The organism is Nostoc sp. CMAA1605, assembly GCF_021596505.1.
In the GTDB taxonomy this organism is placed as follows: Bacteria; Cyanobacteriota; Cyanobacteriia; order Cyanobacteriales; family Nostocaceae; genus Trichormus.
Map to the genome: position 1 here is coordinate 1 of NZ_PJIZ01000036.1, position 57,671 is coordinate 57,671.

38 protein-coding genes, 2 pseudogenes and 1 riboswitch (1 of these 41 running past the window's edge) are annotated in these 57,671 nt (G+C 40.0%); of the genes and pseudogenes, 25 read left to right on the forward strand and 15 right to left on the reverse strand.

Features of this window, described 5'->3' with window-relative positions; genetic code table 11:
- The 19 genes and pseudogenes from CV014_RS14185 to CV014_RS14275 all read left to right on the forward strand — a co-directional run.
- The coding region (locus tag CV014_RS14185) for an amino acid adenylation domain-containing protein (RefSeq protein ID WP_236142622.1) at nucleotides 1–4,148 on the forward strand (4,148 nt) is incomplete at its 5' end.
- Nucleotides 4,145–8,911 carry a non-ribosomal peptide synthetase gene (locus CV014_RS14190; RefSeq protein ID WP_236142623.1) on the forward strand — a complete coding sequence of 1,589 codons (4,767 nt, stop codon included), beginning with the start codon at nucleotides 4,145–4,147 and terminating at the stop codon, nucleotides 8,909–8,911. The genes CV014_RS14185 and CV014_RS14190, both read left to right, overlap by 4 nt.
- Nucleotides 8,908–10,320 carry a condensation domain-containing protein gene (locus CV014_RS14195; protein WP_236142624.1) on the forward strand — a complete coding sequence of 471 codons (1,413 nt, stop codon included), beginning with the start codon at nucleotides 8,908–8,910 and terminating at the stop codon, nucleotides 10,318–10,320. Before CV014_RS14190 ends, CV014_RS14195 begins: the two co-directional genes overlap by 4 nt.
- A 71-nt stretch (nucleotides 10,321–10,391) precedes the next feature.
- Nucleotides 10,392–11,273 (forward strand): cupin-like domain-containing protein, encoded by an 882-nt coding sequence (locus CV014_RS14200; protein WP_236142625.1) that lies wholly within the window; start codon nucleotides 10,392–10,394, stop codon nucleotides 11,271–11,273.
- A gap of 40 nt (nucleotides 11,274–11,313) precedes the next feature.
- Nucleotides 11,314–12,567: a diaminobutyrate--2-oxoglutarate transaminase gene (ectB, locus tag CV014_RS14205; RefSeq protein WP_236142626.1), complete on the forward strand. Its 1,254-nt coding sequence runs from the start codon at nucleotides 11,314–11,316 to the stop codon at nucleotides 12,565–12,567.
- Nucleotides 12,568–12,644: 77 nt separating this feature from the next.
- On the forward strand, nucleotides 12,645–18,587 hold the full coding sequence (locus CV014_RS14210; RefSeq protein WP_236142627.1) for a non-ribosomal peptide synthetase: 5,943 nt from the start codon (nucleotides 12,645–12,647) through the stop codon (nucleotides 18,585–18,587).
- Nucleotides 18,588–18,630: 43 nt separating this feature from the next.
- Entirely contained in the window at nucleotides 18,631–20,286 is a 1,656-nt protein-coding gene (gene panP / locus CV014_RS14215) for a pyridoxal-dependent aspartate 1-decarboxylase PanP (protein ID WP_236142628.1), read from the forward strand.
- 21 nt (nucleotides 20,287–20,307) lie between these two features.
- Nucleotides 20,308–21,081 carry a class I SAM-dependent DNA methyltransferase gene (locus CV014_RS14220; RefSeq protein WP_236142629.1) on the forward strand — a complete coding sequence of 258 codons (774 nt, stop codon included), beginning with the start codon at nucleotides 20,308–20,310 and terminating at the stop codon, nucleotides 21,079–21,081.
- Nucleotides 21,082–21,241: 160 nt separating this feature from the next.
- A complete protein-coding gene (locus CV014_RS14225; protein WP_442946912.1) occupies nucleotides 21,242–24,343 on the forward strand; it encodes a beta-ketoacyl synthase N-terminal-like domain-containing protein in 3,102 nt (1,033 codons plus the stop codon).
- 23 nt (nucleotides 24,344–24,366) lie between these two features.
- On the forward strand, nucleotides 24,367–27,195 hold the full coding sequence (locus CV014_RS14230; protein WP_236142630.1) for a non-ribosomal peptide synthetase: 2,829 nt from the start codon (nucleotides 24,367–24,369) through the stop codon (nucleotides 27,193–27,195).
- Nucleotides 27,195–27,269 (forward strand): annotated as a pseudogene (locus CV014_RS14235) (hypothetical protein); the annotation flags it as partial. The gene CV014_RS14230 and the pseudogene CV014_RS14235, both read left to right, overlap by 1 nt.
- A gap of 3 nt (nucleotides 27,270–27,272) precedes the next feature.
- Nucleotides 27,273–27,626, forward strand: coding sequence for a phosphopantetheine-binding protein (locus CV014_RS14240; RefSeq protein WP_236142631.1), 354 nt, complete (start codon nucleotides 27,273–27,275; stop codon nucleotides 27,624–27,626).
- Between the two features lie 95 nt (nucleotides 27,627–27,721).
- Nucleotides 27,722–28,465, forward strand: a complete 744-nt coding sequence (locus CV014_RS14245; protein WP_236142657.1) for a thioesterase domain-containing protein — start codon at nucleotides 27,722–27,724, stop codon at nucleotides 28,463–28,465.
- Nucleotides 28,466–28,523: 58 nt separating this feature from the next.
- Nucleotides 28,524–29,897 carry a cytochrome P450 gene (locus CV014_RS14250; protein WP_236142632.1) on the forward strand — a complete coding sequence of 458 codons (1,374 nt, stop codon included), beginning with the start codon at nucleotides 28,524–28,526 and terminating at the stop codon, nucleotides 29,895–29,897.
- A 7-nt stretch (nucleotides 29,898–29,904) separates the two neighbouring features.
- Entirely contained in the window at nucleotides 29,905–31,278 is a 1,374-nt protein-coding gene (locus CV014_RS14255) for a cytochrome P450 (RefSeq protein WP_236142633.1), read from the forward strand.
- Between the two features lie 246 nt (nucleotides 31,279–31,524).
- Nucleotides 31,525–32,886: an MATE family efflux transporter gene (locus tag CV014_RS14260; protein ID WP_236142634.1), complete on the forward strand. Its 1,362-nt coding sequence runs from the start codon at nucleotides 31,525–31,527 to the stop codon at nucleotides 32,884–32,886.
- 157 nt (nucleotides 32,887–33,043) lie between these two features.
- Nucleotides 33,044–33,916 carry an SDR family oxidoreductase gene (locus CV014_RS14265; protein WP_236142635.1) on the forward strand — a complete coding sequence of 291 codons (873 nt, stop codon included), beginning with the start codon at nucleotides 33,044–33,046 and terminating at the stop codon, nucleotides 33,914–33,916.
- A gap of 14 nt (nucleotides 33,917–33,930) precedes the next feature.
- On the forward strand, nucleotides 33,931–34,968 hold the full coding sequence (locus CV014_RS14270; protein ID WP_236142636.1) for an acetylserotonin O-methyltransferase: 1,038 nt from the start codon (nucleotides 33,931–33,933) through the stop codon (nucleotides 34,966–34,968).
- Between the two features lie 284 nt (nucleotides 34,969–35,252).
- Entirely contained in the window at nucleotides 35,253–36,386 is a 1,134-nt protein-coding gene (locus tag CV014_RS14275; protein ID WP_236142637.1) for a substrate-binding domain-containing protein, read from the forward strand.
- Between the two features lie 115 nt (nucleotides 36,387–36,501).
- Here CV014_RS14275 and CV014_RS14280 read toward each other — a convergent pair whose 3' ends face one another.
- From CV014_RS14280 to CV014_RS14290, 3 genes are all read right to left on the reverse strand, one after another.
- On the reverse strand, nucleotides 36,502–37,668 hold the full coding sequence (locus CV014_RS14280; RefSeq protein WP_236142638.1) for a pyridoxal phosphate-dependent aminotransferase: 1,167 nt from the start codon (nucleotides 37,666–37,668) through the stop codon (nucleotides 36,502–36,504).
- 202 nt (nucleotides 37,669–37,870) lie between these two features.
- Nucleotides 37,871–38,230, reverse strand: coding sequence for a hypothetical protein (locus CV014_RS14285; protein WP_236142639.1), 360 nt, complete (start codon nucleotides 38,228–38,230; stop codon nucleotides 37,871–37,873).
- A gap of 250 nt (nucleotides 38,231–38,480) precedes the next feature.
- Entirely contained in the window at nucleotides 38,481–39,563 is a 1,083-nt protein-coding gene (locus CV014_RS14290; protein WP_236142640.1) for a class I fructose-bisphosphate aldolase, read from the reverse strand.
- 460 nt (nucleotides 39,564–40,023) lie between these two features.
- On the opposite strand from CV014_RS14290, the gene CV014_RS14295 reads away from it, so the two are divergent.
- From CV014_RS14295 to CV014_RS14305, 3 genes are all read left to right on the forward strand, one after another.
- Nucleotides 40,024–42,999, forward strand: coding sequence for a GAF domain-containing protein (locus tag CV014_RS14295; RefSeq protein WP_236142641.1), 2,976 nt, complete (start codon nucleotides 40,024–40,026; stop codon nucleotides 42,997–42,999).
- Nucleotides 42,965–44,206, forward strand: coding sequence for a hybrid sensor histidine kinase/response regulator (locus CV014_RS14300; protein WP_236142642.1), 1,242 nt, complete (start codon nucleotides 42,965–42,967; stop codon nucleotides 44,204–44,206). Before CV014_RS14295 ends, CV014_RS14300 begins: the two co-directional genes overlap by 35 nt.
- 129 nt (nucleotides 44,207–44,335) lie before the next feature.
- Nucleotides 44,336–45,127, forward strand: coding sequence for an ADP-ribosylglycohydrolase family protein (locus tag CV014_RS14305; RefSeq protein ID WP_236142658.1), 792 nt, complete (start codon nucleotides 44,336–44,338; stop codon nucleotides 45,125–45,127).
- Nucleotides 45,128–45,153: 26 nt separating this feature from the next.
- On the opposite strand, the gene CV014_RS14310 is transcribed toward CV014_RS14305, so the two are convergent.
- The 5 genes and pseudogenes from CV014_RS14310 to cobG form a co-directional block, all read right to left on the reverse strand.
- On the reverse strand, nucleotides 45,154–45,531 hold the full coding sequence (locus tag CV014_RS14310) for a hypothetical protein (RefSeq protein WP_236142643.1): 378 nt from the start codon (nucleotides 45,529–45,531) through the stop codon (nucleotides 45,154–45,156).
- Nucleotides 45,503–46,090 carry a Panacea domain-containing protein gene (locus tag CV014_RS14315; protein WP_236142644.1) on the reverse strand — a complete coding sequence of 196 codons (588 nt, stop codon included), beginning with the start codon at nucleotides 46,088–46,090 and terminating at the stop codon, nucleotides 45,503–45,505. The genes CV014_RS14310 and CV014_RS14315 overlap by 29 nt, the downstream gene beginning before the upstream one ends.
- Before the next feature lie 141 nt (nucleotides 46,091–46,231).
- Complete coding sequence (locus tag CV014_RS14320; RefSeq protein WP_236142645.1) at nucleotides 46,232–46,936, reverse strand: precorrin-2 C(20)-methyltransferase; 705 nt, start codon at nucleotides 46,934–46,936, stop codon at nucleotides 46,232–46,234.
- A gap of 1 nt (nucleotide 46,937) precedes the next feature.
- Nucleotides 46,938–47,564, reverse strand: coding sequence for a precorrin-8X methylmutase (locus CV014_RS14325; protein WP_236142659.1), 627 nt, complete (start codon nucleotides 47,562–47,564; stop codon nucleotides 46,938–46,940).
- A gap of 27 nt (nucleotides 47,565–47,591) precedes the next feature.
- Nucleotides 47,592–49,091 (reverse strand): annotated as a pseudogene (gene cobG, locus CV014_RS14330) (precorrin-3B synthase); the annotation flags it as partial.
- A 32-nt stretch (nucleotides 49,092–49,123) separates the two neighbouring features.
- Nucleotides 49,124–49,315, reverse strand: a riboswitch (cobalamin riboswitch).
- Nucleotides 49,316–49,386: 71 nt separating this feature from the next.
- Between cobG and CV014_RS14335 the strand changes: the two are divergent.
- Nucleotides 49,387–49,746, forward strand: coding sequence for a hypothetical protein (locus CV014_RS14335; RefSeq protein WP_236142646.1), 360 nt, complete (start codon nucleotides 49,387–49,389; stop codon nucleotides 49,744–49,746).
- A gap of 67 nt (nucleotides 49,747–49,813) precedes the next feature.
- Nucleotides 49,814–51,022: a precorrin-6y C5,15-methyltransferase (decarboxylating) subunit CbiE gene (cbiE, locus tag CV014_RS14340; RefSeq protein ID WP_236142647.1), complete on the forward strand. Its 1,209-nt coding sequence runs from the start codon at nucleotides 49,814–49,816 to the stop codon at nucleotides 51,020–51,022.
- Between the two features lie 99 nt (nucleotides 51,023–51,121).
- On the opposite strand, the gene CV014_RS14345 is transcribed toward cbiE, so the two are convergent.
- Nucleotides 51,122–51,508: a hypothetical protein gene (locus CV014_RS14345; protein WP_236142648.1), complete on the reverse strand. Its 387-nt coding sequence runs from the start codon at nucleotides 51,506–51,508 to the stop codon at nucleotides 51,122–51,124.
- 170 nt (nucleotides 51,509–51,678) lie between these two features.
- Here CV014_RS14345 and CV014_RS14350 point away from each other — a divergent pair, with 170 nt between their 5' ends.
- The gene (locus CV014_RS14350; RefSeq protein ID WP_236142649.1) at nucleotides 51,679–52,746 is read left to right on the forward strand and encodes a DUF3616 domain-containing protein; all 1,068 of its coding nucleotides are present in this window, start codon (nucleotides 51,679–51,681) and stop codon (nucleotides 52,744–52,746) included.
- On the opposite strand, the gene CV014_RS14355 is transcribed toward CV014_RS14350, so the two are convergent.
- The 6 genes from CV014_RS14355 to CV014_RS14380 form a co-directional block, all read right to left on the reverse strand.
- The gene (locus tag CV014_RS14355) at nucleotides 52,743–53,147 is read right to left on the reverse strand and encodes an NIL domain-containing protein (RefSeq protein ID WP_103135943.1); all 405 of its coding nucleotides are present in this window, start codon (nucleotides 53,145–53,147) and stop codon (nucleotides 52,743–52,745) included. The genes CV014_RS14350 and CV014_RS14355 overlap by 4 nt on opposite strands.
- A 328-nt stretch (nucleotides 53,148–53,475) precedes the next feature.
- Entirely contained in the window at nucleotides 53,476–54,306 is an 831-nt protein-coding gene (gene pstB / locus CV014_RS14360) for a phosphate ABC transporter ATP-binding protein PstB (RefSeq protein ID WP_236142650.1), read from the reverse strand.
- 49 nt (nucleotides 54,307–54,355) lie between these two features.
- Nucleotides 54,356–55,255 (reverse strand): phosphate ABC transporter permease PstA, encoded by a 900-nt coding sequence (pstA, locus tag CV014_RS14365; RefSeq protein WP_236142651.1) that lies wholly within the window; start codon nucleotides 55,253–55,255, stop codon nucleotides 54,356–54,358.
- Between the two features lie 6 nt (nucleotides 55,256–55,261).
- The gene (gene pstC, locus CV014_RS14370; protein ID WP_236142652.1) at nucleotides 55,262–56,203 is read right to left on the reverse strand and encodes a phosphate ABC transporter permease subunit PstC; all 942 of its coding nucleotides are present in this window, start codon (nucleotides 56,201–56,203) and stop codon (nucleotides 55,262–55,264) included.
- 27 nt (nucleotides 56,204–56,230) lie between these two features.
- Nucleotides 56,231–57,232 carry a PstS family phosphate ABC transporter substrate-binding protein gene (locus CV014_RS14375; protein ID WP_236142653.1) on the reverse strand — a complete coding sequence of 334 codons (1,002 nt, stop codon included), beginning with the start codon at nucleotides 57,230–57,232 and terminating at the stop codon, nucleotides 56,231–56,233.
- 125 nt (nucleotides 57,233–57,357) lie between these two features.
- A protein-coding gene (locus CV014_RS14380; protein WP_236142654.1) for a sulfate ABC transporter substrate-binding protein crosses the window boundary here: on the reverse strand, nucleotides 57,358–57,671 show its final stretch. The gene runs 844 nt beyond the window's last position; the window shows 314 of its 1,158 coding nt (coding positions 845–1,158); its start codon lies beyond the right edge, outside the window — the gene reads right to left on this strand; the stop codon is at nucleotides 57,358–57,360.

The following is a 57,671-nucleotide window of genomic DNA, read 5'->3' on the forward strand; positions in this document are numbered from 1 at the left end:
CGCTAGAAGTTTTAGATTTAAGAGGCAAAACAGAAGACATTACTAATGCAGAACTAGATGCAGTACGTCAGCGAATGTCTCATCAAGTGATTCCGAGCGATCGCTGGCCTTTATTTGAGTTTAGAGTCACACGTTTAGCTCAAGAGAGTTTTCGGTTACACGTTAGTTTTGACTTGCAAATATTTGACGCTTGGAGTCTGTTTCGCCTATTTGATGAATGGTTTCAACTTTACCAGCATCCAGAGGAGCCATTACCACCCTTAGAAATTTCCTTCCGCGATTATGTTTTAGCAGAACAAAAACTGCAAGAGACAGAATTATACAAGCGATCGCAAGCCTATTGGTTTAATCGTCTCGATGAGTTACCACCAGCCCCAGATTTACCACTGGCGAAGAGTCCCAAGGAAATCAAACACCACCAAAACAAGCGTTATGAAGGGCGGTTAGAACCGACAGAATGGCAGCAGTTAAAGCAACGTGCGGCAAATGCTGGGTTAACTCCTTCTGGGGTTTTACTAGCTGCTTTTGCGGAAATATTGACTCTTTGGAGTAAAAGCCCGCGATTTACCTTAAATTTAGCTTTATTTAACCGCTTACCGTTGCATCCCCAAGTCAACGATATTTTAGGGGACTTTACCTCTGTCACACTGTTAGCTGTAGATAATTCTAGGACAGAAGCATTTAGAGAGCGATCGCGCCGTCTGCAACAACAACTACTGCAAGATTTAGAACATCGCTACATCAGTGGTGTGCGCGTCACACGGGAACTAGCACGCCGACAAGGTACAGCACCCAGTGCTATGCCAATTGTCTTTACTAGCACTCTCGGCTTTAGTTCCCTGGGACAAGAAACTTTAACCTTTAGCCATTTTGGTGAGTTGGTTTACGGTATCAGTCAAGCTTCTCAAGCTTGGATGGATATTCAAGTTTGGGAAGAAAAGGAAACTTTGACTTGTAACTGGGATGTGGTGGAAGAACTATTCCCAGAAGGACTAATTGGCGATATGTTTGAGTCTTATTTTGGTTTACTCAAACAACTAGCTAATTCCGAATCAGCTTGGTTAGAAACTAATAGACAACTAATTCCGCCTCCACAATTAGCACAACGTCATAGTATTAATTCCACAACTGCGCCTACTCCCGACGCAATGCTGCATACAATGTTTGCTACTCAAGCACAGCAGCGTGGAACAGCACCCGCCGTAATTTCCTCTCAACGCACCTTAACTTACCAAGAGTTATACACACTCTCTAACCAACTAGGTCATCAACTGCGGCGACTGGGGGCTACTCCCAACCAATTGATAGGCGTAGTTATGGATAAGGGATGGGAGCAAATTGTGGCTGTTATGGGGATTTTAGCCTCTGGTGCGGCGTATGTGCCGATAGATCCAAACTTGCCACAACAACGCCGAGATTATCTGTTAGCAAACAGTGAAGTCAAAATTGTGCTGACTCAATCTTGGTTGGATGAGAAACTAGATTGGCCTTCAGGACTTCAACGTCTGTGCATAGATACACAAGAACTCGCCAAAGAAAGTAAGGAACCGCTACAACCAGCACAAACCCCTGATGATTTAGCCTACGTTATTTACACCTCTGGTTCTACAGGCTTACCCAAAGGGGTAATGATTAGCCATTGCAATGTTGTTAACGTTGTTGTCCACACTAACCAACGCTTCAATATTGGTTGCCAAGATAGAATTTTAGCGGTGACGGCGTTAAACCATGACTTGTCTGTATATGACATTTTTGGTTTGTTGTGTGCAGGTGGCGCAATTGTGATCCCTGATGCTTGCGGTGTGAAAGATCCGGCGCACTGGGCTGAGTTGATGGTGCGGGAGAAAGTGACGTTGTGGAATTCCGTCCCCGCCATGATGCAAATGTTAGTGGAATATGCCGAGAGTCAATCTGTAGTTATCCCTGATAGCTTGCGTTTGGTAATTATGGGTGGTGATTGGTTGCCGGTGTCTCTCCCTGACAGTCTCAAAGCTTTAGTACCAGAAGTACAAATATTGAGTATTGGCGGCCCTACAGAAACGACCATTTGGAATATTGGTTATTTAATTACAGAGGTTGACCCGAATTGGAAGAGTATTCCCTATGGGAAACCGATGGCTAATGCCAAATACTACATTTTGAATGAAGCTTTAGAAGATTGTCCCGTTTGGGTTCCAGGTCAAATGTATTGTGCTGGCGTGCAGGTGGCGCAAGGTTATTGGCGTGATGCGGAAAAAACGGCGGCTAAATTCATTACCCATCCCCGCACCCAAGAACGGATATATTGCACAGGCGACCTTGGTCGTTATTTACCCGATGGTAATATTGAATTTTTAGGACGGGCAGATTTCCAGGTCAAAATCAGGGGTTATCGCATCGAATTAGGTGAAATTGAAGCCGCTATCAAACAGCATCCAGGGGTAAAAGATGCGATCGCTGTGACAATTCCAGGAGCCGAACAATCTCATCAACAAATTATTGCCTGTATAGTGCCACAACAGCAAGCAGAAACGCTATTTGAACTAGAAATGGCAGATAGTAATGAAACACAACAGTTATGGCAGAATCTTCTGGAGAAGGGAACAAAAATCGCCCAACAAAACTTAGATGCTGTGAAACCAGAAGTGTTTGCTGCTTTTTGGCAACAACATCTCGACCCACTTTATACCTATGCTGTGAGTATCGCCTTTCATCAGTTTGGCGTTTATACCCAACTCCATGAGGCATACTCTCTGGATGAATTGATGCAGCGAGGCCAGGTTAAACCCCGCTATCGTAAATGGCTGAGTCGCGCTTTATCTTTCTTGGTCGATTTGGGATGGTTGCAAGTAGATGGTGACAAGTTTGTTAATACTCGACTTCTGCCTAATAGCTTCCCTACAGAATTGTTAGCCAAGATTTTATCAGAAGCCGCAGCTATCCTCGACTACAACCAAAATACAGTCGAATTGTTGGTGAATTCAGCTAAAAATCTAGCAGCAATTCTCACAGAAAATATTCACTCGGCTCAAATTATTGCTACAGATGAAATCCCCGCCCTGTATCGTAAAGAATTTAAAGCAGGTAGTTTAGTCATTCGGGAAATTTTACATCACCTTGCCCAGTCTTGGCAGTCAACAACTAACCTGCGAATTTTAGAAATTGGGGCGGGAACTGGGGCTGTGACTAGGGAAGTATTACCAGTTTTGCCACCAGAAAAAACTACTTACGTTTATACAGATATATCTCAGTATTTCTTGCAGTTAGGACAGCAAGATTTTGGTCACTATCCTTTCTTAGAAACTGCTTTATTTAACTTGGAACAGTCACCCCAAGAACAAGGCTATGAACTCCACAGTTTTGATGTGATTATTGCTGGTGGTGTAATTCATGCTACGCGCAATATCCAAGAATCTCTGGAAAATGTGCGATCGCTCTTAGCCCCTAATGGTTTGTTGCTGTTTGTGGAACCAACAAAACTGCATCCCTTCTGGGAACTATTTATGGGGTTGCAGCAAGGTTTTGACCGCTTTGAAGATACTGCACTACGGTCTAATCCTCTGCTGTCGCCACAGCAATGGCAAGAAGTTTTACTGGCGCAAGGATTTACAGATTGCACAGTATTTAATCAGCCAGGCTCGATCGCTGACTTTTTGGCTGTGTATACGTTTATGGCGCGGGGATCTGCATCTGTACAGAAGTTTAAAAAGCAAGAAATCAAGAGCTTTTTACAGCAAAAATTGCCTGATTACATGATTCCTAGCGAATTTATCCTCCTTGATGCTCTGCCACTGACAGCGAATGGTAAAGTTAATCGTCAAGCATTACCTCAATTACAAAATCTGCGGACGCAATTCAAAACCAATTACGTCACACCGCAAACGGAAACTGAGCAAATCATTGCTGGTATTTGGCAAGAGGTATTGCGAGTTGAGAAAGTGGGGATTAACGATAACTTCTTTGAATTAGGGGGAGATTCTTTACAAGCAACGCAGGTTATTGCTCGAATGCGCGAAAAATTTCAAGTTAATTTACCTGTGCAGAATTTACTGCAAGCACCAACTTTATCTAGCTTGGCAAAATCAATTGACGAGATTCAGCAAACAACGCAAAAACTCCAAGCCCCGATTAATGAAGCATTAGATAATCGCGTGGAGGTTGAACTATGAAATTAATTGCAGAGTTTTTGTCTGAATTGAGTAATTTAGATATCAGGCTATGGTTAGATGGAGAACGCCTGCGCTGTAATGCCCCAAAAGACGTACTTACAGCCGAATTACAAGCCGAGATAACTGCACGGAAAGCCGAAATAATTCAGTTTCTTCATACTAGTTCTACTCAAGAAACAATCAAACCAGTTCCCCGCAATCAACATTTACCTTTGTCTTTTGGGCAACAAGGACTATGGTTTATCGATGAATTAGAAGGCGGTAGTACGGCTTACAATCAATTATTTGCGATTAAGTTGCAAGGCGTATTACAGGTAACAATTCTTGAGCAAGCACTGACGGAAATAATTAGACGGCACGAAATTCTGCGGACTACATTTAAAACTATCAATGGGCAAGCCTTCCAAGCCATAGCCCCAGAACCAAATTTCACGCTGGCGGTAGAAACCTTACAATGGCAAGAACTCCAGCAGTTTGCTATGGCTCAATCCCAACGTCCCTTTAATTTAGCAGAGGGGCCATTGCTGCGAGTTACTCTAGTGAAACTTGCGCCAACAGAATATGTATTATTGTTTGTCATTCATCATGCGATCGCTGATGCTTGGTCAAGTACAATTTTCATCCAAGAACTAGCAGCAATCTATGAGGCTTTCTCTCTTGGTAAGCCGTCCCCTCTACCAGAGTTACCCATTCAGTATGCGGACTTTGCTTATTGGCAGCATCACAAGTTGCAACAATTATTACCAGAACAACTCCGCTACTGGGAACAGAAACTTAGTGATACACCACCTGTCTTACAATTACCCAGTCGCCCAAGATTAGCGGTGCAAAGTTTCCAGGGAAATATCATCACCTTAGAACTCAACCAAGACTTAACTAGCAAGCTGAAACACCTCAGTCAGCAGTCAGGGGTAACTTTATTTATGACCCTGCTGGCAGCATTTAATACGCTCCTGTATCGTTATACCAACCAAGATGATATCTGCGTCGGTACGACCATTGCTAATCGTCACAGCCGCGAATTAGAATCGCTAATTGGTTATTTTCTTAACACTCTGGTGATGCGTACCGACTTATCGGGGAATCCGACTTTTCGGGAGTTGTTACAGCGAGTGCAGAATGTCGCGTGGGAAGCATACAATCACCAAGATTTACCATTTGATCAGTTGGTAGCAAAATTACAGCCAACGCGGGATTTGTCTCATACACCATTGTTTCAGGTGATGTTTGTCTTAGAAAATGCACCCAAACAAGAGGTACAGCTTTCAGGACTCACTCTCAGCTTTTGGGAAATACCCTTGGCGACGGCTAAGTTTGATTTATCTGTGTCAATGCGGGAAACGACGCAAGGGTTATTGGCGAAGTTTGAATACAATACAGACTTGTTTGATGCAGACACAATTACCCGAATGATGGGACATTTCCAGACTTTACTCTGGGGAATTGTGAACAATCAAGAGCAGTCTATTTCAGAATTACCTTTGTTGACTGAAGCAGAACGCCATCAGTTACTAGTAGAGTGGAACCAGACTCAAGCTGAGTATCCGAAAACTTGTCTGCATCAATTGTTTGAAGTGCAAGTAGAACAAATACCTGATGCTGTTGCGGTAGTATTTGGCGAGCAGAAACTAACTTACAAAGAGTTAAACATCCGTGCTAATCAACTAGCACATTATTTACAGACATTGGGTGTGAAACCGGATGTACCAGTGGCTATTTGTTTTGAGCGTTCTTTAGAAATGATTGTGGGGTTATTGGGGATTCTCAAGGCTGGTGGTGCATACATACCACTTGACCCCACTTACCCAAAAGAGCGTTTAACTCAGATGTTATCTGATTCTCAGACATCGCTATTGTTGACAACAGAAAATTTAGCGATCGCTTTACCTGAGCATCCATTAAATGTAGTTTATTTAAACACAAACTGGTCAATTATTAGCCAACAAAGTCCAGAAAATCTGGTGACAGATACAACACCAAAAAATCTGGCTTATGTTATCTACACATCTGGTTCCACAGGTCAACCTAAAGGTGTGGGTTGCACACATCAAGGCGTAACTAATTTACTGACAGATTTTCAAATTAAACAGCCGCTTGCTCAAGGTAATAAGTGTAGTTTATGGACGAGCATTAGTTTTGATGTCTCAGTTTATGAAACTTTTTCAGCTTTATTGGTAGGGGGAGAATTACATCTAACTACCGAAAGTATGCGCTATGAAGCAATCACATTGTTTGAGTGGTTAGAGTTGCAGCAAATTCATAGTGCGTACATTCCGCCTTTCATGCTGAAAGATTTAGCTGATTGGTTACAGGAAAAATCTCACAAACTGACTTTAAAAAGATTACTTGTAGGGGTGGAACCCATTGCTGAACAATTACTACAATCTATTAGTAAATTAATTCCTGGTTTGCAAATTATCAATGGTTATGGGCCATCAGAAACTACAATTTGCGCTACTTTATATACTGTTTCTGCTGAATCGACTTGTCACCAAAATACACCTATAGGCAGACCAGTACAAAATACAGAAATTTATTTGCTAGATGCTAATCTCCAACCTGTGCCATTAAATGTACCAGGTGAATTGTATATTGGCGGTGTTGGTTTAGCACCAGGCTATCTCAACAACCCATTATTGACTGCTCAAAAGTTTATATCCAACCCTTTTCAACGAGGCGGGAGGGAATGCGATCGCCTATACAAAACTGGCGACTTGGGACGTTATTTAAGTGATGGTAACATTGAGTTTCTGGGGCGAATTGATAATCAGGTAAAACTGCGTGGCTTCCGCATTGAATTAGGCGAAATTGAAGCGGTTTTGAGTAAACATCCCCAAGTGCGACAAGTAGTAGTTATCCTGCGTGATGATACAGGTTTTCAACGTTTGGTAGCTTATGTTGTGCCGCACAAACAGGCGCAAAATCTTGCAAGTGAACTAAGAAACTTCCTCACAGCACATTTGCCTAATTACATGCTGCCATCGGCTTTTGTGATGCTAGAGGCACTGCCGCTTTTGCCTAATGGTAAAGTCAATAAGCAAAGTTTACCAGCACCCGACACCAGTAGACCAGAATTAGACAAAGCATTTGTCGCACCGCGCAGTTTTGCCGAAATTACCCTTTGTGAAATCTGGGCGGAATTTCTCAATGTGGCACAAGTGGGGATTCATGATAACTTTTTTGAGTTAGGCGGCGATTCAATTATTGCTATTCAAATTATTGCTAAAGCTAACCAAGCAGGTCTGAAGCTGACAACTAAACAATTATTTCAGCATCAAACTATTGCTCAGTTAGCAAATGTAGCAGTTTTGAAACCAGCAATCCAGATTGAACAGGGACTTGTCACAGGTAAAGTATCCCTAACACCTATTCAACATTGGTTTTTTGAGCAGAATTTCTTAAATCCCCATCACTGGAATCAGACAATTTCGCTGGAAATGCCACAAGCTCTGGACTTAGACTTATTAGAGCAGGCATTACAACAGTTACTATTACATCATGATGCTTTGCGGCTAAGGTTTGAAAAAACAGAGTTGGGTTTGCAGCAGGTTCTCTCTGATATTCATACACCTATTTCTTTGCAGCGTTTTGACTTTTCACGACTAACAAAGACAGAACAAGAACAAGCTTTTCAGACATCTGCGGCTGAATTACAAACCAATCTTGATTTATCAGTGGGAACACTAACGAGGTTTGCTGTCTACAACTTTGGCATACAACAGCCAAGTCGCTTATTACTAATTATTCATCATTTAGCTGTAGATACTTTCTCTTGGCGAGTTTTATTAGAAGATTTGCAAACAGCTTATCAACAACTAAACCAAGGCAAAAAATTACAGTTACCAGCGAAAACAACTTCTTTTAAATATTGGTCAGAACATCTGTATGAATATGCCCAATCTGTTAACCTGCAAAAAGAGAGAGATTATTGGTTAACCCAGTGTCAACAGCAAAAATTACCAGTGGATTTTATTGATGGTGAGAATATAGTAGCTTCTGAGAGGAAGATTGCGATCGCTCTCACTGTACAACAAACTCAAGCCTTACTTCAAGAAGTACCACAAGCTTATAACACCCAAATCAATGATGTGTTACTCACCGCGTTAGTACAAGCTTTTGCTCAATGGACAGGTACACACTCTTTATTAGTAGCACTAGAAAGTCATGGACGAGAAGACATTATTGAGGATTTAGATTTATCGCGCACCGTCGGCTGGTTTACATCTATCTTTCCTGTACTTTTGGATTTAGGAAAAGCATCTCATCCTGGGGAAGCATTAAAAACAATTAAAGAGCAATTACGAGCTATTCCCAATCGTGGAATTAGTTACGGTATTCTGCGTTATTTGACTCACGATAATGGATTAAAAAACTATCAAGAACCGGAAGTAGTCTTCAATTATTTAGGACAATTTGACCAGACATTTTCTCACTCATCGCTATTCCGATTTGTGCAGAACTCCAGTGGCTTAATGAGCAGTCCTCGCAATCAAAGAAGTAGCTTATTAGAAATCAACGGCTTAGTGGTTAATAATCAACTGCAATTTGATTGGGCATTTAGCGAAAACATCTATCGTTATTCCACTATCGAAAATTTAGCCCAAGAGTTTGTCAAGTCTTTGAAAGAAATTATTACTCATTGCCAATCTACTCAAGAAAAAAATTACACTCCTTCTGATTTCCCTGAACTAGATTTAAGCCAAAAAGGTCTAGATCAGTTCTTGGCAAAACTCAATCGCAAAGGTAAATCAAAAGTAATATGAATACAGAAAATATTGAAGATATTTACGAACTGTCGCCCCTACAGCACGGTATTCTGTTTCACTGTGTCTATGGTTCGGAAGTGACACTTTATTTTTCGCAATTAGGCTTTACGTTTAAGGTGCGAAATAGGTTAAATTTTGCTGCTTTTGAACGTGCTTGGCAAGAAGTCGTAGCTCGACATACCATGTTACGTACTGGTTTCTATTGGGAAGATATCGACAAACCTCTACAAGTTGTATACCGCCATGTCGAATTACCCATAAAACAACTTGATTGGCGAGGAATAGACGCAACAGAACAGCAAAAACGTTTGGATGATTTTTTAGTCCAAGATAGAGAGCAAGGCTTTGATTTATCCCAAGCTCCTTTAATGCGAGTAACTTTAATTCGCTTTGATGACCATACCTACCAATTTATTTGGAGTTCACACATGATTACTGTGGACGGTTGGTCATCACCGTTAGTCATTAAAGAGGTTATTGAGTTATACATAGCTTATAGTCAAGGTCAAAATATTGACTTAGGAAAAGGTAGTGTTTTTCGAGATTATATTGCTTGGTTGCGACGACAAGATTCATCACAGGCGGAAGAGTTTTGGCGACGGATGCTGAAAGGATTAAAAGCATCTACGCCACTAAAAAATTTGTATGTAGATAACTTATATAATCCAGAAGCACGATATGATGAACCACAAATAAAACTCTCAAAAGCAACCACAGCTAAATTACAATCTATAGCACGACAGCATCGTATAACTATTAATGTTATTGCTCAAGCTGTTTGGGTTCTGCTTCTTAGCCGCTACACTTGTCAAACTGAAATTGTCTATGGTTGTACTGTTTCTGGCCGTCCCGTAGATTTAAAAGGTTCTGAGTCGATGGTAGGTATGTTAATTAATACCTTACCTGTGAGAGTTAAAGTAGAGCCAAATCAGTATTTATTACCTTGGTTGCAACAATTTCAAGAACAATTAGTGGAAATTAGGCAGTATGAATATACTTCACTAGTAGATATCCAACGTTGGAGTGAATTACCACCTGGTTCGCCTTTATTTGATAGTATTTTTGTATTTGAAAATCAACCAGTAGATGATATTCTCCAGGAATCACAAGAGCGGGAACAAAGTATAGAACTGAGTTTGAATCTTTACAAAACTAACTATTCTATTAACTTAGTTGGCTATCCTGGTTCACAGTTACGTATTGGCATTAGCTACGATTTCCGCAGTTTTGATAGTGGCACAATTAATGCCATACTCAGGCATTTTGAGATATTACTGGAAAATATTGCCATAAATCCTGAAGTGCGGGTGAAAGATTTATCGTTACTGACAGAAAAGGTGCGAGATATCGGCTTGATGTTGGAGCAAGAGGCAACATTTAATTTTGAATTGGCGGTGTGTAATTAAAGATTAATCTCACGCAGAGACGCAGAGGCGCAGAGTAGGAGAGTTAGAGAGTTAATAAAATAGAAAAAAGTATGTTGACTATTGATTTAGAAATTGACCGTCGTGATCAACTTTCAGGTGAGGAGTTTTTATCAGAGTATGTCAATAAATCTCGACCAGTGGTTATTTCTGGTGTAATTCAAAATTGGGATGCTTTTACTAAATGGTCGTTGCCTTATTTTCAATCACTTGCTCCTGGGTTGAAAATATATGCTAAACATTTTCATAATGGTAAAATTGAAGTTGAAAATTTTACTTTTCAAGAATATGCAGATGTTTTAGATCAATATGAACAGGGAGAGCAGCAAGTTCTACCTCCTTATTGTCATGACTTACCTTTATTTAGTTTAATTCCTGAACTTGTTAAAGATGTTAAACCATTTTTTTTAGAATACTTGCCAAAATGGTATAGTTATAAGTGGTGGCGTTATTGCCAGTTTTTTATCGGACCATCTCGGAGTTTGACACCGCTACATTTTGACTGTCTACTCACAAATAATCTGTTTTTTCAAATTTCTGGGCGGAAACAATTTACTCTGTTTCTCAAGGAAGATGCTCAATATTGTTATCGCTATAATTGGCGTTGGTTTAAGGTTGACCCCGAAAAACCAGATTTAGAGCAATATCCACTTTATCAAAATGCCAAACCTATTCAGGTAATTGTGAATCCTGGAGATATTTTATATATGCCTCCTGGGACACTGCATCATGTAAGAAGTTGGGATAAATCCATTTCTTTTAATATTGATTGGCACACACAATCTAGTGTATTACAAGGTCTAGCTGCTAGTGCTAAAGGGATGCCATTAAAGAATGTTTATTACAACTTGATATTGGCACTAGGATTGATTTTTAAAGTACCGCCACAAGTAATATTTAGGTTTTATAAAACTTATCTCAATTACGTTTCGTAAGTAAGCAAGTTGCATCTGATTACGCACTAAGGAAAAGTAAATGAATATCTTTGAAACAAGAGAATCTAATGTCAGGAGTTATTGCAGAAGCTTTCCAACTTTATTTCATCGAGCCAAGGGTGCTTTTATCTATTCAGAATCAGGAGAGGCTTATATTGACTTTTTAGCAGGTGCGGGGGCGTTAAATTATGGGCATAATAACGACTACATTAAACAAAAGGTGATATCATACCTAGATGCAGATGCGATCGCACATGGTTTAGACTTGCATACATCTGCCAAAGAACAGTTTATCTCGAAGTTCACGGAAACAGTATTAACCCCCAAAAATTTAGACTACCGACTTCAGTTTTGCGGCCCTACAGGGACAAATGCTGTGGAAGCTGCATTAAAGTTAGCTAGAAAGGTGAAAAAAAGACCAGGGATATTCTCATTCATGGGCGGCTATCATGGTATGACCTTGGGTAGCTTATCCATTAGTGGTAATCGTGATATTAAAGCTGGGGCTTATGGTACATCAAGTAATGTTGCATTCATGCCCTATCCCTTCGGCTTTATGGAAAGCTTTGACACGATAGAATTTATCGAGTCAGTTCTCAATGATGTCAATTCTGGAGTTGAAAAACCAGCCGCCATTATCTTTGAAACAGTGCAAGCAGAAGGTGGTGTAATTGTCGCACCTATAGAATGGATGCAAAGACTGAGAAATTTGTGCGATCGCCATGATATTTTATTAATCTGTGATGACATTCAAGTAGGTTGCGGGAGAACTGGGCCATTCTTCTCTTTTGAAAGAGCCAATATTATTCCCGATATGGTAGTCCTGTCAAAATCTATCGGTGGCTATGGTTTCCCGATGTCGTTATTATTGTTGAAACCAGAATTAGATATTTGGGAACCCGGCGAACACAATGGTACTTTTCGAGGTAATCAACTAGCCTTTGTTGGTGGTACTGCTGCACTGGAATATCGAGAAATCGTCAACCTAGAAAAAGAAGTTAAAATCAAAGAAACTTTCCTAAATAATTTCTTAATTGAGCAAATAGCCTCAAGTAGTGAGAGAATAAAAATAAGAGGACTAGGCTTAATTTGGGGTATTGATATTACCGATTTAGGTAATACCAGTTTAGCAAGAAATATCACCTCTCGCTGTTTTGAACTAGGATTAATAATTGAAAAAGCCGGCAGAAATAACACCGTCATTAAAATCTTGCCACCTTTAACAATTGAAATGCCTATATTAGAGCAAGGCTGTTCCATTATCAAACAAGCCTTTGATGATTGCCTAGCTTAAATAAAACTCTCATTCTCTCTGCGTCTTTGCGCCTCTGCGTGATATCCATCAAGTATTTTGTAACAAGGTAACAGATAATGGTTGCGATTCAAAGTAAACCGACAATTACATCTGAAGATTTATTTACACAGAAAATTTATTGGTTGAATCAATTATCTGATGAATTACCAGAGACAAATTTAATTACAGACTATGTTAGACCTGCAATTTACACTGGTAAGCATAAATCAGTTAGTTTCCAATTATCTCCTTACCTGTCAGAAGCTATTCTCACACTCAGCAATAATTCGTATTTATCAACATATTTAATTTTGTTGTCTGCATTCAGTGTATTAATGCAAAAATATACTGGCAATACTGATAATATTATTGCTTCTCCAGCTTACTGCTTCCCAGAAATTGATAGCAATTTAACTCAAGTTTTACCCCTACGGATTAACGTTGATAAAAATCAAACATTTAAAGATTTACTGCTCCACGTTAAAGCCACAACTATTAACGCCTATTGCCATCAAAATTATCCCCTTGATGAATTAACGCAACTCTTAAATTTACCCAATCAGCAAAATCGTTATCCTTTTTGTGACATTATTGTTCTCTTAGAAAATATTCATCATCAAAATGACATTACGAATATCAGCAATGATGTCACTTTATCATTCAAATGTATAGATAATTTATTATTGGGTAGAATAGATTACAATGAGCATCTATTTCGAGAAGATGCTATAAAATGTTTGATTAAATCTTATTTGAATGTTCTTGAGTGTGTAGTCAGCAATCCTCACACTAAAATCAGCGATATATCTTTCTTAACCATAGAAGAACAGCACCAGCTATTAGAAAAATTTAATTATAAAACTAAACAATATCCAATCACGCAAACAATCGATCAATTATTTGCCCAGCAAGCTCAAGCTACACCCAATCGAATTGCTGTTGAGGATGCAGATAGCCAGCTAATTTATCAACAATTAAATGCCAAAGCCAACCAACTAGCTAAATTACTCCAACATATAGGCATCAAAAAAGGTGAAATTGTTGGTATCCTCAAAGAGCGAGACATTAATTTTTTAATTGGGATACTTGCTATTTATAAAGCTGGTGGAGCATATCTACCAATTGATAGCCAGTATCCAACTGATAGAATTAAATATATGGTATCTAACAGTGAAGTCAAAATCATTTTGACAGATTCTTCCTGTTTAGATATGTTTACAGAGTTAGTAGGAAATAACCTACATTTAAAATCTTTAGTTTGTTTAGACAATGCAGAAAATTCTACTGCATTAACTGATATCAATATATATAATCAACTACATTTTCAGCATTTATCTACTGAGAATTTGAGTACTAGCAATACAGGTACAGATCCAGCTTATATGTTATATACATCTGGTTCTACTGGATTGCCAAAAGGCGCAATAGTCAGACACGACGGGGCAATTAATCATATATATGCTCAGTTTGATGAACTAGAGTTAACAGCAGATTTTGCTTTTTTACAAAGTGCGCCTTCTTCTACTGATATTTCTGTCTGGCAATTTTTAGCTCCGCTTTTGATTGGTGGTAAAACAGTTATAGTAGATATTGAATCAGGTTTTATTCCCGACAAATTATTTAAAGTTCTCCAAGAAAAAAGCATTACTGTTGTGGAATTAGTTCCCGCAGTGTTTGGAGGATTAATAGATTATATTTGCCAACTCCCAGAAGACCAAAGACAGTTACCTGATTTAAAGTGGATGATGGTAGTTGGTGAACCTGTTTCTGTCAAACGAGTTAATCAATGGTTGAGTTTGTATCCTACAATTAGAATAGCTGATGCTTATGGCCCTACTGAAGCTGCGGACGATATTACTCAATTTATTATTGATAAACCTCTACCAGAAAACCAACGCACTGTTTCTATTGGTCAGTCCTTAACTAACTTAAATATCTATATTCTTGACCGAGAAATGCGGTTAGTTCCCATCGGATTTCCGGGAGAAATATGTGTATCAGGAATTGGTGTAGGAGATGGTTACTGGCAAAATCCAGAGAAAACAAAATCAAGTTTTATTCCTAACCCTTTCCCCAGTCCTACAAAAAAATTACCAGCAGGTAATCCAGATTTAATGTATAAAACTGGAGATTTAGGTAGATGGCTACCTGATGGTAATATTGAGTTTTTGGGACGCATAGATAACCAAGTCAAGATTCGCGGTTTTCGGGTGGAACTAGAAGAAATAGAAGCAATGCTGCGTCAGCATTCTTCTGTACGAGAAACTGTAGTTATCGTGCGAGAAGATAATGGTGACAAGCGTTTGGTAGCTTACATAGTTCCTCAACCTGAAAGTTCAGCAGATTTAGTGTCAGAACTCCGGCAAATACTCAAACAAAGATTACCACAACACATGATGCCATCAGCCTTCATGTTGTTGGATGATTTACCATTAGCCCCCAGTGGTAAAGTAGACCGCCGCGCCTTACCTGCGCCTGACTTTACGCAACTTCAGAGCGAAAAGACTTTTGTTGCTGCTTCTACTCCCATTCAAGAAATACTGATGGGAATTTGGGCGGAAGTTTTAAGTTTAGAAAAAGTAGGTATTCACGACAACTTCTTTGAATTGGGGGGACATTCCCTATTAGCGACTCGTGTGATTTCTAAAGTGCGACAGGCGTTTGAGGTAGAATTGCCTCTACGTCGTTTATTTGAACAACCAACAATTGCCGGTTTAGCAACAGTTATTGACACAATTATTAAGGCGGGAATTGGTTTAGATGCTCCTTCTATTGAGCGCGTTTCTAGAGATGGGGAATTAATCTTATCTTTTGCTCAACAACGCTTGTGGTTCCTGACTCAACTGCAACCAAATAGCCCCTTTAATAATTTATGTGCGGCTTTTCGCTTGCAAGGTGAACTGAATATACAAGCATTACAGCAAAGTTTCTCGGAAATTGTGCGTCGTCATGAAGTTTTACGCACCAATTTTCAGACAGTGGCGGGAAAACCAGTGCAAATCATTGCATCAGAAGTCAATTTTTCTTTGCCGATAATTGATTTGAGTAATTTAGCGACTGATTTACAAGCAATTCAAATTGAACAACTGACACAAACAGAAGCACAACAGCCTTTTAATCTGCAAACAGACTTGATGCTACGGGCGAAGTTATTACGCTTAGATGAACAAGAATATTTACTATTATTGACATTGCATCATATTGCCTCTGATGGTTGGTCAATAGGTGTATTTGTGCAGGAACTTTCTACACTTTATCAAGCTTTTTGTACTGGGCAAATCCCCAATTTACCAGCATTACCAATTCAGTATGCAGACTTTGCTGCTTGGCAACGAAGCTGGTTAGTAGGGGATGTTTTAGCGTCGCAGCTTGCTTACTGGCGACAGCATTTAGAGGGCGCACCTGCACTGCTTGAATTACCTACAGACTATACAAGACCTGCTGTGCAAACTTTTCGGGGTGCTTACTGTAATTTTGAAATTTCTGCTGAACAAACTGCTGCATTAAAAAGTTTCAGCCAGGAACAGGGATGCACCTTGTTTATGACATTGCTGGCAGGTTTTAAAACTTTGCTATATCGCTACACAGGTAATGAAGATATTGTGGTCGGTTCTCCTATTGCTAACCGCAACCGTGCGGAGATAGAAGGATTAATTGGCTTTTTTGTTAATACTTTAGTGTTGCGAACTAAGTTAGCAGGTAATTTTACATTTGAGGAATTATTGGCACGAGTGCGTGAGGTAGCTTTAGGGGCTTATTCTCACCAAGATTTACCCTTTGATGTGCTGGTGGAAGAATTACAACCACAGCGTTCTTTGAGTTATACGCCCCTATTTCAAGTGATGTTTGTGCTGCAAAATGCACCGATGTCAGAGATAGAATTGTCGGGTTTGAATTTGAGTTTGCTGGAAAATGACAACGGGACTGCTAAGTTTGATTTGACTTTGTTCATGGAAGAAACGGCTGCGGGAATTGTCGGGACTTTTGAATATAGTACCGATTTGTTTGAGGCTGATACGATACAGCGAATGGCACAGCATTTGCAAATATTACTAGCAGGAATTGTCAGCGATTCTCAGCAGCAACTTTGGGAATTACCTTTATTAAGTGAAGCGGAAAAAACGCTGTTAGCAAAATGGAATGATACTCAATCTGCATATCCCCAAGAGTGCATTCATGAGTTATTTGTAGCCCAAGTAGAACGGACACCGGATGCTGTGGCTGTGGTTTGCGAAGATGTAGAGACGGGATATATCGCGTCTCTAACATACAAAGAGTTAAATCAGCGTGCGAATCAACTGGCGCATTATTTGCGCTCATTGGGTGTAGGTAAAGAAGTCTTGGTGGGAATATGTGTAGAACGTTCCCTAGATATGATAGTTGGGCTGTTGGGGATTCTCAAGGCTGGTGGTGCATATTTACCTTTAGACCCGGCGTATCCACAGCAGCGACTAGCGTTTATGTTAGCGGATGCGGGGGTGTCATTTGTCATTTGTCATGAGTCATTTGTTGATAGATTTGACAATATGACGGTTGTGTGCATAGATACTGAGTGGCATCAGATTGCTCAGACTAGTCAAGAAAATCCGGTGAGTGGGACTACAGCCGAGAATTTGGCTTATGTAATCTACACTTCTGGTTCTACTGGTAAACCTAAAGGAGTTCTGGGTTTACATCAAGGTGCTGTCAATCGTTTTCATTGGATGTGGGAGACTTATCCGTTTACAGAGGGAGAAGTTTGTTGTCAGAAAACATCCTTAAACTTTGTAGATTCAGTTTGGGAGATTTTTGGGGCTTTACTGCAAGGGGTGAAGACGGTAATTATAGGCGATCGCACTGTCAAAGATCCACAGCAATTTATTGCAACCCTGGCTCAACATCATGTCACCCGACTGGTGCTAGTTCCTTCGTTGTTGCGGGTGCTGTTAGATAGCCGCGACTTACAAGCAAGATTACCAAAATTGAAACTTTGGGTAACGAGTGGTGAGGCGTTATCAATTGACTTGTTACAGCAGTTTCGCCAGACATTACCAGATAGTACCCTGTTAAATCTGTACGGTTCTTCTGAAGTTTCGGCAGACGTTACTTGTTACAGTATAACTCCTCCAGAGCCACTGCCTGAACGGGTGGCAATTGGGAGAGCGATCGCTAATACCCAAATTTATCTATTAGATAAATATCTGCAACCTGTTCCTATTGCCGTAACTGGTGAAGTATATGTCAGTGGTGTAGGTTTGGCTAGAGGTTATATTCATCAACCAGAACTGACTGCAAATAGATTTATCTCAAAAGCCGGAATAACGCTTTATAAAACAGGAGATTTAGCACGTTATTTAGCTGATGGTAACTTGGAGTTTCTAGGACGAATTGACAACCAAGTTAAGTTGCGGGGTTTTCGTGTAGAACTAGAAGAAATTGCCGCGATATTACGCGAATCTCCTAAAATTCAAGAAGCTGTTGTGGTGGTGAAGGAAGAACAACAGCAGTTAATTGCTTATGTAGTTTCTGAAGATAAAGAAGTAATTATTAGCGATTTACAGAACTTACTAAAAGAGAAGTTACCAGAATATATGCTGCCTTCGGTTTTCGTAAGTTTAGAAACTTTACCACTCCTACCAAATGGTAAAGTAGACTATCAATCGTTGCCAAGTCTAGAGGGTGTGCGTCCGCAGTTAGAACAGCAATTACAACTTCCGCAAACTGAGGCGGAAAGAACTATTGCTGAGATTTGGGGAGAAGTTTTGCGGCTGAATGAGGTGGGTATACATGATAATTTCTTTGAACTTGGTGGGCATTCTTTACTTTTAATTCAGGTTCATAGCAAGCTGCAAGAAGTATTTCAACGAGAGTTTGCTTTGGTTGAAATGTTTCAATATCCAACTATTAGTCAGTTAGCTCGGTTTTTTAGTCAGGAGCAGGGTTCAGAATTGTCTGTGGGAATGTCGGTATCTCTACAGCGACGTAAGGAAATTAGAAGGAAAGCTCACGCAAAGGCGCAAAGGCGCAAAGGGGAGGAGTAGGAGTTTTTTTGGTGGAGTAGTAAAGATTTAGGAATATAGGACGATGACGTTAAGTAAACCCGAAATGCTAAAACAAAGTTACTTGTTTGAGACTGAGGAAAGATTGCATTCTGATGTTGAAGAACACATTAGGCAATTATTTAGTCTGTCTCATTCAGACAATATAGATGAGTATGTTGATGAAATATCTGATAAGTTTATTGGGGCAGATGATGCTAGTAGTGATATTGATTTAGATTCATTGGTGGCAAAGTTTGGTGATAGTAAAGTACCGAGTCATCCTGCTGAGTTTACTAGCTATTTGGAATATTTAGCTGATAATGTGATTGCTCATTCAATTCATACTGCTTCACCAAGATTTATTGGTCACATGACTTCGGCATTGCCATATTTTGTGCAACCGTTAGCTAAGTTGATGACGGCGATGAATCAAAATTCAGTGAAAATTGAGACAGCAAAATCTCTCAGTTTTTACGAGCGTCAAGCCTTAGCAATGTTGCATCGACAAATATATAATTTATCTGATAATTTTTACGCTGAACATATTCAAAATAGTCAAAGTACACTGGGTATTTTGACATCTGGTGGGACAACGGCAAACATTACGGCTATGTGGTGCGCTCGGAATGCTGTTTTGGGTGCGAAGGATGATTTTTTAGGTGTTGAAAAGGAAGGTTTAACCGCAGCATTAAATTTTTATGGTTATAAAGGTGCAGCCATTATTGGCTCGGAATTAATGCACTTTTCTTTTGATAAAGCGGCAGATTTGTTAGGTATTGGAAATCGGGGTTTAATTAAAATTCCGGTTGATAGTAACAATCGGGTGAGAGTGCGATCGCTACGTCAAGCTGTAGCTAAATGTCGTGAGCAAAACTTGTGTATAATTGCCATTATTGGTATTGCTGGTACTACAGATTCAGGCGGTGTAGATTCACTCTTAGATATTGCCGAAATTGCCCAAGAAGCTAATGTGCATTTTCATGTAGATGCTGCTTGGGGAGGGCCTTTAGTTTTTTCTCAAAAACATCGCTATAAACTTGCAGGTATTGAACAAGCTAATTCCGTCACCATTGATGGACATAAACAACTTTATCTACCAATGGGAATTGGGATGCTATTTCTGCGTGAACCGCAAATGGCACAATCAATTGAGAAACAAGCCAGCTATACCATGCGTAAGGGATCTTTCGATTTAGGTAAACGCGCTTTGGAAGGTTCTCGTCCTGCTATGGCGTTATTCTTACACGCTGGGCTGAATTTAATTGGTAGTAAAGGATATGAATTTTTAATTGATGAAGGTATTAGAAAAACTCAATATATGGCTAATAAAGTTCGTTCAATGTCTGAGTTTGAGTTACTAGCAGAACCTGATACTAATTTGCTTCTTTATCGCTATATTCCTGAAAACTTAAGAGAGCTTGTAGCTAAAAAGCAATTGACGGAGATTGACAATTTATTTATTAATAAGTTTAATGAGTATCTGCAAAAAAGTCAACGTCAAGCGGGACGAACTTTTATCTCGCGGACAATGAAAACTAGCAATTGCTTTAGTCAAGAAATTTCCATTGTGGCACTACGGGCAGTATTAGCAAATCCATTGACAACTGAAGATGATATTGATGCGGTTTTGCAGGATCAGATCCAGATTGCCTCAGAAATTTCTCGCTTAGAAGATGAAAAAAATTACAGTTTTGAATAAAATTAACTTGGAGCGATTTTTATGTATTTAGCAAGTCCCATCATAGAAGATAATGCCCTAAATCTTTACAACAACTGGGCTTTTGCATATCCACAAGATAATAGCAGCGAACTTTGGCTGGAATTTTTGGGAAAACATATATTAGAATACTTGCCTGAAAATGCTCGTATTTTAGATGTTGGTTGCGGTCAGGGTCAATTAGTCAATAAACTGATTGCTAAAGGTTATCAAGTAACTGGGGTTGATTTATCAGACGAAATGTTGCGTTATGCTCGCAAGAATGCACCCAGTGGCGAATTTATTCAGAGTGATATACGCTCTTTTGAAATGCCACCTACTTTTCATGCAGTTGTTTCATCGAGTACAGTATTCAACTATATGTTGAGTATTGAAGACTTAACAAAGGCTTTTCAAAAAGTATATGATTCGCTATTGCCAAATGGTTGGTTTGGCTTCGATTTGAGCGAAGGAGAATTAGTGAGAGAAGATAATAATTTAGTTGAGGAATGTAGTGGTGATTTTGGCGATGACTATACGTGGCTACAACGTTCAATTTACGACCCAAAAAGTAAGTTATGGCAAAGTCATTATGTGACATTTCAATTGCTCGATGGTAGCTGGCATCGAAAGGATGTAAATTGTACAGCTAAAGCTTATTCTCGGACAGAGGTGCAGTCTGTTCTAGAAAAAGTGGGCTTTACAAAAGTTTTGGTCAATGATGTTACACAGGATGCTGAAATATCTGGTTTAGCAGATTCAAGAATAATATACGTTTTTCGTAAAAGTATATTCTAAGAACTAGCTGAAGAAGGTTGCCATTTTTCATTGGTAAGGTTTTAAGTTTTGTAGTTTTGTAGGGTGCGTTATTAACAATAGTCCTAACGCACCGCCAGAAATTTAAGATGCGTGACTCTGGCGTGATAACTGTTTACAGACTTCTCTAAAATTTACTTCGATGAATCCTGAAAATAAATTTCCCAGCATCGATGATGCTGCAATAGCAATAATTGGCATGGCTGGGCGTTTTCCTGGTGCTAAGAATGTTGATATTTTTTGGCAAAATTTACGAGATGGTGTAGAGTCAATTACTTTCTTTACTGATGAGGAATTGCTATCAGCCGGTATCAAGCCAAAATCACTTAATGATCCTAATTATGTCAAAGCATTTGGTGTATTAGAAGATATCGAATTATTTGATGCTAATTTTTTTGGTTTCACCCCTAAAGAAGCAGAATTAATAGATCCACAACATAGATTATTTATAGAATGTGTTTGGGAAGCATTAGAAAATGCTGGCTACAATTCTGAAACTTATCCTGGACAAATAGGTTTGTTTGCTGGTGCTGCTTTAAGTTCTTATTTATTACATAATTTATTTTCTAACTTTTATCCTCATTGGGATGCGTTAAACTCAGTCGAATCATTTCAAATGTTTGTTGGGAATGATAAAGACCATTTACCTACACAAATTTCTTATAAATTAAATTTAAAAGGGCCAAGTGTTAATGTTCAAACTGCTTGTTCGACATCATTAGTTGCGGTGCATTTTGCTTGTCAAAGTTTGCTCAATGGCGAAAGTGATATGGCTTTGGCTGGTGGTGTATCTGTACATTTACCCCAAAAATCTGGCTACTACTATGAACAAGGGGGAATTTTATCAAATGATGGTCACTGTCGCGCCTTTGATGCTCATGCTAGTGGTACTATTTTCGGTAACGGTTTGGGTGTAGTCGTGCTGAAGCGATTAGAAGATGCTGTGCGCGATCGCGATTACATTCATGCCATAATTAAAGCTTCAGCAATTAATAATGATGGCTCTTTAAAAGTAGGTTATACAGCACCTAGTGTAGAAGGTCAAACAGCAGTAATTTTAGAAGCATTAGCATTAGCTGATGTGGAACCAGAAACGATTTCTTATATTGAAACTCATGGAACGGGTACTGTATTAGGAGATCCCATTGAAATAAAGGCTCTCACACAAGCTTTTCGTGATAGCACTGATAAAAAAGGTTTTTGTGCTGTTGCTTCCACAAAAACAAATATTGGACACCTGAATACGGCTGCGGGTGTGGCTGGTTTAATTAAAACTGTTCAAGCCCTTAAACATCAACAAATACCTCCCAATTTACACTTTCAAACTCCTAATCCCCAAATAGATTTTGCTAATAGCCCCTTTTATATCAATACCACTCTTTCAGAATGGCAAAGTAACGGTACACCGCGCCGGGCTGGGGTTAGTTCCTTTGGTATTGGTGGAACTAATGCTCATGTGATTTTGGAGGAAGCAATACAATTCAAAATTCAAAATTCAAAATTCAAAAATAAATATTTTTTGTTACCTTTATCGGCTAAAAGTGAGCAAGCACTTGAGCAAGTAACAACTAATTTGGCTACACATTTACAACAGCATCCTGAATTAAATTTGGCTGACGTGGCTTATACCCTCAGTGTTGGGCGGCGGGCTTTTGACTATCGGCGGATGGTTGTTTGTCGTGATATTGAAGATGCAATCAAAGTATTAACAAATTTAGACTCAGAACGAGTTTACAGCTACTACCAGAAACCGAGCAAACGTCCCGTTATATTTATGTTCTCAGGACAGGGAACGCAATATGTAAATATGGCGCGAGAACTGTATGAAGTTGAGCCAATTTTTCAAGAACAAGTAGATATTTGTGCAGATATTCTTAAACAGCACTTGGGGTTAGATATACGTCAAATAATATATCCTAGCGAACAACAAATACAAACAGCTTCCGCCCAACTGCAACAAACATCTCTGGCTCAACCTGCATTATTCACCATTGAATACGCCTTAGCCAAGTTATGGATGTCTTGGGGTGTGTTACCCACGTCCATGATAGGTCATAGTATTGGTGAGTATGTAGCCGCTACTTTAGCTGGTGTATTCAGTTTAGAAGATGCTTTAACTTTAGTTGCGGTGAGAGGAAAAATGATGCAGCAACAGCCACCTGGAAGTATGCTGGCTGTATCACTACCAGAAGCAGATGTAAAACAATTTTTAGGTGAAGAACTTTCTCTAGCTGCAATTAATAGTCCATCCGCCTGTGTTGTTTCTGGAAAGACAGAAGTTGTTGAGACTTTACAAAACTATTTAGCTTCTAAAAACATCAATTCTCGTCTGTTACATACATCTCACGCCTTCCATTCGCAGATGATGGAGCCAATGTTAGCGGCGTTTACTGAACAAGTAAAAAAAGCTAACCCCAAACCGCCCAAAATTCCCTTCATTTCTAATCTTACTGGTACTTGGATTCAAGCCAATGAAGCTACGAATCCCCATTATTGGAGTCAACATCTACGCTCTTGTGTGAGATTTTCACAAGGTATATCTGAGTTATTAAAACAATCAGAAGGTATCTTTATAGAAGTAGGAGCCGGACGGACATTAAGTACATTAACAAAGCAGCATTTAACACCTAATGCTAAACAATTAGTTGTAACTTCTCTGCGCCATCCCCAAGAACAACAACCAGATATTGCTTTTATATTAAATACATTAGGTCAGCTATGGCTAGCAGGAATAGATATAAATTGGTCAGAATTTTATAGCCACGCACAACCTTATCGTATTCCCTTACCTACTTATCCTTTTGAGCGTCAACGTTATTGGATTGAAGCAAAAATACCATCATTTGAATCACCAGAAGAAAACCAAGTTTTTTCTAACTCAGCCAACTTCACAGAAACGAAATTACAAGAAGCAAATATATCTTATTCCCGTCCCCACATTGGCAATACTTACATTGCTCCCACTAACGAATTAGAATCACAAATTGCCAAAGTCTGGCAAGAAGTTTTAGGAATTCAACAAATTGGCATTTATGATAACTTCTTTGAATTAGGTGGAGACTCTCTAATAGCTACTCAACTTGCTTCTCGCCTACAAGCAAATTTCCCTGTAGAATTACCACTCCGCGAACTGTTATTACAAGCCTTAACTATCGCCAAACAAGCAGAAATAATTGAAGAACTACTGCTAGAAAAACTCACCGAATTATCAGAAGAAGAAGTCCAAACTATTCTCACTACTTAATACCCGTGTGTTAAATAAAAACTATGGACAACTCCACCCTCTCCCCAGCCAAAAAAGCCCTATTAGAAAAATGGAAACAAGGTAAATTTAAAACCGAAGCCATTCCCAAACGCCAAAACTCTCAACCCATACCATTATCTTTTTCGCAACAAAGACTTTGGTTTATTCACCAACTTTATCACGGTAGTTCTTTCTATCATGTCACCAGTGCTTTACACCTAACAGGCTTACTGAATGTATCAGCACTTCAGCAAAGCCTCAACGAAATCCTCAGACGACATGAAGCATGGCGAACAATCTTTGTATCAGGAGAGGAACAGCCAATACAGATAGTTTTACCTCAAATAACTTGGGAAATACCTATTATTAATATTGAGCATTTAGCTAATCAAGACTGGGAAACAGAAGTTCAACAAATTGCTATCAAAGAAGCACAAAAACCTTTTGATTTAGCTGCTACACCATTATTCAGAGCAACTTTACTGCGCTTGAGTGAAGTAGAAAATATATTACTTTTAACCATACATCATATAATTACAGATGGCTGGTCTATGGGTGTGTTTGCCCAAGAATTAGCAACGCTATATGCGGCTTTTTCTAACGGGAAACCCTCTCCTTTAGCAGAACTGCCGATTCAATATGCAGATTTTAGCATTTGGCAACGCGATCGCCTGCAAGGAGAACTGCTAAACACTCAACTTAATTACTGGAAGCAACAATTAGCTGGTAAACTGCCAATACTCCAGTTACCTACAGATTATCCCCGTCCGCCGGTTGCAACATTTCACGGTGCGAAACAATACTTTACTTTATCAAAAGAATTAACCGCAGCATTAACCGAATTAAGTCAGCAAGCAGGCTGCACTTTATTTATGACGCTGCTAGCGGCGTTTAATACATTACTATATCGCTACACTTCCCAAGAAGATATTTTAGTAGGTTCCGCCATTGCTAACCGTAACCGCGCCGAATTAGAAGGGTTACTTGGTTTATTTGTAAATAACTTAGTTCTGCGGAATAACTTAAGTGGTAATCCTACTTTCCGAGAACTTTTAAGTCGAGTAAAAGATGTAACTCTCAATGCTTATGCACATCAAGATTTACCTTTTGAAAAGTTAGTTGAAGAATTGCAACCTGAGCGAGATTTAAGCCGGAATCCTTTGTTTCAGGTAATGTTTATTCTCCAAAATGCACCAACGCCAGTGGAAGAAGTGGCTGGGTTAACTGTGCGTAATTTAGAAATTGATCACGGTACATCGGAATTTGATATTACTGTGTCCATCTCGGAAGCAGAAGAGGTATTAACTGGATTTTGGGAATACAATACAGATTTATTTGATGCAGTGACAATTCAAAGATTGATTGATAATTTCCAAAATTTACTCATAAGTATTATCATCAATCCTCATCAAAGCATTTCCGAATTGCCATTACTCACAACTCCAGAGAAAAAGCAATTATTAGAGTGGAATTATACTCAATCTGATTATCCGCATCACGCTACTTTACATCAATTATTTGAGCAGCAAGTCGAGTCTTTTCCTGATGCTTTAGCATTAATTAGTCAGCCAGAAAATCTAACTTATCAACAACTCAACCAAAAAGTAAATCAACTTGCTCATTATTTAATCAAATTAGGAGTCACAACCGAAACTCTGGTGGCTATATGTCTAGAACGCTCTGTAGATATGATCATAGCGATTCTAGCGATTTTAAAAGCTGGCGGTGCTTATTTACCCCTAGACCCTAATTATCCCGTGGAACGCCTGCAATTTATGTTGGCTGATTCTCAAGCGGCATTGATGATTAGCCACACATCATTAAAGCATTGTTGGGGAGAAGTAAAAGCGATGGTGCAAAGCACCCGTCTTACAACGATCGCATTAGATACAGACTGGGATAATATTCAACAGGAAAGTCGAGAAAACCCCCGCAGCGCATCTGAAGCACATAACCTCGCCTATGTAATTTACACCTCCGGTTCAACGGGAACGCCTAAAGGTGTGCTGGGAACCCATCGTGGTACAGTTAACGGTTTACACTGGCTATGGAAAACCTATCCTTTCGCAACTGGGGAAATTTGTTGTCAGAAAACAGCGATTAGTTTTGTTGATTCAGTCTGGGAAATTTTTGCACCCTTACTGCAAGGTGTTCCTAGCGTTATTATCCCCGATGCGATCGCCAAAGACCCCCAAATTTTCCTCGAAACTCTCACTAACTACCAAGTTTCGCGCCTCGTGCTTGTCCCTTCATTATTGCGCCTACTCCTAGATAATTACCCACATCTCACACAAAATTTATCTCATCTCCAACTTTGGATTACCAGTGGAGAAGCACTAACTATTGATTTAGTCAAAACTTTTCAGACATTATTACCAAATGCCAAATTAATTAATCTTTATGGTTCTTCAGAAGTATCTGCAAATGTCACTTATTACGACACAAGTTTATTAAGTGAAACATCCTCCACAGTTCCCATCGGTAAACCTATAGATAATACACAAGCATATATTTTAGATAGCAATTTACAACTTGTTCCCATTGGTGTAGCTGGAGAATTATATATTGGTGGCGATGGACTAGCTAGGAGTTATTTACATCGTCCAGAACTGACACAAGAAAGATTTATTGATAACCCATTTTTAATAGGAACTAAACTTTTCAAAACTAGTGACTTAGTACGCTATCAAAATAACGGTCAATTAGACTATCTCGGTCGTAATGATGACCAAATTAAAATTCGAGGTTTTCGTATAGAATTAGGTGAAATTGCCACTGCGATCGCTCAATATCCGTCTGTAAAAATGCTGTTGTCATCTCTTATGATGATGCTCAAAGCGATAAATATTTAATTGCTTATGTAGCTACACCACAAAAAGATATCATCCCGTCACTACAAGCATATTTACAGCAGAAACTACCAAGTTTTATGCTACCCTCAGCTTTTATATTATTAGATGAAATTCCCCTAACACCTAATGGTAAAGTAGACAAGCAAGCACTCCTATCTTATGAAGTAATTCCCACAATTGTTAATAAATCTTCCGTTGCAGCTAACACTTTTACAGAATTAGCCCTAGTAAAAATTTGGGAACAGTTACTTAACACTAGTCCCATTGGCATTACAGATAACTTTTTTGAACTAGGAGGACATTCATTTTTAGCTGTGCGCTTAATTGCCCAAATTTATGAGCTATTTGGACATAACCTCAGCTATCTATCCTCTTTGAAAATCCTACAATTGAAAAACTCGCCAAAATTGTCAGTCAACCAGCAAGCTTAGGTGCAAATTCTCCTTTAGTAGCCATTCAATCTGCTGGTGAATATCGTCCTTTCTTCTGTGTCCACGCAGCCGGAGGAGATGTCAACAACTACCTTATTCTATCCAAAAAATTAGGTAGAGAACAACCATTTTACGCTCTAGAACAAACCCCTCATCAACAAGAATTTAATCCTCTCTCTGTAGAAGAAACCGCAGCTTATTACCTCAAAGAAGTTCGTCAAGTCCAGCCTCATGGCCCTTATCTTTTAGGAGGTTGGTGTTACGGAGGTATCATTGCTTTTGAAATGGCACAACAACTACAAAGACAAAATGAAACAGTTGATTTACTTGCAGTCATTGACGCAATATTGCCCAAAACTATCATCCAGCCAGACAAAGACGATGATGCTAAATTAGTCCTGCGTTTAGCTGAAGCTATCAAAAACTGGTTCAATATAGAATTTGCCGTTTCCTATAATGAACTACGAGATTTACCGCTAGATGAACAATTTCATTTCTTATTCAGCAAAGCTAACCTCAAAATTAGCGATACAGAAATGGCACAACATCTACAAAGTTATCAGCTATTCAAAACCCATATCCAAGCCATGCGGAATTATATTCCACAGATTTATCCCCAAGAAATTACATTATTCAAAGCCAGCAAAATCATTACCCACGACTTTGAAACTCACGAATTCCATACAGATGATCCCTTATTAGGTTGGGGTAAATATTCTTCCCAACCCATCAACATGATAGAAATTCCCGGCAATCATTTCTCTATATTTAATGAACCTTACATCCAAGAACTAGCCAATCACTTAAAAACATCTCTCCGTCACACTCAAAAACTCTAAACAATCCTCTCTGTACCTTTGCACCTCTGCGCTTCTGCGTCTCTGCGTGAAATTAAACATGAAAATACCCGAAGTAAACATTCCTCTCTGGCTAAACATTATTAAAATAGCCAACAACCCCCTAAACCACCTGGATGCTATCGCCAAAAAATATGGCAACATTTTCATCATTAACTTTGGTGAAACACCTATAGTATTTGTGAGCGAACCTCAAGCCATTAAACAAATTTTTACCAATACAAAAGATATTAAAACACCCGGTGAATTAAACGCAGAAGCAGCATTAATCACCGGCAATCAAGGTATATTACAACTCGATGGACTACGCCACAAACATCGACGTAAATTAATGATGCCAGCTTTTCATGGTGTCAAAATGCAGGCTCAAGGAAAGCTAATTTGCCACCTGACAAAGCAAGTAATAGATGAATATTTAGCCAAAAAAACCTTCACCGCCTATCCCACAATTGAAGATATTACCTTGCAAGTCAGCATGAAAGTTGTCTTGGGCTTACAAGAGGGAGAACGTTACGAAAAACTCAAGTACCTACTTCCCACCATACTTAAGAGTATGCGATCGCCCATCATGCAAACTACCTCTTTTCTACCCTTTCTGCAAAAAGATTTAGGAAAGTGGAGTCCTTGGGGATATCTCCTACACCTCCGTCAAGAAATTTTTGAGCTGCTTTACGCCGAAGTGCAAGAACGCCGCCAACAAGCAGACACCTCCCGCAGCGATATCCTATCCGAGTTAATATTTGCCCGTGATGAGATGGGTGAACTGATGACAGATGAAGAAATCCGTGATTTGTTACTCTCACCCTTATTCGCCGCTCAAGACGCTTCCGCCGTAGCTATCACTTGGTTATTGTATTGGGTTTATCGCCAGCCTCAAGTCCGCGAACAGCTGCTACAAGAACTAGCTACTCTTGGCGACTCACCCGATCCCATGAGCATCGCCCAACTGCCTTATCTCAGTGCTGTTTGTAACGAAGTCCTACGTATTTATCCGGCACAATTATTCACATTTCCCCGCCGCGTCGAATCCCCAATTGAACTCATGGGTTATGACTTAGCCCCAGGAACACTCATCATGGGTTGTATTTATCTCACACATCAACGTCCAGATTTATACCCAAATCCTAAACAATTCCAACCAGAACGTTTTCTAGAAAAACAATACACCCCTTACGAATTTTTCCCCTTTGGTGGCGGTACTCGTGTCTGTATTGGTGCAGCCTTAGCCATCTTTGAAATGAAACTCATCCTAGCCACTATCCTCTCCAACTATGAACTCACCCTAGTCAAAAAACAACCAGAACAACCCAAATTTGAAGGTTTAATGTGCTATCCCGCCAGTGGTGTCAAAATGCACATCTCAGCCAAAACCCCGCGCCCATCTGCGGAAACCTCTTCACCCCTCTGCGTTTAAAAATACTATGAACCTCCCCCAAGGCCCAAAACTCCCAGCTTGGCTGCTGAGAATGCAATTTACAGCCGATCCTCTGCGTTTTCTCGATCAAATGAATCAACGCTATGGTGACACTTTCACCATCATGTCTGAATCTACACCCTTAATCTTTGTCGGTAATCCCCAAGGGATGAAGCAGATTTTCACCAATACAACAGAAATCATCGCCTCTGGAGAATTAAACGCCGAATCAGCCCCATTGGTAGGGAAAAACGGACTACTTCTACTCGATGGTATACGCCATAGAAAAAGACGCAAACTACTGATGTCTCCTTTACACGGTAATAAGATAAAAGCCTACGGACAGCAAATTTGTGATGTCACCGAAAAAGTCATGAATCAGCTACCCCTGGGGAAATCTTTTTTAGCCTACCCCACCATGCAAAAAATCACCCTAGAGGTAATTTTAAATACTTTATTCGGCTTACATACAGGCGATCGCTACGAACAACTCAAGCAACTGCTAACTAATTTAATGAATTATGCGCGATCGCCCTTTGTCGAAATCCCCCTATCCTTCCCCTTTTTACAACAAGACTTAGGGCGGTGGAGTCCTTGGGGTTACTTTCGTTATCTATGGCGACAATTTGACAACCTGATTTACGCGGAAATTAGCGATCGTCGTCAGCAACCAAACCCCAATGCTAATGATGTCCTTTCCGAGTTAATATTTGCCCGCAACGAAACAGGCGAATTATTAACAAATGAAGAAATACGCGATTTATTTCCTTCATTATTATTCGGTGGACGAGATGCTTCTGCAACAGCCATTACTTGGGCATTATACTGGCTTCATCGTGAACCACAAGTCCGCGAAAAATTGCGTCAAGAAATCACTAAATTGGGTGAATATCCCAACCCCATGAGCATTGTTGAACTTCCTTATCTCAATGCCGTCTGTAATGAAATATTGCGGATTTATCCCACTCAATTCGTCACATTTCCCCGGATAGTAGAATCAACAACTAATCTCATGGGCTATAACTTAACTCCAGGCGCAATCATCATCGGTTGTATTTATTTAACACATCAAAACCCAGAATTATATCCACAACCACAGCAATTTCAACCAGAACGTTTTCTAGAAAAACAATACTCTCCCTACGAATTTATGCCCTTTGGTGGCGGTGCTAGGCGTTGTCCTGGAGAAGCTTTAGCTACGTTTGAAATGAAATTAGTATTAGCAAAAATTCTTTCTCGTTATCAATTAGCCCTAACCCATACAAAGCGAGAAAAACCACAACCCCAAGGTGCAAACTATCCCCCAGCCAGTAAATTAAAAATGGTATTATGCAACATTCAGCAACATCAACAATCACCACAAGAGGCTGTGCATTTTTAGTGAGATTAAGTATCTATTTTAGAGAATTAAATGGAACGACTTGAACAGATCAAACCATGTAACTTAACCTAAAAATACTAAAATTCAGTTCGTAGTAAGGACTTTAGTCCTTTTTTGTGAACTAAATTTCACACTACAAGCCTTTAATTATTTATCCTGTGCTACTTATCCAAATTACAAATACCTGATTATTTGTAATCACAAACCCCCCATATTGCATATTGCTTGAAGCATGAGCGGCAAATTATGACAACAGAAACACAATCACCAGTTACTCATGAAATACTCAATGGTAATCTAATTACATTGATGATAAAATTCACTGTCCCCGGCATTTTAGGAATGCTATTGCTTGGCTTTAATAGCTTTTTAGATGCCCTATTTGCCGGACAACTCATTGGTGAAACAGCATTAGCCGCCATATCTTTAGCCGTACCACTTACTTCTTTAGTGATTGGTTGCGCTCATTTAGTAGGAGTAGGTTCAGCCTCAGTTCTCAGTCGGGCGATTGGTTCAGAAGATACCAAAACTAAGTCGAGAATTTTTGGCACTTTAGTCATTATGAGCGTGATTATTGCTTTTTTTATCACCCTTTTAGGTTACTTTTTTAGTGATAAATTAATCGCCTTTATGGGCGGGAGTGGAGAAGTAGCCGCAGCAGGAGCAGAGTATTTTAGAATCTACACATCAGGTTCAGTATTTTATATTTTAGCAGTTGCTTCCAGTCAATTAATTAAATCCGAAGGCAAAATCCGCCTTGCTATGATTTTCGCCGGAATATTTGCTATCCTCGACGCTATTCTCAATCCTATATTTATTAGTGTCTTTAATTTAGGAATTGGAGGAGTAGCATTTTCTACAGTTATTTCTATGATAGTTTATAGTATTTTAAATATTAGCTATTTCCTTTCTAATAAAAGCTCGATTCCTGTTAATCCTAAAAATTTAACTTTAGCCATAGATTTACTACCAGCAATTTTATCCGTAGGATTAACCGCCCTCTTAATGGAAATTATTAGCTTAGTAGAACAGTCTGTAATTTATAAATCTATTGCTCAATATGGCACTGAACACGATATTGCTGTTGCCGGAGCAACCCTGAGAATATATGCGTTAGCATTTATCCCAGTAGAAGGATTTGTGCAAGCGTTACAGCCTATAATTGGCATAAATTATGGAGCTAAAAACTATCACCGCCTCAAGCAAGCATTTTTCACATTTAGTATTGGTGCAACACTGTGTTTAGGATTAATTTGGTTGCCTTTACAATTGTTGCCAGCAACGTTTTTGAGAATTTTATTACCAACAGTTAATTTTAGTGGTGATGATTTATTTAATTTTCAAATAGTCAATTTCCTCCTGCTAATTCTACCTTTAGGATTTTGTAGCGTTACTTTATTTCAGTCAATTGGCAATGGTAAAGCAGCAGGTTTATTAATTTTCTCCAAAACCCTTTTTTTTCTGATTCCATTTGTATTGATATTGTCTTCATATTTTGGTGTTAGAGGTGTATATTATGGAATGTTGTTAACCGATATTTTGGTGGTTTTAATTTCTTTATTAATCACTGGCTTAGAGTTTAAAAAACTTGGCATTCAGAAATTGTAGGGTGCGTTAAAGCAACGCGCAACGCACCGCATGATTATGGTGCGTTACGGCAATTTATACTGTCGCTTATACCTCAATCTTCACAATGCCGTAACACACCCTACTATTTATTTGAGCAATAGACTTTCAACACCGCAGAAAAGAACTAGAAAAATCGATGAATCAAAAAAGTAAAGGTGCTGTAGTAATTACAGGAGCATCTACAGGAGTTGGACGAGCAACTGCGCTATTATTAGATAAACAAGGCTATCAAGTATTTGCCGGAGTTCGTCAAACAAAAGATGCTGAATTGCTCAAGTTAAATTCATCTGGTAATTTAACACCAGTAATTCTTGATGTCACCAAAAAAGAACAGATTAAAGCTGCCGCAGAAATTGTGGCATCAGCTATTAGTGATAAAGGATTAATTGGGTTAGTAAATAATGCCGGTATACTAGTAGATGGGCCATTAGAATATTTAGACATCGATGAACTAAGATGGCAATTTGAAGTTAATGTCATTGGACAAGTAGCTGTTACCCAAGCCTTTTTACCAATGATTCGCCAAGCCAAAGGCAGGATTATTAATATTGGCTCAGTTTCTGGCAAAATATCGTCACCATTTTTTTCAGCCTTGTGTGCTTCTAAGTTTGCCTTAGAAGCATTAAATGATTCTTTAAGAATGGAATTACATCCTTGGGGAATTGAAGTAATTTTAATTGAACCAGGCTCAATTGCTTCCAATGCTCCAGATAAAGTAGAAGCAAGTTTACAAAAAAAATTAGCGAATATGTCACCTACAGCTAGAGCTATGTACGGTGATATTTACAAGTTTTCCTTGGAGCAGTTAATCAAATCAAATCGTATGGGAGTACCACCGGAAGAAGTCGCAAATGTGATTCAAAAAGCCTTAGAAGTCAAGAAACCGAAAACTCGCTATTTCGTATCTAACGAAAAACTAATGCTAGATTTTCTCATGCTTTTAGCGAAGATTCTCCCAGACAGGGTTTGTGATGCTATTCAACTCCAAGAATTGGAATTAAAAAATTAGTAAAGAGGTTAATCATGACTGTATCAGAATCTATCTATGCACCCAGCAATACACCATTTCAAATGACAGCAATGGAATGGATACACGCCTACTGGATGTCGCGGTGTGTTTACGTAGTGGCTAAACTGGGGATTGCAGATTTACTCAAAGACGGCGCGCAACACTGTGATACGTTGGCAAAAGCGACTGACACCCATAGTGATGCCTTATATCGCATCTTACGAGCCTTAGCTAGTGTGGGCATTTTTGCAGAGATTAAACCACGTTATTTTGCCTTAACTCCACTAGCAGATAATTTGCAAACTAATCACCCTGAATCAGTGCGAGCTATGGCAATTTTACGGGGTGAGGAGCATTATTACAAAGCTTGGGGCGATTTGATGTACAGTTTACAAACTGGAGACAGTGCCTTTGAGCGTTTGTATGGCATGGATTTGTTTGAGTATAATGACCGAGATTCTACCCAAGGTGAAATTTTCGATCGCGCAATGGCAGAGTCGGAAGAGGAAAATACTTTAGTATTAGAGGCTTATGATTTTTCCTCTATTAATAAATTAGCTGATATTGGTGGTGGCAAAGGTCTTTCCCTAGCGACAATTCTCCAAGCCTACCCCAGTATAACAGGGATACTATTTGACCGTCCAGATGTCGTTGAGCGTGCTAAAAATTCCTGGGATTTAGCTTTGAGGAATCGCTGCGAATTTATCGGCGGAAGCTTCTTTGAGGAGATTCCCACAGCAGCAGATGCGTATATTCTCAAGCATATTATCCAAGACTGGGACAATGAGCGATCGCTCACTATTCTCCAACGCTGTCATCAAGCCATGAAACCACAAAGCAGATTGTTGGTAATCGACTTTGTCATTCCTCCAGGTAACGAATTTTACGGCAGTAAATTTATAGACGTAAATATGTTAGTCATGTGTCCAGGCGGACGCATCCGTACTGAAGAGGAATTTCACAAGCTATTTCAAGCCGCAGGATTCAAAATTACACAAATTATCCCAACTCAATCCGAGGTGAGCATTATTGAGGCAATTAAAATTTCTTGACATCGGCAAAATAAACTCCGCGTTTCCAGCACACCCATTCTCAGATTGAGAGAAATTCTCCGAAGCCAGCATCTAAGGTATGTATTCAAAATACACCTTGGATGTTGGCTTTTCGTAGCATATTATGTCCGCTCATACTGTTTCTTGATGAAGCGCAAGTAAACTAGCGATTTGTATATTAATCTTGACATATGAATCATCAAAAAAACAAAAGGCTGTTAGATAATAGATGAAAGACGGGTAAATTCGCCACGGCTTTGTGTAAAAGTACAAAGAAATAGCCAATGAAGCAGGATAGCGGCCTCCTCAATAACTTAAAGTCCATTAGAACGCGCTTAGGGATGAGCCAGCAAGATTTAGCCAACATTGCTGGTGTGACGCGGCAGACAATTAGTGGTGTAGAGTCAGGACAATATGCTCCTTCAGTAGCGATCGCACTTCGTATAGCTAAGGCACTCGGTTGTCAAGTGGAGGATCTATTCTGGTTAGACCAAGATTTACCGCAAATTGAAGCCATACTTGCAAAACCTGTACCCAAAAATCAATCTCTCCGCCTAAGTTTAGCCAGGGTAGGAGGACAATGGATAGCTTACCCCTTATTAGGTAAAGATGCGTTTCGCCAAGATATGATTCCGGCTGATGCAGAGGGTTTAAGCCAAACAGGTAATGATAAGGTAGTCTTAAGGCTGTTAGATGATAATTTAGCAACACTGCACAACACAGTTGTCATCGCTGGTTGCTCCCCTGTAATTGCACTCTGGGCAAGAGCTACGGAACGCTGGCATCCACAGTTACGAGTACATTTTACCTTTGCCAACAGTATAGATGCCCTGCAAAGTCTATGTAGAGGTGAAGCACACATTGCGGGAATGCACCTATATGATCCCAAAACAGGGGAACATAATGTACCGTTTGCCCGTGAAGTTTTGGCAGGAAGGGAAGCGGTTTTAATTACTCTGGGTTTATGGGAAGAAGGGTTGATAGTACCATCGGGTAATCCCAAGGGTTTTAAAACCCTCAGTGATGTAGTAGCGGCAAAAGCAACTATTGTTAATCGTGAAATTGGTGCTGGTAGTCGAATGCTCCTAGAACAACAACTACAACAAGAACAGATACCATTTACTGCCGTGAAAGGATTTGAGCAGATTGCTACTAGCCATCAAGATGTTGCTCAAGCTGTGGCGTTAGGGTTGGTAGATGCAGGTATTAGTACAGCATCTGTAGCGACAACTTTTGGTTTAGGATTTGTGCCTTTACATCAATCAAGATACGATTTAGTCATTCTCAAGGAGTATTTAGAAGAAGCACCCATACAACAGTTGTTGAGTACCTTGGGTCATCGGATGGTTCACTCACAATTAGAAATTCTGGGTGGCTACGATATTACAAAAATTGGGGAAGTTGTGGCAACTGTTTAGAGTCATGTCGCTTTACTCCTAATTCCAAATTTCAAATAAAAAAGGTTGAAAGCTAAAACTTTCAACCTAGATTTCTCAGTCAAAAAATAGAAAATGAGAAATGATTAATGATTAACTAAATCCGAGAAAGCACAAACTTTTCTAACCTATCCATGCCCTTTTCAATGGTGTTTAAATCGGTGGCATAGGAAAGGCGAATGTTGTTATCAGCACCAAAGGCAATTCCAGGAATTACAGCTACTTGATGGGCTTCAATCAGCGCATCACAGAATTCCAGGGATTTTAAACCAGTTTTGCTGATGTCGGGGAACAGGTAAAACGCGCCGTCTGGTGTGGGACAACTCAAGCCGGGAATGGCGTTGAGTCTGTCTAACATCACTTGTCTTCGTTTAGCGAAGGCTTGAAGCATTTCTGCGACACAGTCTTGGGAACTTTCTAAAGCGGCGATCGCCCCATATTGAGCAAAGGTACAGACATTTGATGTACTATGCCCTTGGATGGTGCTAGCGGCTTTGATAATTTCCACTGGCCCCGCTAAATAACCCAGTCGCCAACCAGTCATGGAGTAAGCTTTGGCAAATCCATTACTAATCAAGGTGCGCTGAAAAATTTCCTCACCTAAAGAACCGATGCTGATATGTTCTGCACCATCGTAGAGAATTTTTTCATAAATCTCATCAGATACTACATATATATCTGCATCAACTATTACCTTTGCTAAAGCTTTGATTTCCTCTGGTGTATACACCATCCCTGTGGGGTTAGAAGGGGAATTGAGGATAAATAGCTTTGTTTTGGGGGTAATAGCTTGTTTTAATTGCTCAGGGGTAATTTTATAGCCTGTAGCAGCATCTGTTTGGATAATTACAGGTTTCCCGCCTACTAATGTCACCATTTCTGGGTAACTGAGCCAGTAGGGTGCAGGGATAATTACCTCATCACCAGGGTCAATTAATGCTGCCATGAGGTTATAAAGAGAATGTTTACCGCCATTGGTGACAATCACATTCTCGGCTTTGTAGTTTAGACCATTATCTGATTGCAGCTTGTGGGCGATCGCTTCTCTTAACTTTGGTTCACCTGCGGCTGGGCCATACTTGGTTTTACCTGATTCCAAAGCTTTAGCTGCGGCTGCTTTAATGTGCGCTGGGGTATCAAAATCCGGTTCACCAGCACTAAAACTACAAACGTCTATACCCTCTGCCTTCATCGCCTTAGCTTTCGCGGCGATCGCTAAGGTGAGTGAAGGTGTTACCTGACTTACTCTTGCTGCCAGCTTCATTCTTACTCTATTTGGCAAATCTTTCACTTCTCTTAGGATATCCCAGAATTTGTCTCAAAAATAGAGACTAGTAAAAAAAGATCAAGTTTCCGATTTCGCGCCTGTTACTGAATGTCTGAGAATTGATAGTAGCAACAAAAGACAAAAGGAGATAACTTTCACTGCATTGTTGTAAGATTTGGTACATTCTTTTCTAGTAATTTTATTGGCTAGACATAGAATGTTTTTGTTGTCTAATCCTACCTAATTCTTGAGGATTAACTTCTCGGCTTGGCTTACCACTCTCAAGATAATCATCGCTGCTTCTGGTGATGTGTTTTCTGTTTTTGGCTTTGTAGTAGGGGCTAGTAGGCTCTGTATATCCTATGCGGCGTTGTTGATGGGTGTAATAAGGTGTAGCTAATTCTGCTTTGTGTTCTCTGGCTGAATAGTAACCAGCAGCAGCAGCCGAGTTTGTAGGTAAACCCAGCAGCCAAATTAACCCGATTAGTATCCCTAAGATGATATTATGCCGCCAATGATTGAGTTTATTTTTGATTGTCAACATTGAAAAAATCCCCATTCTGTTCTTACACAAAGTTAGATAATTTTCAATCTTGCTAACGTCTTTCTTGGGACAGGGATTAAAAAGGCAAAAGGCAAAAGGCAAAAGACAAGAGATTATATGTCTTTTTAGGTAGTAATGTAGAGACGTTGCATACAAAGTCTCTACATCATTTATTTGGCGAAACTTTATAGAGAATTGGTATTACATAAAATGTACTGAAGAAAAAATTACCTTTTACCTTTTACCTTTTGCCTTTTACCTTTAATCACGCTATTGTGATCTCTGGCGATAAATAAACATCCTGAATAGCGTGAAAAAGTTTCACCCCTTCTTCAAAAGGTCGTTGAAAAGTCTTTCTTCCTGAAATTAAACCTGTACCTCCAGCACGTTTATTAATCACGGCTGTACGCACAGCTTCGGCAAAGTCATTTTTGCCTGAAGCACCACCAGAGTTAATTAAACCTGCACGTCCGCAGTAGCAATTTAATACTTGATAACGGGTTAAATCGATGGGATGGTCACTGGTTAATTCTGTGTATACTCGCTGGTCGATTTTGCCGTAACTTTGACCTGTGGCTTTAGCTACTGCTTCATAACCATGATTATTTTCTGGCAGTTTCTGTTTAATGATGTCAGCTTCAATGGTCACACCTAAATGATTAGCTTGTCCTGTAAGATCAGCTGCAACGTGATAATCTTTATCTTGTTTAAAAGCATTATTTCGCAAATAACACCAGAGAATAGTTACCATCCCCAATTCATGGGCATATTTAAAAGCTTGACTGATTTCTTGGATTTGTCTAGTTGATTGTTCTGAACCAAAGTAAATAGTTGCACCAATGGCGACTGCACCTAAATTCCAAGCTTGTTCGACATCAGCAAATAATACTTGGTCAAATTGATTCGGAACCGTCAACAATTCGTTATGGTTAATTTTGGCGATAAAAGGAATTTTGTGAGCATATTTACGCGATACACTCCCTAATACTCCTAAAGTTGTAGCTACAGCATTACAACCTGCGGCGATCGCTAATTTGATAATATTTTCTGGGTCAAAATAAATGGGATTGGCTGCAAAAGAAGCACCGGCTGAGTGTTCAATCCCTTGATCTACTGGCAAAATTGAGAGATAACCAGTATTTGCTAATCGCCCACTAGCATAAAGCTGCTGGAGATTACGCAAAACTTGGGGGTGGCGATCGCTATTTAACCAAACTCGGTCTATAAAGTCCGGCCCTGGTAAATGCAGTAAATCTTTAGAGACTTTGGCTGTATAGTTGAGCAAATTTTCGGCTTCATTCCCCAATAACGACTCAAGAGAATTACTTTCTATGAGTGTGGCAGTCATAGCATTTTCCTCTCATGTGAGCAAATGAGTTTGCCCTTAAGATAGCACTTTGCTATTAGAAATCATCTGGCAATTATATTTATCGATTTATCTCTAAATATGTATTTATCTGACAATACTATACAAAAATATACTAATAAATTTATTTTAGTTGATAGAGCAAATGGCATATCTTAATTTCTTGATAAATCAGGATTTTGATGATTAATTAATCTATCTTGAGGAAGAAGTTACCTGCACTGGACGGGCAATCAGCCCATCCTACAGGATATGAATAATGTAATATTTCAGACTAGCCAAACCACTACGTATACTATATATGCTGAGATTTTTTCTCTAAATCAGATGCAGAAGTTAATTGAGTTTTTTCCTAAATGAATTAGTAGCCTATTGAATAGGGAATTTTGCAGCAACATCCCGTAGGGTATGCGTGAATTTTTACTTTCCCAAAGGGGTTGATATGAGCCGAGATAGCCTGTTGCCAAGAATTTTGTTAATTAACTCTCAACCTGAAGAGAGTGCTTGGATAATCACAGCACTCTCCCAGAAATTACCAGAATGTGAAATTGAGGAAATTTTGAATGCAGAAAATTTAGCTCAGGCGATCGCTAATGGTAACTTTGATTTAGTCATCACTGATAAAAATTTACCCTGGACAACCGGAATCGATGTGCTACAAACTATAAAAGAGCATCATCAGGCTTGTCCTGTGATTATGTTTGCAGATTGTGATCATGTCGAGACTATAGTGGCTGCCATGAAAGCAGGGTTAGATGATTATGTGATCAAATCTCCCCATCAAATTGACAAATTATTACAAGCAATTGAACAGGCTAGACAGAAAATTTCTCTGGATGATTCTCCAGCTACAACAACAGCCTGGCAAAAATCACAACAACCATATCAAACCTTAGTAGAAAATTCCCCTGACATTATTACACGCTTCGATACACAACTACGGCATCTGTATGTTAGTCCGTCCGTGACAAAAATTACTGGGATGCCAACAAGGGCCTTTTTGGGTAAAACTTGCCGTGATTTAGGCATATCAGCAGCAATTGTACAAGCTTGGGAAAAAGCCGCCCAAACCTTGCTCACAACTGGGAAAAAACAGATTATTGAATTTGAATTTGAGACACTTAACGGCAGACGTAACTTTGAAACGGCGATCGCCCCAGAGTTGAGCCATGACAACACGATTGAATCGATATTATGTATTTCACGGGATGTCACAGATCGCAAAGCAGCAGCACAAGCCTTAAAACGTCAAGCACAGCAAGCACAAGCTTTAAATCGAGTAGTGCAAATTATTCGCAGTTCCCTGGATTTACAGACGATTTTTTCCACAGCTACAGCAGAAGTCACACAATTATTAGCAGTCAATCGGACTTCCATTATTCAGTATTTACCAGAACAGCAGATTTGGAAAGTTCTAGCAGTTCATCGTTTAGATGAATCTATACCAGATAGCATAGGTTTAGAAATTCCAGATCAGGGAAATCTCTACGCAGCCCAACTTAAACAACAGCAAGTAGTGCGAATTAATGGCGTAGATGAAATTAATGATCCCATCCACAAACAACTAGCCCAGAAATTTACTCAGGTGTGGCTATTAACACCCATTAGCGTTAACGGTAAAGTTTGGGGTAGTCTATCACTCACCAAACCAGAAAGTGAAAGTCCCTGGAAAGATGAAGAAGTAGAACTATCAAGGAAAGTTGCTGATCAATTGGCGATCGCAGTTCAGCAAGCACAACTCTATCAACAGGTGCAGCAAGAACTCAGGGAACGTCAACAAGCCGAAGCCGCCTTACAAAAACTCAACCAAGAACTCGAACAACGAGTTGCAGAACGCACGCAACAACTCCAGCAAGCCGAAGCCAGATTCGAGCAAATTTTTCACGCCTCACCCTATCCCATCGTGATTATGTCTTTGCTAGATCAACGCTTTATTGAAGTCAATGAAGCATTTTGTCAGCTTTTCGGCTACTCCCGTGAACAATTAATCACTCAACAGCCAGAGGACTTCACTTTTTTCGCTGATCCAGCCTATGAGGGAATGATTCGTCAGCAAATATTAGCTAAGGGTAGTGTATGTGATTTTGAATGTGCCGTCTGCACCAAAACTGGAGAAATCCGCACCTTTTTAGCATCGGCCGAATGTATTCATGTAGACGGCATTCCCTGTTTTCTCACCACTGGTAGCGATATTACAGAACGCAAACAAGCAGAAGCCGCTAGACAACAACAAGCCAGAAAAGAAAGGTTATTGAGGTTAATTACCCAAGAAATTCGCCAATTTTTAGATTTAGATGCCATTCTCACCACTACTGTCACCGAAGTGAGGCATACATTGAGTGTCAATCGGGCGGCTGTTTATCGTTTTCATCCCGATTGGAGTGGGAGTTTTATTGTTGAGTCCGTTAGTAAGGGGTGGAAAAAGCTTGTAGGTGCAGACTTTCAAGAGGTTTGGGAAGATAGTTATTTACAACAAACCCAAGGAGGCAGGTATAAAAATCATGAAACCTTTGCTGTGGGTGATATTTACACCGTGGGACATCAAGATTGTCATATCGCGGTTCTAGAAAAATTTCAAGTCAGGGCTTACGCGATCGCCCCGATTATTTGCGGAGATACTCTGTGGGGCTTGTTAGCAATTTACCAAAATACTGCCCCCCGTAATTGGGAAGCTTGGGAAATTGAATTGCTAGAACAGATAGGGAATCAATTAGCAATTGCAATTCAACAATCAGAACTTTATGGACAACTGCAAACCGAACTACAAGAACGCAAAGAAATTGAGGAAAAAATTCGTACTTCTTTAAAAGAAAAGGAGGTGTTGTTGCGGGAAGTGTATCACCGAGTCAAAAATAATATGCAGATGGTTTCTAGCTTATTAAGCCTACAGACCAATAGCATCAAAGATCCAGCTGTCCTGAAGTTACTCACCGAAAGTCAGCGTCGAGTCAAAACAATGGCATTAATCCATGAACGACTTTATCGTTCTAAAAATCTATCGCGCATTAATTTTGCTTTTTATGTTCCAGAACTAGTGGGAAATTTAGTGCAATCCTACACTACTGTTGATTCAGAGATCCAGGTCACATTAGAAGTAGCCAATTTAGAACTAGACTTAGATACAGCTGTTCCCTGTGGCTTAATCATCAATGAATTAGTATCTAATGCCCTCAAGTATGCTTTTCCCCAGCAAAAAGGTGAAATCACCCTACAATTCTGGCTAGAGGATGAGACTGACTATTATTGCTTGGTAGTAAAAGATGACGGTATTGGCATTCCTGCCGATTTTGATTTTCAGTGTACTACATCACTAGGAATGCAACTAGTATATGGACTAACAGAACAAATTGGTGGTGAAATTCAGTTAAATCGGCAACGAGGCAGTGAATTTAAGATTCGCTTTCAAAGAAGGTCGTAGTATGGCACAGACAGTTTCCAATTCTAGTATTTTGATTGTTGAAGATGAATGGGTGATTGCCCTAGATATCAAACAACATCTTCAAAGATTAGGTTACAGAATCGCTGGAACTGCCAATTCGGCACACAAAGCTTTAGAACTGGTGGCGATCAACCAACCAGATTTGGTGTTAATGGATATTTATTTGCAAGGTAACACCACAGGGATTGTCGCAGCCCGTTATATATTACAACAATTCAACATACCTGTAGTGTTTCTCACCGCCCACGCTGATGAGTCTACATTAAAAGAGGCGATCGCAGTCCATCCTTATGGTTACATTGTCAAACCATTCGAGGAGCAGGATTTAAGTATTGCCATCCAGGTGGCTCTAGCTAATCATCGCGCTGAACAAGCCATCCAGCAAGCCTTAGCTCAAGAAAAACGCCTCAATGAACTCAAATCACAATTTGTTTCCATTGTGTCCCATGAATTTCGCAACCCCTTAAGTTCTTTACTGATGAGTTTAGAACTCTTGGAAGAGCCAAGTTCCCTCACTCCTGAACAGAAACTAGCTCACATTGGACGGAGTAAACAAGCTATTAAGCATATGGCAAAACTGATCACAGATGTTTTAGTTGTCGGTCAGTTAGAGCAAGAACAGTTTCATTGTCAACCCACACTGATAGATATTCACTATTTTTGTTCTAGTCTCATAGCAGATTTAGAGTTTTACTCACCCACCGCCAATAGACTGGTATTGAGATTGGAGGGTGAGACAGCAAAAAATATAATGTACAGTGCTGACCCCCATTTATTGCAACACATCCTGACGAATTTGCTCGAAAATGCCATCAAGTATTCACCAGCAGACAGCACTGTCACCTTGGCCTTACAATGTCAGCCAAACCACATCGAATTTCAAATTATTGACCAGGGTATTGGGTTAACATCTCAAGATATGGCTAAATTATTCACACCGTTCTACCGAGGACTTAATGTTGGTAAAACTCCAGGGACGGGTTTAGGTTTATCTATTGTCAAAAAGTGCGTCGATGTTCACGGCGGCGAGATTAAAGTCACTAGTGAATTGAATGTGGGAACAACATTTACAGTCATTATTCCGGCTGTCAGGGAGGAAGTTAATACCAATGCAAAAAGCCCTGCTGATTCGCATCATGTCTCAGAGAAAAGGCTTGCACCTACAAAGTTCAGAATGCAAAATTGAAAAAATATACTATCACGTTGATGGCACAATTAGGTGAGTTGTCAGAACGAATTTATACTGGAACAATTCCATACAAAGCCTGATTCTGACTGGAAAAACTCGCTTAATATTACAATACAGTTAGGGATTATGCTGGGTGCGATCGCTGGTGATATTATTGGTTCAGTCTATGAAGGTAATGGTCTAAAAACTAAAGATTTTCCTTTATTTGGTAGACAGTCCCGCTTCACAGATGACACGGTGTTGACTGTGGCGGTTGCAGATATCATTCTCCATACTGCCCAATTTCCCCCCAGTAGTCTGTATATTGAGCAACTTCATTGGTATTACCATCGTTACCAATATGCAGGCTACGGTCGCAACTTCAGCAATTGGGCTAAGTCTCACAGTCGCCAACCATACAACAGTTTTGGCAATGGTGCAGCTATGCGTGTTAGTCCTATTGGTTTTGCTTTCGATGATTTAGAGACTGTGTTAAGGGAAGCTAAACGCAGTGCAGAAGTCACCCATAATCATCCTGAAGGGATTAAAGGCGCGCAAGCTACCGCCGCAGCTATTTTTTTGGCGCGTCAGGGTTATCATCAAACGGCGATTAAATCCTACATTCAGGCTAACTTTGGTTATAACCTCGAAGCCACCCTAGACCAAATTCGCCCCGCATATCAATATGATGCTAGTTGTCCTGGTTCTGTCCCCCAAGCCATTATCGCCTTTCTAGAATCCACTAGCTTTGAAGATGCGATTCGCAATGCGGTTTCTCTGGGTGGCGATAGTGACACCATTGCTTGCATTACAGGTGGTATTGCTCAAGCTTACTATGGTGGTGTCCCCCAGGCGATCGCTCAACAAACCTTAGCCCATCTTGATGAGTATCTCTGCACCATTACAGAAAAGTTTATTGATAAATATTGTGGGGGATGATTTGCTGCTAATTCAGTTAGCATTTACTAACAATCGATGATTTCCTGAATCACACTCTTTAAATCTGTATCAGCAGGACGTTTCTTAAACTGCTCATGACTATAAATCCAAACAAGTTTAATTGTATGGGTAAGAGAATTCACCAAATACATCAATCTAATTTGTCCTGAAGCACCTTTAGAAAATCTCAATTCTAACTTGTGAAATGTCCATTCTCCTGGTAGCTGAATTTTTCCAGGTAGAGGTTCTTGACGTGAGTTTTGGGGATATGGATCTTCAATCAAGTCCTCTAATGTTTGGGACAGCATTTCCACAAAAGCAGCACCATGAAATTTAGCGATTTTTTTAAAAGAACGTTGGAAGTTATCAGATTTCTCAATCGAGAAGGGAGTTGAGCCAGTCATGCACTTCTCCTTTCGTGATACGAGTTGAAGATTCTGAATTACAAGCGTCCTCTAACACTCTAGACATTACAGCTTGATAAGCAGGATTTTCACGCTCTATTAAATCTAATTTTTGACATCCTAATGCTTTCATATCTTCTAGCAAAATCGGCTCAGTGGAACTAGCATCTAATGCTAAACCCTTGCGTGCTTTTATCCACGGAAATTCTAAATGGGTCATACCACTAAGTCGATAAGCATGATACCCGCCAAAATATTCCCAAACTTCTGCTAAAACCTCTTTCTGCCCATCAGGAATTTGTGATAAAAATTCTTTTTCTGGTATGGGTAACTGTTGAGCTTCAAATTCACTGTAAAACCTATAAGCAGGAGGACAAACAGGCCCGTATCGCCACGCCTGAATTTCCTCATTAAACAAGGGCTGATCAAACAATGCTAAATGTATACTTTGTGAATAGTACAGAAGCTTTTGAACCTTCATATTTGTCATATCGGCTTCTATACCATCCTCGTAGGCTCTAACAATAAAGTAGCGAGCCACATCTAGACAATTACTCATAGGCTAGACCCGCAAACTAAATTAAACTCACCAGTATATTCAACAAATCTCATATTAGCGTGTATACATACTATAATAACCACTAATTATCAATATATAGTACAAATAAACTAACTAATTTGTAGATATTAAACTAACTCTCTACAGTCGATTTTTAGTCGGTATGACAATCATCGCAAAATAAGGTACCTCCGCCGGATTCACCTCGTCTAAGGGGACAATCCTTTGCTGGGTCATGGTGGCGCGTTCAATATACAATGCCCGTGATGCTAGTCCTAATTGATGCAGAATATCGCGTACTTTAGGAAAATGGCGGCCGAGTTTCATAATAGCTGCGGCATCGGTGGTCAGCAATCGTGATGTGAGTTCTTCAGCTGGGAGAGGTGCAGGTAAAACAGTGAGGACATCGTTGTAATAGGTGAACGGTACACCCAAGGACACCGGACAGGCCATTAATGAAGAAACTCCAGGGACGACTTCCGTTTGGTACTGTTCTGATAGGCGTGTAAATACATACATAAATGAACCGTAAAAAAACGGGTCGCCTTCACACAACACTACGACATCTCGTCCGGCGGCTAAATGTGCAGCGATGGGTGCAACTTCTTGGTCGTAAATTTCTTTGGCTGTCTCTGGTTCTAAGGCGCGGGGGAGATGATAGGCGACCTCGATTTGTTCGCCTGTGAGATACTGGGCAACAATTCCCCTGGCTATACTTTCTTTGTCTGTGGCTGATTGATAGGCGACTACGGGGGCTGCACGTAATAACCGCAATGCTTTCAGGGTTAATAATTCAGGATCTCCTGGCCCTACACCAATTCCGTAGAGACGACCTTTGGCTGTCATATTATTCTTCCTCCGTGGCCAGGGCGTTAACTGCGGCGGCGGCGATCGCACTCCCTCCGCGCCGACCATGTAAAGTTAAAAATGGTACATTGCGGCTATCTGCGGCTAATGCAGCTTTGGATTCGGCTGCACCCACAAAACCCACTGGGAAACCTAAAATTACCGCCGGTTTGGGGCATCCTGTATCTAACATTTCTAGTAATCTAAATAAGGCTGTGGGTGCGTTACCAATGGCGACGACTGACCCTTCTAGGTAAGGTTTCCAGAGTTCCAACGCCGCCGCCGACCTAGTATTTCCTAGCTTTTTCGCTAATTCTGGGACTTCCGGCTCATTGAGAGTGCAAATTACCTCGTTATTAGCTGGTAAGCGTTTTCTCGTCACCCCATCAGCTACCATCCGACAATCACACAAAATCGGTGCGCCTGCTGCTATTGCTTTCCTCGCTGAGTTGACCGCCGTGGTGGAATATCCTATATCTGTCACTATATCCGTCATTCCACAGGCATGAATCAGACGCACTGCCACTTTTGCTACATCCGTCGGCAGAATATCTAGATTGGCTTCTGCCCGAATGATGGCGAAGGAATTACGGTAGATTTCATTAGCATCGCGGATGTAGTCGGGCATGGAAGGACGAGAAAGTAATTGGTAGAGTTGGTTGGGTGTGTGGCGGTTGGCAAATTCCCCAAAGGATTCGGCGGAATTTAACCGTTGGTTTTTATACACGTTTAAAATTTTCTCCATCAAGGCGGGTAGGTCGGTAAAACTCACATCCTGATAGAGTTCGCGTCCGAATTTTTGGTTGTTTTCACCTGTTCCCACATACACTTGATAGCGTTCCTCACTCACACCGAGTAAAGCAATATCACTTTGAGTGTGCTGGGCGCAGGATTTGTCACAGCCGCTCAAGTGGATATTAACAGGATTTTCTAGGGTGATGCGAGATTGTAGATATTCTGCTACAGCTAGGGCGTGAGTTTTGGTGTCTGTGGCTGCTGATGCACATCCCTGATTACCAGAACAGGCTACCAAGGCACTTTTAATGTTAGTGGGTGAGGCATCTAATTTTAAATCAGTAATTTCTGTTTGAACATCAGTAAGTTGATGTTGGGGTATGTCTGTTAATAGTACATTCTGCCAAGGGGTGAGGCGGAGCGTTCCGTCACCGTATTTTGCAGATAATTTAGCTAAACCTCGCAGTTGTTGGGTTTCTAGGCGACCTAGAGGTAAAACTAAGCCGATGTAATATAACCCTGGTTGGCGTTGCGGATGGATACCGATGTGGTGATATGGGGGTTTTGACCTCTCCCCCGACCCCTCTCCTACGAGGAGAGGGGAGAAAATAGTCTCTAACTCCCCCTTACCTCGTAGGGAAGGGGGTAGGGGGGTTAGGTCAATTCTCTGCAACGGAAATGGTAGTTTTTGTTCAACTTCTCGAAGATAGTTATCTAAGCCTATATAGTTAATGATTTGTCTGAGTCTGGGTTTGCGTTGCGTATGGGGATGGGTTTTCTCACGCGGAGGCGCAGAAACGCAAAGAGAAAGATAGATATCTGTTAAGATGGCTAGGACTTTTAGGGTTTGGTCTGGGTGTAAGATAATGTCGGTGGCGGTGGGTGGTTGACCTTTTGCACCGGCGGTAATGTAGAGGCGGAAGTAGATTTTATTGTCTATGGTGATGGCGGCTAATGTGATATCGTTGGGGCGATCGCACACTGAAACTGAGCCACCACCATCAAAACAAACGCTGAATTTAGGGGAGAGTTCTGATAAGGTGGGGTGTGTTGTAATGTATTTATCCCAGCTTTCGACGAAGGGACGGGTATCAATGAGTTCTTGGGGATCAATCCCTGCTGTGGGACTGGTCATAATATTGCGGATTTGGTCTACACTGGCGTTGTGCGAACCGATGCCTAATTGCTGGAGTTGTTCCAGGGTTTGTACATCTATCCCTTGATGGATTTCTCTGATTTGGAAGTTGGCGCGGTTGGTAACATCGACGTAACCACCACCATATTTGTCAGCGATATCTGCGATCGCCTGACATTGTTTACTGTTAATTATCCCACCTGGTATTCTGATCCTAGATAAAATTCCATCTTGGGCTGGTGTGGCATAAAATAACCCAGGACAAGGTGTACTTCCGGCTAACAAGACTCCAACTCCTTCCCTGTGCGACGCAGGGAGTAGATACTAAACTCTTGGTTTTGGCATTCTGACTCAAAAAGTCAAAAACTAAAAAGCTAAAAGTCAATATTCTTTCTTTTGCCCTTTACCTTTTTACTTTTGCCTTTTCATTACAGCTGCGGCACAGTCCCGGAATCTCACCAGAGTTTCCCAACCCAAGACTGACTAGTCTACCATGATTAGCTAGCTAATGTACAATATGGTTACTATAATTTTGTTAATTTTATCAATTAGATTAATACCAAAGTAAAAATTATAAATAATGGAAGAAAAATGTCTTTTACCAAATGATGAGTTTTACCAATTCGCAACTCCAAAATTATTAGAAATACTGGAAAATGGGTTACTTTTGGAGAGAGGACGCGCCTTGTTTGTACTTGCACGACGTTCAGGGGGAAATGAGGAACTGATCAAGAAAGTTCTCAACGAAATATATGACGCTAAAAATAGAAATACTAAGACAATTGGTATAGTTTCTATCTCTTTTTTAGGGATTGCTGGCTTGTTGGAAGTAAACACTAACGATACAAAAGAGATTGTTAAAAAAATACTAGATTCATGGATAGAACCGGAGCGTAACGACCTTATTTTATTTTTAAATTCGATGTATCGAAAGTTTTAATTTACTACCAAAAGTCTTTTAAAGCTATAGCAAAAAAGACTAGTGCTTATTTCAAATTTATTAATTTATGCAACAGAAATGGCTGGCTATTATCGGTATTGGTGAGGATGGTTTAAGGGGATTGGGTGCGATCGCTCGTTCTATTGTCGCTCAAGCTGAGATAATTGTGGGAGGCGATCGTCATTTGGCAATGTTACCAACTGATGACCAACGTCAGAAAATCTCTTGGTCTTCGCCTATTAGTCGTTCTATAGACACCATTATCCAGCATCGGGGTAAGTCGGTGTGTGTGTTAGCTAGTGGTGATCCTCTGTGTTATGGAATTGGTGTTACTTTGCTGCGTCACATTCCTATTGCAGAAATGACGATTATTCCTGCACCATCAGCTTTTAGTCTCGCTTGTGCCAGATTAGGATGGTCTTTGACGGAAGTAGAAACTTTGAGTTTATGCGGTCGTCCTCCGGCTATGCTGCAATCTTACATTTATCCTGGGGCGCGGTTGTTAATGTTAAGCGCAGGGAAAGATACACCGGAAATAGTGGCGCAAATCTTGACACAGCGAGGTTTTGGGCAGAGTCAAATGACTGTTTTGGAAAGGATGGGGGGTGTTCATGAAAGAATAATTACAGGCGAAGTTGCCACTTGGCAGGAAAATGAAATTGCAGATTTAAATGCGATCGCTGTTAATTGTATTGCTAATGATGGGGTAATGCCTTTATCTAGACTACCAGGTTTACCTGACGATGCTTATCACCATGACGGACAGTTAACCAAACGGGAAGTCAGGGCAATTACTCTTTCTACCCTTGCACCCACGCCAGGACAATTACTTTGGGATGTAGGCGCGGGTTGTGGTTCAATATCTATAGAATGGATGCGGACTCATCACCGATGTCAGGCGATCGCCATTGAACAAAATGCCACTAGACTACAATATATTGCTGACAACGCCGCCGCTTTAGGTACTCCCAATTTACAAATCATCTCAGGGAAAGCACCATCAGCCCTCAAAGACTTACCTACACCCGATGCTATTTTTATTGGTGGTGGAGTTACAGCAGCAGGTTTATTTGACATTTGTTGGCAAGCCTTACAACCAGGCGGGGTTTTAGTTGCTAACGTCGTCACTTTAGAAGGAGAGCAAACTTTATATCAATGGTATGAAAAAGTAGGTGGCAATTTCACTCGCATAGCCATTCAAAGGGCTGAACCCATCGGTAAATTTTTAGGTTGGCGTGGAATGGCGATGGTGACTCAGTTTGTGGTGAGGAAATAGTCAATAGTCAATAGTCATTAGTCATTAGTTATTAGTTATGGGGTTTTTCTTATATTTTCTATTCCCTATTCCCTATTCCCTGTTCCCTGTTCCCTTGTTTCACGCTTTCAATACTTGATCTAACAAGTTTCTGGCGGCTTGTGCTTTTGTGAGTGCGGTTTGATGGTCGCTGTAAGCACGAACTAGGCGAGATAAACTGTTGACACCAGATTTTAATTGTTCTAGTTCTTCGCCAGTAATTATTTCTCCGTCTAGCATCCGCCCAATTAGGGGTTTGATGTCTCCTACATCTTGTCTGACTTTTTGTAGTTTTTCTAAAGCACTCAGTAAGCTTTTGAGGGAATTCAAGATGTCATCAATATCTTGTGCATCTTCTACTGATGCTGGTGTATCTTCATTTGTTACCACTTCTTCAGTCTCAGGAACAGCAGATGATTCTGATGCGGCTGTTTCTGTTTCATTTTTAACCCCAGTTGCTTTTGCCATTTGCGCTTCCTCAATTTTCCTTAGTCTATCAAGAATTCAGGAATATTCGCTCTTTACCTATTGGGTATGAAGTTGCTGAATATTCCGAAGAAATACAGGGGATAGGCAACGGTGAACGGGGAATAGGGAATAAAATTAAGTCACAAGAGTTTTCAAGAGTTTCTGGAAATATGACTAATTCACTTTTTATTAAGAATATTTTACTTTCATTTCAGGCAAGTTTTCAAGAGCATAGAAAAGACTTGTCAGCAGTCAGAATGACTGACAAAAAATATCTGTGGTTTGGTTCTGATGAAACTACAACAATTGAGCGTTTATCTTTAGTTGAACCAGATAAATTTGCTGAACATCAACAATTTCGTGTGGCTGAGTATATAACTTTACCAAGACCAGAAGATGAGGAAATTGATATTGAAGGTTTAGCTTGTGATGGTCATTATTTATGGTTTACTGGCTCACATAGCTATAAACGGAAGAAAACTAAACCTGAAAATAGTGACTCAAAGAATATCTCTAGATTAGCAAAGATTGAATCAGAGCAAAATCGTTATATTTTAGGGAGAATTCCTTTGGTAGACGGTCAGTTATTACAGTCTTGCCCACATCCCAAAAAACCAGAAATCCAGTTAAATGCCGCCAAATTAGAGCTAACAAAAGATACAAATGTGTTAATGGCAGCTTTGGCTGATGACGAGCATTTGGGTGCTTTTATCCAGGCGCAAATTCCTGGAAAGGATAATGGTTTTGATATTGAAGGTTTAGCTGTTAATCAAGGAAGAGTTTTTTTAGGTTTACGTGGCCCTGTATTGCGGGGTTGGGCAATAATTTTAGAACTTGAGGTAGAAGATTCTTTGCCTGGTATTTTAAAATTACGTAAAATTGGCGCGGAAAAACAAAAATATAAAAAGCATTTTGTGTGGTTGAATGGTTTGGGAATTAGAGATTTGGGTTGGGATGGTGAGGACTTGTTAATTTTAGCAGGGCCAACTATGGATTTAGATGGAACTGTGCAAGTTTATAGGCTAAAAAATGGCGTGAATTTGCAGGAAAATGTGATGAATAATCCTGAGTTTGTGCAAGAAATTCCGCATGGAAATCGTTGTGATCGGGCTGAAGGGATTACTTTATTTTCAGAGATTACTAATGAACCTTCTTTATTAGTAGTTTATGACTCTCCTGCGGACAGTCGCTTAGTAGATGAAAGTGGTGTGTTAGCCGATGTGTTGCGTCTGGGTTAAAGATTAGTAGAAATTGCCTGGACGGGACAAGTGGGAATACACTGTTCACAGACAATACAACGCGATCGCGTAAATGTCAGTTTATAGGTTTCTGGGTTCAGGGTGAGGGCTTCTGTAGGACAAACCCCAGTACACAAACCACAGTGAACACAGACATCCTCATCAATGATAATTTCCCCCAAGGTAGAGGAAACACTGATATGACGCGATCGCATCCACTCGATTGCAGCGTCTAATTGATCAATATCTCCCAATAACTCAACTACTAACTTACCAATTTGATTTGGAGCCACCTGAGCGCGGATAATATTAGCGGCTACATTAAAATCTTTCGCCAATACATAAGTTACCGGCATTTGGATGGCGCGTTTAGGAAATGTCAGAGTAACTCGCTTTTTCACAGATTTACCAGAGATGCGTTTTTTTGATGGTAACGTGAATATTTGTGGTTGGGGGGAGATGAGAGGGAATGGTCAATAGTCAATAGTCATTAGTCATTAGTCGGTAGGGGAGGGTTCTTTGAGATATTCACGTTGTCAAACAGATATTTTGGTTAACTTGAATTCGACGGAACCTAACCCCAACCCCTTCCCTTGTAGGGAAGGGGCTGAAAATCTATAACTGAGTACCAAATAATCAGGGTTTTAAGCCTCTCCCCGCGTCGGGGAGAGGTTTGGAGAGGAGTGCTTCCGAATTTATCGAACTCACGTTTAGTTAAACCCGCCCGTACTAACCAAAACGTCCACTGATATAGTCTTCTGCTTCTTTGGTTTGGGGAGAACTGAACATCTGCACTGTGGGACTAAATTCGACTAATTTCCCTCGGCGTTTGCTGTGTTCGTCAATTTCTGTGTTGAAGAAGGCTGTAAAATCTGCGACTCTGGAAGCCTGCTGCATATTGTGAGTGACCATGATAATGGTGTATTGCTGTTTGAGTTCTAAACAGAGTTCTTCTACTTGACGACTGGAAATAGGATCAAGTGCGGAGCATGGTTCATCCATTAATAATACATCTGGTTTCATGGCGATCGCTCTAGCAATGCAGAGTCGTTGCTGTTGTCCACCTGACAAAGCTGTACCTTTTTCTTTGAGTTTGTCTTTGACTTCATCCCAAATGGCGGCGCGTCTGAGGGAATCTTCTACCAAGTCATCTAGATTTCCTTTATAACCATTAGCACGCGGCCCAAAGGCTATATTTTCGTAGATTGATTTGGGGAAAGGATTCGGTCTTTGAAATACCATTCCCACTTGGCGACGTAATTTGACGGAATTAATCTTAGGATCGTAAATGTTGCGATCGCGATAATTTAATCTCCCCTCTACTCTAGCTCCTGGAATCAAATCATTCATGCGGTTGAAGCAACGTAGCAAGGTACTTTTCCCACATCCAGAAGGGCCAATAAACGCAATAATTTGTTTTTCTGGAATTTGTAAATAGACATCTAGTAATGCTAAAAATCCTCCATAATATACTTTCACACCTTCCACATGGAATACATAATTATCCTGTTGATTGATGGTGGCTGTATCTAATGGATTTCTATTGTTGCTGTATAACATTTTGTGTATTCTCCCAAGAAATCTAAATACCCAAGGATGACTCGCTCAACTAATTGATTGTGAAGCGTTGTCTAATATAAATCGCTACACCATTTAAAGTTAAAATCAAAACTAATAACGCAATAATTGTTGCTGCTGCTGCATTGGCAAAACCTGGTTCTGGACGAGTAATGTAACTATAAATTTGGATAGGTAAAGCCATAAATCTCTGGAATAAACCAGGATTAAATGTAAGAAAACCCACCGCACCCACAACAATTAAGGAAGCCGCATCACCAATGGCGCGAGATATAGAAATAATTACCCCTGTCAAAATTCCAGGAACAGCATAGGGTATAACATGACTCCGAATCGTTCGCCATTTAGTAATCCCCAATCCATAAGACGCATATCGCAAGGAATTAGGAACGGCGCGAATCGCTTCTCTAGATGTCACAATAATTACTGGTAAAGATAGTAAAGATAAAGTCAAAGCACCAGAAATTAAAGCAGGGCCAAAACCTAATAAATAGTTAAAAACACCTAAACCCAAAAGTCCATAGACAATGGAAGGGACTCCCGCCAAATTACTGATATTAATCTCAATAATTGCTGTCCACCAATTTCTAGGCGCGTACTCTTCTAGATATAAAGCTGCTCCGACACCGATGGGAACTGTCACCGCAATTACCACAATTCCTAACAAAATACTGCTGATAATCGCCGGACGTATACCACCTTGGTCGGGGAAGCGCGAGGGAGTTTCAGTTAAAAACCCAGGGGAAAGAAATCTAGCTAGTCCATCTTGGAAGATATCAAAAAGTAGCAATGCTAAAATAAATATCCCAATTAACAATCCCAATAAAAACAGGATTTCAAAGACTTTACCTAGTGTTTCTCGCTGCTCAATATTATCAGTAAATTCTGGTGTTGAATCTAGATAATCATCTGGTTTATAAGTAATAGTCATAATCTCTTAGTCGTATTTTTCTTTAAAACGGTTAGCAACCCAATAACTGACAATATTTAAAGCTAGGGTAATTAAAAACAATAGCGCGCCTACAGCATATAATGTTTTGAAATTTAAACTTCCCCGTGGACTATCTCCGCCAGAAATTTGCGCCATGTAAGCTGTCATGGTTTCTACCGACTCTGCAAAGTTAATAGTCAGTCTTGGCTGTTGTCCCGCCGCAATCACAACAGTCATTGTCTCACCGACTGCGCGAGAAATTCCGAGAATGATGGAAGCAATGATTCCAGAAAGTGCGGCTGGAAGCACAACTTTAAAAATAGCTTCTAGTTTGGTAATACCTAAAGCATAAGCACCTTCTCGCAAAGAAATTGGCACAGCTTTAATCGCATCTAAGCTAATAGAACCGACAGTAGGAGTAATCATCACTCCCATCATTAAGCCTGCACTTAAGGCGTTAAATAGTTCTAGTGGAATGACATTTCTGAGTAAGGGTGTGATGAATAAAAGGGCAAAATAACCATAAACTACTGTTGGTATTCCTGCTAAAAGTTCTACGGCTGGACGCAAAATTGCAGCGACCTTTGGTTGAGCATATTCGCTTAAATAAATAGCTGAAGATAAACCCAAAGGAATCGCCACCGCCATTGCGATCGCTGTCGTTAAAAATGTACCGTTAATTAACGGCCAAACCCCAAAATGTCTATCAGCAAATAATGGTGTCCACTTAGTATCTAGGAAAAATTGCGCTAAAGAAACTTCTTGGAAAAATCCCCATGTCTCTTGAAAGATAATTACGACAATCCCTGTAGTAGTTAGGACAGAGACTAAAGCACAAGCAAACAAAATTGCTGCTACAATTTTCTCTGAGATATCTTCTGAAGCATTTTTCTCTAAAGAACGTCTCAATCGTTGGTAGGAATCATCTGGAAGATTTGTATTTTGCATAAACAATCTCAGTTATCAAGATTTTAGTTAAATAAAATTAGTAATTGGTTGACCTGGTTTCGCTTTTTTAAATTTTGTCCCAGTTTCACCACTAGCAAATTTCTGTTTGACTTTGATGTAAGCCTCATCAGGTAAAGCTACATAACCAACGCTATCTACCCATTTCCAAGAATTTTCTAGATAAAATTCGACAAATTCTTTCACTGCTGGCTTAGTATCTAAGGATTTTTTACTGACGTAGATGAATAAAGGACGAGATAAAGGTGTGTAGATATTTTTAATCACATTATCCACAGGAATAGGTTTTTCACATTTTCCATTAGGACTTTCTACCGCTACTAAATTCAGCTTATCTTGGTTTTGAATGTAGTAAGATATGCCTACATAACCTAGAGCGGTCGCATCACCTGCTACCCCTTGTACAAGTAGGTTTTGATTATGACTAGGGGTGTAATCTGTCCTGCCATTCTTAGCTTTACCAGTTACAGCTTGAGTGAGATAATCAAATGTTCCGGTGTCGGAAGCTGGAGCATATAGCTTGAGTTTTTCATTAGGAAACTTGGGATTAACTTGATTCCAAGTCAAAATTTTTCCGTCTGATTTAGCACTCCAAATTTTGTCTAATTCCTTAATTGTGAGACATTTAGCAAAGTTGTTTTGACGGTTAGCAATCACAGCAATACCATCTAATCCGATAGGTAATTCAATAAAGTCAATCTTCTTACTTTGACATTTTTTAATTTCTTCATCTCTAATAGTACGAGAAGCCCCAACTATATCAATATCACCATTACAAAACTTACTGATACCACCACCAGTCCCACTAGAAGCAACACTCACTTGTGCATCAGGTTTAACTTTACTGTACTCTTCTGCAACTGCTAAGGAAATGGGAAAACCTACGGCTGCACCATCAATACTAACTTGATTTTGTAATTCTTTTCCACTGTTACAACCTGTGATGCTGCTAATAATGAGCATTAAAGTTGCAGGATAAATACTATTCTTCAAGAGGCGATAAAAGCTCATATAGGAATCCAACTTGATTATTGAAATTGCTGGTGCAGTTAGGAAACAGAAGCATAACTAGATTCACAGAAATCAAATATGATTCTGATACAATCTCTCATGATTGCCAATTAACTGGAAATTAATTATGACTTTTTGGCAGCCTGTACCTGATCGAAAACCCCCCCGTTAGCAAAAAACTTCTGCTGAATTAGTTCCCAACCTCCTAAATCTTGAGATGTAAATAGAGTATTAACCGGAGGAAATTGAGATACTACTTCTTGAGTTACAGTTGGGTTGACGGGACGATACTGCAACTTAGCAAACTCCCGTTGTGCTTCTGTGGAATACAAGAAATCAACAAATGCTTCTGCAACTTTTCTGGTTCTATGTTGATCAACATTTTTATCAACTATAGCAACAGGATTGTCAATAGAAATATTGACAGACGGTACTATGT

Excerpts from the sequence above, each read along its gene's own strand:
- CV014_RS14195 (WP_236142624.1), top strand. The coding sequence starts at position 8,908 with ATGAATACAGAAAATATTGAAGATATTTACGAACTGTCGCCCCTACAG.
- CV014_RS14280 (WP_236142638.1), bottom strand. The coding sequence starts at position 37,668 with ATGAAGCTGGCAGCAAGAGTAAGTCAGGTAACACCTTCACTCACCTTA.
- CV014_RS14315 (WP_236142644.1), bottom strand. The coding sequence starts at position 46,090 with ATGAGTAATTGTCTAGATGTGGCTCGCTACTTTATTGTTAGAGCCTAC.
- CV014_RS14240 (WP_236142631.1), top strand. The coding sequence starts at position 27,273 with ATGCTACCCTCAGCTTTTATATTATTAGATGAAATTCCCCTAACACCT.
- CV014_RS14295 (WP_236142641.1), top strand. The coding sequence starts at position 40,024 with ATGAGCCGAGATAGCCTGTTGCCAAGAATTTTGTTAATTAACTCTCAA.
- CV014_RS14290 (WP_236142640.1), bottom strand. The coding sequence starts at position 39,563 with ATGACTGCCACACTCATAGAAAGTAATTCTCTTGAGTCGTTATTGGGG.
- CV014_RS14345 (WP_236142648.1), bottom strand. The coding sequence starts at position 51,508 with ATGGCAAAAGCAACTGGGGTTAAAAATGAAACAGAAACAGCCGCATCA.
- CV014_RS14250 (WP_236142632.1), top strand. The coding sequence starts at position 28,524 with ATGAAAATACCCGAAGTAAACATTCCTCTCTGGCTAAACATTATTAAA.
- CV014_RS14305 (WP_236142658.1), top strand. The coding sequence starts at position 44,336 with ATGCTGGGTGCGATCGCTGGTGATATTATTGGTTCAGTCTATGAAGGT.
- CV014_RS14270 (WP_236142636.1), top strand. The coding sequence starts at position 33,931 with ATGACTGTATCAGAATCTATCTATGCACCCAGCAATACACCATTTCAA.
- CV014_RS14200 (WP_236142625.1), top strand. The coding sequence starts at position 10,392 with ATGTTGACTATTGATTTAGAAATTGACCGTCGTGATCAACTTTCAGGT.
- CV014_RS14260 (WP_236142634.1), top strand. The coding sequence starts at position 31,525 with ATGACAACAGAAACACAATCACCAGTTACTCATGAAATACTCAATGGT.
- CV014_RS14220 (WP_236142629.1), top strand. The coding sequence starts at position 20,308 with ATGTATTTAGCAAGTCCCATCATAGAAGATAATGCCCTAAATCTTTAC.
- CV014_RS14230 (WP_236142630.1), top strand. The coding sequence starts at position 24,367 with ATGGACAACTCCACCCTCTCCCCAGCCAAAAAAGCCCTATTAGAAAAA.
- CV014_RS14210 (WP_236142627.1), top strand. The coding sequence starts at position 12,645 with ATGGTTGCGATTCAAAGTAAACCGACAATTACATCTGAAGATTTATTT.
- CV014_RS14285 (WP_236142639.1), bottom strand. The coding sequence starts at position 38,230 with ATGGGGATTTTTTCAATGTTGACAATCAAAAATAAACTCAATCATTGG.
- CV014_RS14255 (WP_236142633.1), top strand. The coding sequence starts at position 29,905 with ATGAACCTCCCCCAAGGCCCAAAACTCCCAGCTTGGCTGCTGAGAATG.
- CV014_RS14190 (WP_236142623.1), top strand. The coding sequence starts at position 4,145 with ATGAAATTAATTGCAGAGTTTTTGTCTGAATTGAGTAATTTAGATATC.
- CV014_RS14225 (WP_442946912.1), top strand. The coding sequence starts at position 21,242 with ATGAATCCTGAAAATAAATTTCCCAGCATCGATGATGCTGCAATAGCA.
- pstB (WP_236142650.1), bottom strand. The coding sequence starts at position 54,306 with ATGTTATACAGCAACAATAGAAATCCATTAGATACAGCCACCATCAAT.
- cbiE (WP_236142647.1), top strand. The coding sequence starts at position 49,814 with ATGCAACAGAAATGGCTGGCTATTATCGGTATTGGTGAGGATGGTTTA.
- CV014_RS14265 (WP_236142635.1), top strand. The coding sequence starts at position 33,044 with ATGAATCAAAAAAGTAAAGGTGCTGTAGTAATTACAGGAGCATCTACA.
- panP (WP_236142628.1), top strand. The coding sequence starts at position 18,631 with ATGACGTTAAGTAAACCCGAAATGCTAAAACAAAGTTACTTGTTTGAG.
- CV014_RS14350 (WP_236142649.1), top strand. The coding sequence starts at position 51,679 with ATGACTAATTCACTTTTTATTAAGAATATTTTACTTTCATTTCAGGCA.
- CV014_RS14310 (WP_236142643.1), bottom strand. The coding sequence starts at position 45,531 with ATGACTGGCTCAACTCCCTTCTCGATTGAGAAATCTGATAACTTCCAA.
- CV014_RS14325 (WP_236142659.1), bottom strand. The coding sequence starts at position 47,564 with ATGCCCGACTACATCCGCGATGCTAATGAAATCTACCGTAATTCCTTC.
- CV014_RS14335 (WP_236142646.1), top strand. The coding sequence starts at position 49,387 with ATGGAAGAAAAATGTCTTTTACCAAATGATGAGTTTTACCAATTCGCA.
- pstA (WP_236142651.1), bottom strand. The coding sequence starts at position 55,255 with ATGACTATTACTTATAAACCAGATGATTATCTAGATTCAACACCAGAA.
- CV014_RS14375 (WP_236142653.1), bottom strand. The coding sequence starts at position 57,232 with ATGAGCTTTTATCGCCTCTTGAAGAATAGTATTTATCCTGCAACTTTA.
- ectB (WP_236142626.1), top strand. The coding sequence starts at position 11,314 with ATGAATATCTTTGAAACAAGAGAATCTAATGTCAGGAGTTATTGCAGA.
- CV014_RS14320 (WP_236142645.1), bottom strand. The coding sequence starts at position 46,936 with ATGACAGCCAAAGGTCGTCTCTACGGAATTGGTGTAGGGCCAGGAGAT.
- pstC (WP_236142652.1), bottom strand. The coding sequence starts at position 56,203 with ATGCAAAATACAAATCTTCCAGATGATTCCTACCAACGATTGAGACGT.
- CV014_RS14275 (WP_236142637.1), top strand. The coding sequence starts at position 35,253 with ATGAAGCAGGATAGCGGCCTCCTCAATAACTTAAAGTCCATTAGAACG.